This window comes from Paenibacillus tepidiphilus (assembly GCF_008635795.1).
GTDB classification, from domain to species: domain Bacteria; phylum Bacillota; class Bacilli; order Paenibacillales; family Paenibacillaceae; genus Paenibacillus_AQ; species Paenibacillus_AQ tepidiphilus.
This window is the reverse complement of the sequence record NZ_VWRQ01000007.1, coordinates 1-57,671: the sequence shown is the minus strand read 5'-3', so window position 1 is coordinate 57,671 and position 57,671 is coordinate 1. Positions and strand designations below refer to the sequence as shown.

The 57,671-nt window shown below is 55.4% G+C and carries 50 protein-coding genes, 1 rRNA gene and 1 riboswitch; of the genes, 46 read left to right on the top strand and 5 right to left on the bottom strand.

Annotated elements, in window-relative coordinates; all coding sequences use genetic code 11:
* Positions 1-279 precede the first annotated feature (279 nt).
* From F1379_RS11025 to F1379_RS11015, 3 genes are all read left to right on the top strand, one after another.
* A complete protein-coding gene (locus F1379_RS11025) occupies positions 280-507 on the top strand; it encodes a hypothetical protein (protein ID WP_150269413.1) in 228 nt (75 codons plus the stop codon).
* A 32-nt stretch (positions 508-539) separates the two neighbouring features.
* On the top strand, positions 540-731 hold the full coding sequence (locus tag F1379_RS11020) for a hypothetical protein (RefSeq protein WP_150269411.1): 192 nt from the start codon (positions 540-542) through the stop codon (positions 729-731).
* 117 nt (positions 732-848) lie between these two features.
* A complete protein-coding gene (locus tag F1379_RS11015) occupies positions 849-1,406 on the top strand; it encodes a hypothetical protein (protein ID WP_150269408.1) in 558 nt (185 codons plus the stop codon).
* Between the two features lie 149 nt (positions 1,407-1,555).
* On the opposite strand, the gene hpt is transcribed toward F1379_RS11015, so the two are convergent.
* From hpt to F1379_RS11000, 3 genes are all read right to left on the bottom strand, one after another.
* On the bottom strand, positions 1,556-2,086 hold the full coding sequence (gene hpt, locus F1379_RS11010; RefSeq protein WP_476739481.1) for a hypoxanthine phosphoribosyltransferase: 531 nt from the start codon (positions 2,084-2,086) through the stop codon (positions 1,556-1,558).
* A 148-nt stretch (positions 2,087-2,234) separates the two neighbouring features.
* Positions 2,235-3,746, bottom strand: a complete 1,512-nt coding sequence (locus tag F1379_RS11005; RefSeq protein ID WP_150269404.1) for an IMP dehydrogenase — start codon at positions 3,744-3,746, stop codon at positions 2,235-2,237.
* A gap of 301 nt (positions 3,747-4,047) precedes the next feature.
* Positions 4,048-4,608 carry a phosphoribosyltransferase gene (locus F1379_RS11000; RefSeq protein ID WP_150269402.1) on the bottom strand — a complete coding sequence of 187 codons (561 nt, stop codon included), beginning with the start codon at positions 4,606-4,608 and terminating at the stop codon, positions 4,048-4,050.
* Positions 4,609-4,730: 122 nt separating this feature from the next.
* Positions 4,731-4,833: riboswitch (purine riboswitch) on the bottom strand.
* An 874-nt stretch (positions 4,834-5,707) separates the two neighbouring features.
* Between F1379_RS11000 and F1379_RS30695 the strand changes: the two genes are divergently transcribed.
* The gene (locus tag F1379_RS30695; RefSeq protein ID WP_150269794.1) at positions 5,708-5,827 is read left to right on the top strand and encodes a hypothetical protein; all 120 of its coding nucleotides are present in this window, start codon (positions 5,708-5,710) and stop codon (positions 5,825-5,827) included.
* A gap of 60 nt (positions 5,828-5,887) precedes the next feature.
* Here the strand turns inward: F1379_RS30695 and F1379_RS10990 are convergent, their stop codons facing one another.
* Entirely contained in the window at positions 5,888-7,555 is a 1,668-nt protein-coding gene (locus F1379_RS10990) for a ribonuclease J (RefSeq protein ID WP_150269400.1), read from the bottom strand.
* A 322-nt stretch (positions 7,556-7,877) separates the two neighbouring features.
* Between F1379_RS10990 and hemA the strand changes: the two genes are divergently transcribed.
* The 9 genes from hemA (at position 7,878) to ypfJ (ending at position 19,751) form a co-directional block, all read left to right on the top strand.
* Positions 7,878-9,269 carry a glutamyl-tRNA reductase gene (hemA, locus tag F1379_RS10985; protein WP_150269397.1) on the top strand — a complete coding sequence of 464 codons (1,392 nt, stop codon included), beginning with the start codon at positions 7,878-7,880 and terminating at the stop codon, positions 9,267-9,269.
* A gap of 6 nt (positions 9,270-9,275) precedes the next feature.
* The gene (gene ccsA / locus F1379_RS10980) at positions 9,276-10,100 is read left to right on the top strand and encodes a cytochrome c biogenesis protein CcsA (protein ID WP_150269395.1); all 825 of its coding nucleotides are present in this window, start codon (positions 9,276-9,278) and stop codon (positions 10,098-10,100) included.
* A 1,200-nt stretch (positions 10,101-11,300) separates the two neighbouring features.
* Entirely contained in the window at positions 11,301-11,948 is a 648-nt protein-coding gene (locus F1379_RS10975; protein ID WP_150269393.1) for a precorrin-2 dehydrogenase/sirohydrochlorin ferrochelatase family protein, read from the top strand.
* 246 nt (positions 11,949-12,194) lie between these two features.
* Positions 12,195-13,145 carry a hydroxymethylbilane synthase gene (gene hemC, locus F1379_RS10970; protein ID WP_150269792.1) on the top strand — a complete coding sequence of 317 codons (951 nt, stop codon included), beginning with the start codon at positions 12,195-12,197 and terminating at the stop codon, positions 13,143-13,145.
* A gap of 23 nt (positions 13,146-13,168) precedes the next feature.
* Positions 13,169-14,716, top strand: a complete 1,548-nt coding sequence (gene cobA, locus F1379_RS10965) for a uroporphyrinogen-III C-methyltransferase (RefSeq protein WP_150269790.1) — start codon at positions 13,169-13,171, stop codon at positions 14,714-14,716.
* Positions 14,717-15,026: 310 nt separating this feature from the next.
* Positions 15,027-16,025 carry a porphobilinogen synthase gene (gene hemB / locus F1379_RS10960; RefSeq protein ID WP_150269391.1) on the top strand — a complete coding sequence of 333 codons (999 nt, stop codon included), beginning with the start codon at positions 15,027-15,029 and terminating at the stop codon, positions 16,023-16,025.
* 35 nt (positions 16,026-16,060) lie between these two features.
* Positions 16,061-17,362, top strand: coding sequence for a glutamate-1-semialdehyde 2,1-aminomutase (gene hemL, locus F1379_RS10955; protein WP_150269389.1), 1,302 nt, complete (start codon positions 16,061-16,063; stop codon positions 17,360-17,362).
* A 68-nt stretch (positions 17,363-17,430) separates the two neighbouring features.
* Entirely contained in the window at positions 17,431-18,357 is a 927-nt protein-coding gene (locus F1379_RS10950; RefSeq protein ID WP_150269788.1) for an RluA family pseudouridine synthase, read from the top strand.
* Between the two features lie 536 nt (positions 18,358-18,893).
* Complete coding sequence (gene ypfJ / locus F1379_RS10945; RefSeq protein WP_150269387.1) at positions 18,894-19,751, top strand: KPN_02809 family neutral zinc metallopeptidase; 858 nt, start codon at positions 18,894-18,896, stop codon at positions 19,749-19,751.
* A 268-nt stretch (positions 19,752-20,019) separates the two neighbouring features.
* Here ypfJ and F1379_RS10940 read toward each other — a convergent pair whose 3' ends face one another.
* On the bottom strand, positions 20,020-21,282 hold the full coding sequence (locus F1379_RS10940) for a GGDEF domain-containing protein (protein WP_150269385.1): 1,263 nt from the start codon (positions 21,280-21,282) through the stop codon (positions 20,020-20,022).
* A gap of 249 nt (positions 21,283-21,531) precedes the next feature.
* Here F1379_RS10940 and F1379_RS10935 point away from each other — a divergent pair, with 249 nt between their 5' ends.
* From F1379_RS10935 to F1379_RS10775, 33 genes are all read left to right on the top strand, one after another.
* Positions 21,532-22,956, top strand: a complete 1,425-nt coding sequence (locus tag F1379_RS10935) for a glycosyltransferase family 4 protein (RefSeq protein WP_150269383.1) — start codon at positions 21,532-21,534, stop codon at positions 22,954-22,956.
* A 149-nt stretch (positions 22,957-23,105) separates the two neighbouring features.
* Positions 23,106-24,434 (top strand): LysM peptidoglycan-binding domain-containing protein, encoded by a 1,329-nt coding sequence (locus F1379_RS10930; RefSeq protein ID WP_150269382.1) that lies wholly within the window; start codon positions 23,106-23,108, stop codon positions 24,432-24,434.
* A 696-nt stretch (positions 24,435-25,130) separates the two neighbouring features.
* Positions 25,131-27,767 (top strand): valine--tRNA ligase, encoded by a 2,637-nt coding sequence (locus F1379_RS10925; RefSeq protein WP_150269786.1) that lies wholly within the window; start codon positions 25,131-25,133, stop codon positions 27,765-27,767.
* A 5-nt stretch (positions 27,768-27,772) separates the two neighbouring features.
* Positions 27,773-29,149, top strand: coding sequence for a bifunctional folylpolyglutamate synthase/dihydrofolate synthase (locus F1379_RS10920; protein WP_150269380.1), 1,377 nt, complete (start codon positions 27,773-27,775; stop codon positions 29,147-29,149).
* Positions 29,150-29,156: 7 nt separating this feature from the next.
* Positions 29,157-30,530, top strand: a complete 1,374-nt coding sequence (gene murC / locus F1379_RS10915; protein WP_150269378.1) for a UDP-N-acetylmuramate--L-alanine ligase — start codon at positions 29,157-29,159, stop codon at positions 30,528-30,530.
* A gap of 175 nt (positions 30,531-30,705) precedes the next feature.
* Positions 30,706-31,863, top strand: a complete 1,158-nt coding sequence (locus F1379_RS10910; RefSeq protein ID WP_162551123.1) for a GGDEF domain-containing protein — start codon at positions 30,706-30,708, stop codon at positions 31,861-31,863.
* A 67-nt stretch (positions 31,864-31,930) separates the two neighbouring features.
* Positions 31,931-33,118 (top strand): GGDEF domain-containing protein, encoded by a 1,188-nt coding sequence (locus F1379_RS10905; RefSeq protein WP_150269374.1) that lies wholly within the window; start codon positions 31,931-31,933, stop codon positions 33,116-33,118.
* Between the two features lie 206 nt (positions 33,119-33,324).
* On the top strand, positions 33,325-34,500 hold the full coding sequence (locus tag F1379_RS10900) for a glycosyltransferase (RefSeq protein ID WP_162551122.1): 1,176 nt from the start codon (positions 33,325-33,327) through the stop codon (positions 34,498-34,500).
* 189 nt (positions 34,501-34,689) lie between these two features.
* Positions 34,690-35,865 carry a glycosyltransferase gene (locus tag F1379_RS10895; protein ID WP_150269370.1) on the top strand — a complete coding sequence of 392 codons (1,176 nt, stop codon included), beginning with the start codon at positions 34,690-34,692 and terminating at the stop codon, positions 35,863-35,865.
* Positions 35,866-35,963: 98 nt separating this feature from the next.
* Positions 35,964-37,280, top strand: coding sequence for an SPOR domain-containing protein (locus F1379_RS10890; protein WP_150269368.1), 1,317 nt, complete (start codon positions 35,964-35,966; stop codon positions 37,278-37,280).
* A gap of 148 nt (positions 37,281-37,428) precedes the next feature.
* The gene (locus F1379_RS10885; protein ID WP_150269366.1) at positions 37,429-37,674 is read left to right on the top strand and encodes a DUF4321 domain-containing protein; all 246 of its coding nucleotides are present in this window, start codon (positions 37,429-37,431) and stop codon (positions 37,672-37,674) included.
* Positions 37,675-37,699: 25 nt separating this feature from the next.
* Positions 37,700-38,323, top strand: a complete 624-nt coding sequence (locus F1379_RS10880; protein ID WP_150269364.1) for a Maf family protein — start codon at positions 37,700-37,702, stop codon at positions 38,321-38,323.
* Positions 38,324-38,341: 18 nt separating this feature from the next.
* On the top strand, positions 38,342-39,028 hold the full coding sequence (gene radC / locus F1379_RS10875; RefSeq protein ID WP_150269362.1) for a RadC family protein: 687 nt from the start codon (positions 38,342-38,344) through the stop codon (positions 39,026-39,028).
* A 39-nt stretch (positions 39,029-39,067) separates the two neighbouring features.
* Entirely contained in the window at positions 39,068-40,102 is a 1,035-nt protein-coding gene (locus F1379_RS10870; protein WP_150269360.1) for a rod shape-determining protein, read from the top strand.
* A 72-nt stretch (positions 40,103-40,174) separates the two neighbouring features.
* Complete coding sequence (gene mreC, locus F1379_RS10865) at positions 40,175-41,044, top strand: rod shape-determining protein MreC (protein ID WP_239004633.1); 870 nt, start codon at positions 40,175-40,177, stop codon at positions 41,042-41,044.
* Positions 41,044-41,574, top strand: coding sequence for a rod shape-determining protein MreD (mreD, locus tag F1379_RS10860; protein WP_150269358.1), 531 nt, complete (start codon positions 41,044-41,046; stop codon positions 41,572-41,574). The genes mreC and mreD overlap by 1 nt, the downstream gene beginning before the upstream one ends.
* Before the next feature lie 83 nt (positions 41,575-41,657).
* On the top strand, positions 41,658-42,317 hold the full coding sequence (minC, locus tag F1379_RS10855; RefSeq protein ID WP_150269356.1) for a septum site-determining protein MinC: 660 nt from the start codon (positions 41,658-41,660) through the stop codon (positions 42,315-42,317).
* 5 nt (positions 42,318-42,322) lie between these two features.
* On the top strand, positions 42,323-43,117 hold the full coding sequence (gene minD / locus F1379_RS10850) for a septum site-determining protein MinD (RefSeq protein WP_150269354.1): 795 nt from the start codon (positions 42,323-42,325) through the stop codon (positions 43,115-43,117).
* Between the two features lie 273 nt (positions 43,118-43,390).
* On the top strand, positions 43,391-44,239 hold the full coding sequence (locus F1379_RS10845) for a M23 family metallopeptidase (RefSeq protein WP_162551121.1): 849 nt from the start codon (positions 43,391-43,393) through the stop codon (positions 44,237-44,239).
* The gene (locus tag F1379_RS10840; protein WP_150269350.1) at positions 44,232-45,074 is read left to right on the top strand and encodes a site-2 protease family protein; all 843 of its coding nucleotides are present in this window, start codon (positions 44,232-44,234) and stop codon (positions 45,072-45,074) included. Before F1379_RS10845 ends, F1379_RS10840 begins: the two co-directional genes overlap by 8 nt.
* A gap of 73 nt (positions 45,075-45,147) precedes the next feature.
* A complete protein-coding gene (locus F1379_RS10835) occupies positions 45,148-46,389 on the top strand; it encodes an Rne/Rng family ribonuclease (protein WP_150269348.1) in 1,242 nt (413 codons plus the stop codon).
* A gap of 199 nt (positions 46,390-46,588) precedes the next feature.
* Positions 46,589-46,900 carry a 50S ribosomal protein L21 gene (rplU, locus tag F1379_RS10830; protein ID WP_150269346.1) on the top strand — a complete coding sequence of 104 codons (312 nt, stop codon included), beginning with the start codon at positions 46,589-46,591 and terminating at the stop codon, positions 46,898-46,900.
* Positions 46,901-46,912: 12 nt separating this feature from the next.
* Positions 46,913-47,248, top strand: coding sequence for a ribosomal-processing cysteine protease Prp (locus F1379_RS10825; protein ID WP_150269344.1), 336 nt, complete (start codon positions 46,913-46,915; stop codon positions 47,246-47,248).
* 18 nt (positions 47,249-47,266) lie between these two features.
* Positions 47,267-47,578, top strand: coding sequence for a 50S ribosomal protein L27 (rpmA, locus tag F1379_RS10820; RefSeq protein WP_091070599.1), 312 nt, complete (start codon positions 47,267-47,269; stop codon positions 47,576-47,578).
* A 247-nt stretch (positions 47,579-47,825) separates the two neighbouring features.
* Positions 47,826-48,566, top strand: coding sequence for a Spo0B domain-containing protein (locus F1379_RS10815; protein WP_150269342.1), 741 nt, complete (start codon positions 47,826-47,828; stop codon positions 48,564-48,566).
* 36 nt (positions 48,567-48,602) lie between these two features.
* The gene (gene obgE / locus F1379_RS10810; protein WP_150269340.1) at positions 48,603-49,913 is read left to right on the top strand and encodes a GTPase ObgE; all 1,311 of its coding nucleotides are present in this window, start codon (positions 48,603-48,605) and stop codon (positions 49,911-49,913) included.
* Positions 49,914-50,281: 368 nt separating this feature from the next.
* On the top strand, positions 50,282-50,719 hold the full coding sequence (locus F1379_RS10805; RefSeq protein WP_150269338.1) for an ACT domain-containing protein: 438 nt from the start codon (positions 50,282-50,284) through the stop codon (positions 50,717-50,719).
* Between the two features lie 80 nt (positions 50,720-50,799).
* A complete protein-coding gene (locus tag F1379_RS10800; RefSeq protein ID WP_150269336.1) occupies positions 50,800-52,086 on the top strand; it encodes a homoserine dehydrogenase in 1,287 nt (428 codons plus the stop codon).
* A gap of 26 nt (positions 52,087-52,112) precedes the next feature.
* The gene (gene thrB, locus F1379_RS10795) at positions 52,113-53,096 is read left to right on the top strand and encodes a homoserine kinase (protein ID WP_150269334.1); all 984 of its coding nucleotides are present in this window, start codon (positions 52,113-52,115) and stop codon (positions 53,094-53,096) included.
* The gene (gene pheA / locus F1379_RS10790) at positions 53,093-53,980 is read left to right on the top strand and encodes a prephenate dehydratase (protein WP_150269332.1); all 888 of its coding nucleotides are present in this window, start codon (positions 53,093-53,095) and stop codon (positions 53,978-53,980) included. Before thrB ends, pheA begins: the two co-directional genes overlap by 4 nt.
* Positions 53,981-53,984: 4 nt before the next feature.
* Positions 53,985-54,866 (top strand): branched-chain-amino-acid transaminase, encoded by an 882-nt coding sequence (gene ilvE, locus F1379_RS10785; RefSeq protein WP_150269330.1) that lies wholly within the window; start codon positions 53,985-53,987, stop codon positions 54,864-54,866.
* 211 nt (positions 54,867-55,077) lie between these two features.
* Complete coding sequence (locus F1379_RS10780) at positions 55,078-56,811, top strand: LysM peptidoglycan-binding domain-containing protein (protein WP_162551120.1); 1,734 nt, start codon at positions 55,078-55,080, stop codon at positions 56,809-56,811.
* Positions 56,812-57,298: 487 nt separating this feature from the next.
* A 16S ribosomal RNA gene (locus tag F1379_RS10775) occupies positions 57,299-57,671 on the top strand; the annotation flags it as partial.

Sequence of the window (57,671 nt, the reverse complement as noted above, 5' to 3'; positions counted from 1 at the left end):
GCCAGACTTTGCTTTACTGAACTGAGGGGAGATGGTTTTATCGGCGAAATCTGGTTATTAGATATTATCAGAAAAATACTGGAAGGATAGTATGTCGATCAAAGCTCAAGCGCAATTTGTTGGCCTGTTCACAGGACTCGGTATCCCGGCAGTTGTGTGGCTGCTGTTCGATGAGAAAACGTTGAAGTGGAAAATTCTATATACGCTGTACGGCCTACTGGTGGGGGTTCTTCCTATTATATGGCGATGAATACGAAGAAGAAGGGAAGGTGAGTTTAGATGATGGTTTTGCGAGTGCTGGCGGGAGTGTTCTTTGTGGCAATGGGGCTTTATTTTGTGCAAATGAAAAAGGTGACGATAAATACAACTAAGTTCGGTTCTGTGAAGAGGTCTGAGCATGATCGGGGGTTGCCGCTGGTGATGGCGAGAATAGCCGGTGGCCTTATGATCATCATCGGCCTGCTGATATGGGGCTTCGGATTTCCTCGTATGTTAACGGAGTGGTGAGGGGTTGAAATCAGCTGGGGGAGGTGCAGGATGTGAGTACTTTTGGCAGAATGTTTATTTATTACTCGGCTGTCCTCGTCGTTTGGTCGGTTGCGTCTATGATCACCGGTAAAGATCTTTCCCTCCCATTATATATTTTCATCCCGCTTGTGGCGGTCATCTGGGGACTGGCTTATTTCCAGACGAAGCGAAAGCGGAACAAGGTAAACAGCGGGGAGCGTTAACGTAGCAGCTACAATGAAGGCGTAAGTAAATGTGATGTGTATCGCTTCAGAATAAGACTCATGTCTATACAATCATAAGTATTCCTTATTCCAACGAATGGATGGAGACTCTTACCGATGACGCATATGCATGAGTCAAAAGATAGCCGAACCTATCTGATCATTAATGTGTTGGCCGTCTTCATGATTGTAATATTTGTAAGTCATATGCTCATGGCAGTAAACCACTCTGCTGCGAGGGCAACGAGTTATGATTATGAGTTCTCACATATTATGTATCAAAACAAAGATACCACTACACTCTTTGTAATCTATTCCGATGACGGACTGGGATCAAAGGTGGCTTTATATACGTTAGTGTTTATAATCACTGAAATATTATTGCTGGTGAGTTTTGCAATCCGGCGTTCGCTTAGCACTTTTTTACTTATTCTTATGTATATCCTGAATATATATCTGTTCGTCTATCCATACTTTCATCTTAAAGAAACTCAAGAGGCCATGTTCCTGACCAGTACACATTTTTTGCTGTTGACCGGGCATGTGAATGATTACAGCTTAGCTGTTTTGGTGCCTTACTATGCGCTGATGATTGGGTTGACGTTGTATTTTGTGAGGAGGCATCTTCCGCAGCGGAAGTTAAGACGCTTATCCCAGGCTAGATCTTGCAGATAAACAATAAACCGGAACCTTCGCGTTCTCTGGCCCATCAGGGTTGAGAGCTTGAAGGTTCCGGTTTTCTTGATTTCAGCGTGATCAGCATGGAGACTTATATTGAACAGAGGGCATGGATGCAAAGTCTCTACTTACAAAAGCTCAAGCTCTTACTTATCCGTCTCCACAACCCATACCTCCGGCAGATTGCGGTATTGCTCCGCGTAATCCAGGCCGTAGCCGACGACGAATTCGTCGGGAATCTCGATGCCGCAATAGTCGATGGGGATATCGGCGATGCGGCGGGACGGCTTGCTGAGGATGGTGCAAATACGGACGCTGGCGGCTTCGCGGAGGGCGAACAATGCCTTCAGATGCTGCAGGGTGAGTCCGGTATCGATCAGGTCCTCGACCAGCAGGACGTGCTTGCCGCGGATGTCCGTGTCAATGTCTTGCTTAATGGTAATTACGCCGGAAGTGGTGGAGCTGCTGCCGTAGCTCGATACAGACATAAAGTCGATAGTTACGGGAAAAGAGATCTCACGCATCAGATCGGCCATAAAGACGGCCGCGCCTTTGAGAATGCCGACAAGCACCAGCTCCTGGCCGGCATAATCGCGGGAAATGGCCGCGCCCAGCTTCTTAACAGCCTGCTGCAATTCTTCCTGAGTGACGAGGGTGTTGCGTAATGCGGTCATAATAAACGCTCCTTGGAGATGTCTTAGAGTAAAATCGTCACTGAACATGCGTGCAGTTGCAGCTGAAGTTACCGATGCAGGATTGTCGGGGAGAAGGGATGAATACCCTTTGTTCCTCTACCTGCAGCTTGCGCCTGTCAGCTTATACACATCAGGACGATCTATCCTTCTCCTTCAGTATAACATCATGCGCACCGCCTTCGTAAATCGTGGTCGAGGAGACGAGGGTGATCTTCGCGTTCTCCTGGAGCGAGGGGATGGACAAGGCTCCGCAGTTGCACATGGTCGATTTGATCTTGCTGATGCTGAGGTCGAGGTTGTCTTTCAGACGGCCGGCATACGGTATGAAGGAATCAACGCCTTCCTCGAATTCGAGCTTGCTCTCTTTGTCGGCATTGCCGAAGTCGTAGCGCTGCCAGTTGCGGGCCCGGCTGGAGCCCTCGCCCCAGTACTCTTTGACGAAGTTGCCGTTCACGAGCAGCTTGCGGCCGGGGCTCTCGTCGAAGCGGGCGAAGTAGCGGCCCAGCATGACGAAGTCAGCGCCCATCGCCAGCGCCAGCACGATGTGGTAGTCATGCACGATGCCGCCGTCGGAGCAGATCGGGACATAGATGCCGGTCTGCTCGTAATATTCCTGGCGTGCGGCAGCCACCTCGATGACGGCGGATGCCTGACCGCGGCCGATGCCCTTTTGCTCGCGGGTGATGCAGATGGAGCCGCCGCCGATGCCCACTTTAATGAAATCCGCTCCGGCTTCGACAAGGTACAGGAAGCCTTCTTTATCCACGACATTGCCTGCACCCACCTTCACGCTCTCGCCGAACGTTGCTTTAATGTAGCCGATGGTCTCCGCCTGCCACTCAGAGTAGCCGTCAGAGGAGTCGATGCACAGCACATCCGCTCCCGCTTCGATCAGCGCCGGAACACGCTCTTTATAATCACGGGAATTGATGCCGGCTCCGACGATAAGCTGTTTATTGCTGTCATGCAGCTCCAGCGGGTATTGCTGATGGTTATCGTAATCCTTGCGGAAGACGAGATAGACGAGATGGCCGCTGGCGTTCACAATCGGCAGACAATTGAGCTTGTGGTCCCAGATCAGGTCATTGGCTTCAGTGAGGGTGATGCCCTCCTGGGCATAGATCAGTGAGGAGAGGGGGGTCATGAACTCGGTAATCGGGCATTCCGGCGGGAGCCGGTTCTCGCGGTAATCGCGGCTGGTGACGATGCCCATCAGCTTGCCGGTCGGTTCGCCATTATCGGTAATGGCGATGGTGGAGTGGCCGCTGCATTTTTTCAGGGCCAGCACATCCTGCAGGGTGTCCTCCGGACGGAGGTTGGAATCACTGATGACGAAGCCGGCTTTGAATTTCTTGGCCCGCTTCACCATCTCGACCTGCTGCTCCACCGACTGGGAGCCATAGATAAAGGAGATGCCGCCGTTCTTGGCCAGGGCAATGGCCAGGTTATGATCGGATACAGCCTGCATTACTGCGGATGTAAAAGGGATATTCATGCTGAGCGCCGGGGTCTCACCGCGCCGGAATTTGGTTACAGGGGTGCGCAGATCGACATTGCCGGGCACGCATTCCTTGGTGGTAAGGTTCGGGACGAGCAGGAATTCGCTGAACGTCCGTGAGGGTTGGTCATAGTAATAAGCCATGATGGTGGTCACATCCTTAAGTGAAAGTCGAAAAGCAGACACGGCGGAATGATGAAGAGACAAGGCGCTGAAACAGCTGTGGTAATGATAGATTAAAGTGATGAAAGAATTAATGGGATGAAAGAGAAACAGATGTAAGATCTAAGATGAGGAAATACAATTGAATAGAAGGATAACAATTCTGAACTAAGAACAAGTCATATTTAAAACTAGTCTGATCGAGGGAACGAAGTTAGTTAAAGCTTCAAGCTAATGAGAATCAAAACGTATGAGATTCAATTTGCTGAAGGCTCAAAGCTTCTCACACGCCGGACAAAAAAACCACCGGAACCTGCAGGTCCGCTTCCAGCTTCCTGTAGTGCTCGCCTTTGGCTAATATGGCTTGCACGCCGACCAGCTCTACGCCCATATCCGCAAACTGCCGGGCAATACAGCGGATCGTCGCGCCGGAGCTAATGACATCGTCCAGCAGCAGTACGCGGTCTCCGGCCTTAAAGCCGTCGAAATAAATATAGTTCTCGTTATAAGCAGTCTCGCGCTTGATACATACTTCATAGTTGTCGTACAGCTCTGTGCTGAGCCGCAAAATATTCATCGGCTTCCCCAGCCTGTAGGCGGCAAGCATGCCCCAGGTGTGCCCACCCGGCTCCGGCGAGACGATGTAATCAAAGGCAGGAAAGCGGTCCTCGATATCCGCCGCCAGACGTTCAGTAATTTCGCTGATCAGCTCAGGCTCAATGTAGGTGCCCCGCTCTCCAAAAGGATACAGCTTAAAGTCGTATACGGTGTCCTTGTCTTTGTGGATGCGCACGCTTTTGGCGCTGCTGATGGATTGGCTTAACTTGCCGACTTGGGTGCTCATGCTCCTCACTCCTTATGCTTATTAAATATAAAAAACCCCGGGCGCAAGAGGCACGGACAAGCATTCAGGACCCGCCCAGTCCGAGCTATGCCAAGGCATGGCTCGATCAGAACAGATGCTGTAAAGACTTGTGTGCCTCTTGTAGCCTGGGGCAATTTACGGTTGCCTGTAGAAACGCTCAAACCAAATTAATGAGCTTATACAAGAGGTATGTAGTTGAATGAAATATTACGCGTATGTTACGTATGGCATTGTAGACCCGATTGAACACCTGAATTCATGTCAGATATAATGACTCTTGATCATTTTTTATATGCTAACATTGTCAATATTATGTGTCAATCCTTTATTTGGTGTCATGTTTATTTACTTTACCGAAACAATAGGCCAGTCTCATCGTTGACAGTATAGATGGATTGAACTAAAGATTGTTGTGTTGGGATTAGCCGTGACGCAAGAAAACATTTAGACTTCCGGTCGCTTCCCGTCCGTAGATTTCTTGATTTATACGCTTGTTGCGGTTTCGGCCTCCGACTGATGGCTTTCTGCAGTAAAAGCTGATAGGCGAAGCGCGGGCTGTCATCGTTTTAAGCTGCTGAAAGGTAGATCGTGATTATCCTCCACACAGGTCAAATCAATAAAATAGATGAGGAAGGCCAAGAGCACCCATGACTAAAGGCGACAGCAGCTATTGCTCTTAATGACCTCACTACCCGCTGCTAAGCTGCTAATTGCAGTTTGTACAACTATATCCACCTAAACAGGCCGTTTCCCGACTATAGTTGCATTTCGTACATCTATTTTCTTGCTTTAAGGCAGTTTGATCCCAATATGCTGATTTTAGTTGCACAAAATACATCTATCCTTCAAAGATGGATGGATACCTAACAAATAGTTGTACGAAATACATTTATCCTTGTTGATTAGGGGTTCTTTTCGTTCATCATACCTAAACAGAGCCGGACAGAGCCTGCTGCCAGCGAATTCAACAGCAACTAGCGGTATTCATCTGGGGATCGGGAATAACAGTGGACGGAAGTCCATAACTTAATTCACTTTCCGGCCTTATTCAGGCTAATCTTAAGTTCAACTTATATAGATAAAAAAATGTGGGGAGTGTGAATCCGAGGAGTGTTATCGGATACAAACAAAAAGAGCTGACGAGAATATCCCGTTAGCTCTCTTGCTGCGTCCCTACGTGTTTATCGTATACATTTAGCCCATTCCCCTTCGCGATGCACATTGTTTCTGATTATTCGCATACATTCGGCTTGGCCGCCTACACCTCAATAATAATCGGCAAAATCATCGGCCGCCGCTTGGTGCGGTCGTAGAGGAATTTACCCAGCACGTCCTTGATCGTCTGCTTGATGATGCTCCATTGGCCGAGGTCGGCTTCGCTCATCTGCTGCAGGGTCTGGGTGACGAGTTGATTGATCTCGCTGATCAGCGTATCGGAGTTGCGGACGAAGACGAACCCGCGGGAGATGGTGTCCGGCTCGTTCAGCAGCCGCCCGTCGGCCTGGCTTAGCGTGACGACGGTAATCAGGATGCCGTCGGCGGACAGCTGGCGGCGGTCACGGAGCACCACATTGCCGATATCCCCGATGCCAAGGCCGTCGACGAGGATCTGACCGGCGGGAATCCGGCCCGATTGCCGGACGTTCCCGCTACTTGATTCGACAATATCGCCATTCTTCAGAATGAAGATGTTGTCCGGGTTTACACCGACCGCTTCGGCCAGCAGGCTATGGTGATGCAGCATCCGGTACTCTCCATGAATCGGGATGAAGTATTCCGGCTTCATCAGAGTCAGCATCAGCTTCAGCTCCTCCTGGCTGCCGTGGCCGGAGACATGCAGCTCGCTGCGCGAGCCATAGATCACTCTTGCGCCCAGCAGGTAGAGGTTATCGACGACGCGCGAGACGTTGCGCTCGTTGCCCGGAATGGGGTTCGCGGCGATGAGTACGGTATCACCGGCGCCGATCTCCATCTGCCGGTTGCTGGAGGTGGAGAGCCGGGATAGCGCGGCCATCGGCTCGCCCTGGCTGCCGGTGCATAGCACAGCAACCTGCTCCGGCGGCAGCTTGCCCGCTTCCTGCGGCTCAACCAGCATCCCTTCAGGGATGCGCAGATAGCCGAGCTCCTGGGCGACGCCGACCACGTTCACCATACTGCGGCCGAGCAGCGCCAGCTTGCGGCCGGTGTGTCCGGCGGCATCGACGATCTGCTGCAGCCGGTGTACATTGGAGGCGAAGGTAGACACAAAGATCCGCCGCTCCGCTTTTTGAAAAGCCTCCTCCATATGCTCGCCGACCAGCCGCTCCGAGGGGGTAAAGCCAGGGCGTTCGGCGTTGGTGCTCTCCGAGAGCAGGAACCTTACGCCCTTTTTGCCGATCTCGGCCATTTTATGAATATCCGGATACTGGCGGTTGACCGGGGTCATATCGAATTTGAAATCGCCCGTATGCACAACCGCCCCTTCCGGTGTATCGAACACCACGCCCAGACAATCCGGGATGCTATGGTTCGTATTGAAGAAGGAAACCGTGATCTCGCCGAAGCTGAGCTCCGAGTCGCCGTTAATGGGATGCAGGCTGGTCTGCCGAAGCAGTCCGTGCTCCTTCAGCTTGGTCTCGATCAGGCCCAGCGTCAGGCGGGAAGCATAGACGGGCAGGTTGAGCTGCTTCAGCAGATAGGGGATGCCGCCGATATGATCTTCATGCCCGTGGGTCACGATCAATGCCCGTACCTTGTCCAGGTTGTTCAGCAGATAAGCCACGTCCGGAATGATCAGATCAATGCCGAGCAGGCTTTCATCAGGGAATTTGGAACCGCAGTCAATGACGATGATATCGTCGGCATACTGCACGAGATACATGTTCTTGCCGATTTCATATACGCCGCCCAAAGCGGCAATCCACAGCCGGCCATCCGGCTTGTTCATGTCAATTCCTCCCTTGTTCAATTCCCTATATTATGTATAGTGGAAGGGGAATTTATCCGGGGAATCCGAGAAGCGGTAGATTAGCGGACCGGTAAATTCATAAATATTTTAGAAATAACCCAAGATAAACCGTGGCACTTTTACAGTTTTTTAATTATAATAATTCTTATCTAGATGTCAAAAAGAGTTCAAAGGTTTTGCAAGAAGCTGCATTTTCATGTGATATACTTAACACAGTAATTGGGGAATTTATGTTTAGGATATATTTTTAATAGTAGAAATTGCTGCAGCAATGAATAGAGATTAGGATGGTGAACTAGCGATGCATATCATCGTCGTTGGCCTGAATTACCGGACGGCACCCGTGGAAGTGAGAGAGCAATTTGCTTTTGCGGAACAGGATCTGCCCGCAGCGCTCCACCAGCTCATGAACACCAAGAGCGTGCTTGAAGGGGTTCTGGTTGCCACCTGCAACCGTACGGAAATTTATGTGGTCGTGGACCGGCTGCATATGTGCGGATATTTCATCCGCAATTTCCTGGAGCAGTGGTTTCATGTCAAGAGCGAACATTTCGCACAGCATATGTATATATACGAAGATGAACAGGCGATAGCCCACCTCTTCCGCGTGACCTGCGGTCTGGATTCCATGGTAATTGGCGAGACGCAGATTTTGGGACAGGTCCGGAATGCATTCCTGACGGCCCAGGCGGAAGGCGCCACCGGAACGTGGTTCAACCGGCTGTTCAAGCAGGCGGTAACGCTCGGCAAGCGGGCGCACAGTGAGACTTCCATCGGCGAAAGCGCGGTGTCGGTCAGCTATGCGGCGGTGGAGCTGGGCAAGCGGATTTTCGGGGCGTTTACCGGCAAAAAGGTGCTGATTCTCGGCGCCGGCAAAATGAGCGAGCTGACCGTCAAGCATCTGTACACCAGCGGAGCGGCGGAAGTCATTGTCGCCAACCGAACGCTGTCGCGCGCGGCGGAGCTGGCCGAGAAGTTCTCGGGAACGCCGAGCACCCTTGAGGATGCGCTGAAGCATCTCGAAGAGGTGGATATTGTGATCAGCTCGACCGGGGCCACCGGCTACGTGCTGACGGCGGATCAGGTAGCAGTCAGCATGAAGCGCCGGCCTTCGCGTCCGCTCTTTATGATCGACATTGCGGTTCCGCGCAATATTGATCCGGGTGCGGCCCAGGTACAGGGCGTGTTCCTGTACGATATCGACGATCTGGAAGGCATTGTGGAGAGCAATCTGGAGATGCGCCGCAGCGAGGCGGCCAAGATTGACGTTATGATTGCCGAAGAAATGGACGATTTCCAGCTGTGGTTGAAGACGCTCGGCGTACGTCCCGTGATCCGCGCCCTGCAGGATAAATCGAACGGAATTTATGAGGATACGCTCGACAGCCTGTTCAAGAAGCTGCCCGAGCTGGATGAGCACCAGCGCAAAGTCATCGGCCGCCTGATGAAAAGTGTAGTCAACCAGATGCTCCATGACCCGATCAATGTTATCAAGGAGCTGTCCGGCGGGAAGCAGGGCAATGAGGCGCTTGATTATTTTACGCAAATTTTTGCGCTCCAGGAGCTGATGGACTCCGGTCAGGAAGGCGGAAGTTCTTCCCCTGTTCAGTCCGGAATCCAGGAGCGTCCGTCCGTCAGCGAGTTCACCGTGCCCAAGACGGTGTTTGCGCCTGCCGGCGTACTCGGCGGGTGACCCGGGATGGGGCTGCTGGACAGAATATATGATACCGCTCTGCTGCTATACGCCCTGAGCCTGCTGTTTGTTTTCTCGGATTGCCTGAAGCGCAATCCGGGCGGTAAGCGGCTGGGCACAGGGCTTCTTGCTGTTGTGGGGCTGCTGCAGATGGCCGGTCTGGCCATCCGTTTCGGGCAGGAGGGCGGACTGCCGATTTTTACGCCGTATGATTTCCTGTTCTGGTTCTCCTTTATCATTGTGCTGACTTCGCTGGCCGTGTCGTTCACCCGGGGCGGAGAATTTACGCTGCTGCTGCTGAGTGTGGCGGGCTTCAGCGTATTTCTGCTCAACCGGGTATGGCTGACGGCGGAGGACCATACGCTGCAGAGCTGGAGTGCCGTGCACGGCTGGCTGGCGCTGCATGTGATTTTGGCCAATTTGAGCTTTGGCGCACTGACACTGGCCACCGTATTTGCGATAATGTACCTATTCCTGCACCGCAGGCTGAAGATTAAGAAATGGGATGACCGAATTCGCCGTCTGCCCAGTCTGGAGACGATGGATAAGTACTCGGGCACAGCCGTATATACGGGTGTTCCGCTGCTGATTCTTTCCCTTGTCCTGGCCGGCGTTTCAATCCTCTCGGAAGGACGGACGCCGCTGTTTCAGGATACCAAAGTGCTCACCACCCTTATTGCGCTTGGAATCTACATAACCTATATGGTGCTCAGGCGCCTTGGACGCTACGGCGGCAGCGCAATGGCCCGCTGGGCGATTGCCGGCTATGCCTTCCTGATTCTGAATTTCCTGTTGAACTCGTTCTCGGATTTCCACGGCTGGGGCGGGTGAAGAGCGGGGGACGGATGTGGCTTGCGGTAGTGAGGGCCGGGAGATGGTTGTGTCTTGCAGTAAGGAAGGCTGGGAGACGAACGTGTCTTGCAGTAAAATGAAGGTCCGGAGGCGGCCGTGAGTCCCGGGAAATGAAAGCAAGAGACAGATGTGACTGCTGTCAAGGAAGGCTTGGAGACGGTCGTGAGCATGTGGTAAATAAAGCTCCGGAGCGGACATTACTTGCGAGAAATGAAGACCGGGAGTAAGGTGGAGCTGGAAGCGGTAGACCTGGGCGATGCAGGCGAGAGTTATGTGGCTAACCGGGTAGTGGATTAAGGTGATACAGTAACGTTGGGAAGCGTCATGTGGGTGATTACAATAACATGCTAACCGTCTGTGGGTGATGGTAGAGTAACGTGGTAAGTGGGCGATGCCTGCGAGGGTTACGTGGCAAACTTGTTAGTGAATTAAGGTGATATTACAGTAACTGGAAAGCGGCGTGTGGATCATTACAATAGCATGCTAACCGCCTGTGGGTGATGGTAGAGTAACTTGGGCGATACAGGCGAGAGTTAAGTGGCTAACCGGAAGTGAATCAAAGTGATACAGTAACGTGGTAAGCAGCTTATAATATAAGAACAGTAGAACGGTGAGTGAGCATACGTAACTATTAAGCTGAGCACAAAAAAGTAAAATAGGAGTAGATCGGGGCTTGCGGAGCTGGAGGATCGGCAGTATCTGGCAGGCCCAAATCTATAGCACTCCAAAACGGCTGAGATTGATGTAAACTTTAATAGCCAATACAGTTAGTTCGATTTTCGCACACTAATTTGGCTGTTTTTACGGATTTCAGACATCTAATTCGATTTTGGCCACTTAATTGGGCCGATATTTGGGTAAGGATCGACTTTCGTCCATATTAAGTGGCGGTTATCCAACTAAGTTGATGATTATCTCCATACAGGTAAAATTAAGTGGCGATTTTCCAACTAACCTATGCTGTGGGAACAGGGGTTGCCTATCATTCATCACGTCTGAGTGGAGTTGGATATAGCGGGCTGTTGCCTGTTTCTGTGCAATTTGCGTTAACCATCCAGAAATCAGGATGCGGCTAATCTGCTGTTAATGAGGCTTTCATGCGGATGTTGCGGCGATGGATAAGTGTTTATGGCTGTAATGCGGCGGCAGAACTACAGGCGGGAGCGGAGTGGAGCCGAAATGACAAGGTTAGTGCCGATTATGCTCGACCTGGAGCATTGCCGGGTTGTAGTGATTGGCGGCGGTACGGTGGCGGAGCGCAAGGTTGAGGGGCTGCTGGGAAGCGGAGCAGCCTTAGTGGTTGTCAGCCCCGGGCTGACGGGGCGGCTGGAGCAGCTGGCCGGGGACGGCGCTGTGACCTGGGTCAGCCGGGGGTACGCTCCCGGAGATGTCCGGGGAGCGGCCCTTGTGTACGCCGCGAGCAGCGATGCGGCGGTTAATGAGGCGGTAGCCCGCGAGGCACGCGAGCGGGGCGTCCCGGTGAATGTGGCCAGCCATGCCGAGGCTGGCAGCTTCATTACCCCGGCGGTACTGCGCCGGGGGAGGCTGACCGTCGCCGTGTCAACGGCGGGCGCGGGACCTGCAGCCGCGGTGCAAATCACCGAGCGGCTGGCGGAAATATTGGGCGAGGAATACGAGCCCTACCTCGATTTCCTGCACGAGCTGCGCGGCGAGATCAAACGGCGGGAGTCTTCGCCCGCACACCGCGCGCGGCTGCTGCGAAAGCTCGTGAAGCTGGATATACTGGCCGAGATGAAGCAGGGCACATTTACCGGCTGGAGCGATGCGGAGATTACGGCGTGGATCGCGGCCAACCGGGAAGAGTAAGAACTGAGGGAAGAAACGGGTAATGAACAGGAACGGACAGTGGAACTGAAATGTAAGGAACGGAAGCGGGTAGTGAACAGAGTCGAGTAACAATTAACGACCAGAACTGGCAGTGAACAGGACCTGTAACAGTCACGGGCATGTTCTTCGTGTTAAAGTTGTACATATTAAAGGGTGACCGCGCGATGGCGGCAAGGTGTGCTGGTAGAAGCAAAGCAGACGGAGTTACGGGAGGATAAGATAATGATGCGTAAAATTATAGTTGGCAGCAGGCAAAGCGCGCTGGCCCTTACACAGACCGGGCAGGTGATTGCCGACCTGGAGCGGCTAAGTGCGGAGCATGGCTTCGGCTTCACCTTTGAGGTGCAAAAAATCGTCACCAAAGGCGACCGTATCCTGGACGTGACCTTGTCCAAGGTCGGAGGCAAAGGACTGTTCGTCAAAGAAATCGAACAGGCGATGCTTGCCGGAGAGATTGACATGGCCGTGCACAGCATGAAGGATATGCCGTCCGAGCTGCCCGAGGGGCTCGTAAACGGTGCGGTGCCGAAGCGCATGGACCCGCGCGATTGTCTGATCTCCCGCGGCGGCGTGCCGCTGGAGGAGCTCCCGCAGGGCGCCGTCGTGGGCACCAGCAGTCTGCGCCGCTCCAGCCAGCTGGCCGCGCTGCGGCCGGATCTTACGATCCGCCCGGTGCGCGGCAATATCGACTCGCGCCTGCGCAAGCTGGAGGACGGCGAATACGACGCCATCCTGCTTGCGGCGGCGGGACTCTCCCGCATGGGCTGGCAGGATAAGATCACGGCCTACCTGCCGCAGGAGAGCTGCATTCCGGCGGTCGGCCAGGGGGCGCTGGGCATTGAATGCCGCGCGGATGACACCGCGCTGCTGCAGCTGCTGCAGCTCTACAACGATGAGCAGACCGCGCTGACCGTCGCGGCGGAGCGCTCGTTCCTGGGCACGCTGAACGGCGGCTGCCAGGTGCCGATCGGTGCGTTTGCAGTACTTGCGGCAGGCGCCGGCGGGACATCGGCAGCGCACAGCATCACGTTGACCGGTATGGTCGGCACGCCGGACGGATCGGTAATTCTCAAGGAGACCTGCACGGGCGGTGACCCGGTGAAGCTCGGCCAGGAGGTAGCGGGGAAGCTGATCGCCAGAGGTGCGGAGAAGATTTTGGCAGATGTAAGGGGATGATTGGGATGAGTGGGATGAGTGGGATGAAGGGGAAGGTATACCTGGTAGGGGCAGGTCCGGGAGACGCGAAGCTGATTACAATCAAGGGGATGGAGTGCATCCGCAAGGCCGATGTGCTGGTCTACGACCGGCTGGCCAGTCCGCGGCTGCTGAAGTGGATGAAGCCCGGCGGTCAAAAAATATATGTCGGCAAAACCACGGACCGCCATACGATGAAGCAGGAGGATATCAACCAGCTGCTGGCGGATCTGGCGCTGGAAGGCAAGACGGTAGTGCGGCTGAAGGGCGGTGACCCGACGATCTTCGGCCGGGTCGGCGAAGAGGCGGAGCTGCTGCGCCGCCACGGCATCCCGTATGAGATCGTTCCGGGCATCACCTCGGCGATCAGCGTACCGGCCTATGCCGGCATTCCGGTCACGCACCGGGAGCTGGCTTCCTCCCTGTCGATCATCACGGGCCATGAAAGCCCGGATAAGCTGGATCATTCGATCCACTGGGACAAGGTGACGAATGCCACGGGAACGCTGGTGTTCCTGATGGGCGTCGCCAAAGTCGGTTACATAAGCGAGCAGCTGATCAAACACGGGCGGCCCCCGGAAACTCCGGTGGCGCTGGTGCGCTGGGGCACGCGCGCAGACCAGGAGACGCTGACGGGTACGCTGTCCGACATCGAGGCCAAGGTCAAGGCGGCGGATTTCCAGCCGCCGGCCGTCATCGTTGTCGGCGAGGTGGTTCGCCAGCGCGAGCTGCTGATGTGGGCGGAGGCGCTGCCGCTGTTCGGCAAGCGCATCGTGGTGACAAGGGCCCGCAGCCAGGCCAGCGAGCTGGTGGAGCTGATCGAGGAGCTCGGCGGGGAGCCGTACGAGTTCCCGGTAATTGAGACGGTCATGCCGGAGGACGCCGGGAAGAAGGCCGCCATCACCGAAGCGCTCGGCAAGCTGCCGGGCTTCGATTGGGTATTCTTCACGAGTGTGAACGGCGTGGAGTTCTTCTGGCGCCACCTGGCGGAGCAGAAGGTGGACATCCGGGGCTTGCACCGCGCGCGCATCGGCGCGGTGGGCCCGGCCACAGCCGCGGCGCTGGCGGGGCGCGGGCTGGTGGCTGGTGAGCTGCCCGCCCGCTTCCAGGCGGAAGGGCTGATCGAGGCCTTCGGCAGCGAGCTGCTGCCGGGCCAGAAGGTGCTCCTGCCGCGCGGCGATCTGGCGCGGGAGTGGCTGCCGGACAAGCTCCGCGAGCTGGGGCTTGAGGTCACGGAGATAGATACGTATGAGACAGTGGTTACCGGCGAGGATGATATAGAGCTGCTGCGGCTGCTGGAGGAGAAACGGATTCATGCGATTACTTTTACCAGCTCCTCAACCGTACGCAACTTCATAGAAATTCTGAACCGCATGGGGCTGGAAGATCCGATGACGCTGCTTGCAGATATCAAGATCGCCTGCATTGGCCCGCTCACGGAACAGACGGCCGTTGAGGCTGGCTTTACGCCGGGGCTGCTTGCGGAGGAAGCCACCATTGATGGTCTGATCCATGAGCTCTGCCGCTGGAATGCAGAAACCCGGCTGAAATAAAGGAACGAACAGGATAAGTGTAAATTGTACAACTGTTAGGCGCTTTGGCGCTGCGGGGTAAGATAGATATAATCTGTGCAGCTAATTTGGCCTGATGGAAGAAAAACGGCCGTTTATGTTCATATTAGCTGTAGAAACTGCAATAAAGCAGAGGCTGGCCCGGCGGAATCAGCTGTGTATAGTTGCAGCAAATGCAGCTAATGTCTGTAGCCGCTCCCGGGCAGCGTGCCTGATATTGCAGGGTTAAGCAGGCAAGGACGCGGGTTCACCCGACAACTGCCTGCAAAATATAATCGGGAGGATATACAACATGGGTTTTCCTATCATACGGCACCGCCGTTTGCGCGGTACGGCCGGAATCCGCGGTATGGTGCGCGAGACGGTACTGAATAAGCTGGATTTCATCCAGCCGATATTTGTGACTTACGGAACAGGTGTGAAAAATGAGATCGGCTCCATGCCGGGAGTGTATCATTTCTCGCTGGACACGCTGAAAGCGGAGGTCGACGAGATTGCGGCGCTGGGGATTCCGGCTGTCCTGCTCTTCGGGATTCCGGAGACGAAGGACGCTGTCGGTTCCTCTGCTTTTGCCGAAGACGGCATTGTGCAGGAAGCGACACGGCTGATTAAAGAATGGTATCCGGAGCTGCTGGTGGTGGCCGACACTTGTCTGTGCGAGTTCACGGACCACGGCCATTGCGGCATGGTGCATACGCATGTTGTGGACGGCAAGGTGCATGGGGATGTCATTAACGACCCTTCGCTGGAGCTGCTGGTGAAGACGGCGGTTTCCCAGGCGCAGGCCGGCGCGGATATCATCGCCCCCTCCAACATGATGGACGGCTTTGTGCAGGCCATTCGTACGGGGCTGGATGAGAACGGCTTTGAGCATATTCCGATTATGTCCTATTCGGTAAAATATGCGTCGGCCTTCTACGGCCCCTTCCGCGAGGCTGCCGATTCGGCGCCGCAGTTCGGCGACCGCAAGACCTACCAGATGGACCCCGCCAACCTGCGGGAAGCCATCCGCGAAGCGGATTCCGATGTGCTGGAAGGCGCGGACATGCTGATGGTCAAGCCGGCGCTGGCTTATCTGGACGTCATCCGCACGATCCGCGACCAGTTTGATCTGCCTCTGGTGGCGTATAACGTCAGCGGTGAATATTCCATGGTCAAGGCTGCTGCGCAGCAGGGCTGGATCGACGAGAAAGCGGTCGTGCTGGAAATGCTGACCGGCATGAAGCGGGCCGGCGCGGATATTATTATTACTTATTTTGCCAAGGATGCAGCCCGCTGGCTGCAGGGCTAGGCTTATATAAACAGAAGACAGGAGTGAATATCGCTATGGGCAATGTGCCTTTGTCACGCCGGGAAGAGGCTTCCCGGAAGGCTTTTGACGAAGCCAAGCAGTATATTCCCGGCGGGGTGAACAGCCCGGTGCGGGCGTTCAAATCGGTAGGCCTGACCCCGGTGTATGTGGATCACGGGAGCGGCTCGCGGATTTATGATATTGACGGCAACAGCTTTATCGACTACGTCTGTTCCTGGGGACCGCTGATCATGGGCCATGCCCATCCGGAAGTGGTTAAGGCGCTGCAGGAAGCGGCAGTTAAAGGGACCAGCTTCGGAGCGCCGACGCTGCTGGAGACGGAGATGGCCAAGGCCGTTGTGGAACGCGTCCCTTCGGTGGACATTGTGCGTATGGTTAACTCGGGAACGGAAGCGACGATGAGCGCAATCCGGCTGGCGCGGGGGTACACCGGGCGCAGCAAAATCCTCAAATTCGAAGGCTCCTACCACGGCCATGCCGACAGCTTGCTGATCAAGGCGGGCTCCGGCGTGGCCACACTGGGCCTGCCCGACAGTCCGGGCGTACCGGAAGGCGTGGCGGCTAACACTATTACTGTACCTTACAATGACTTGGAGAGCGCAAAAGTCGCTTTTGAACGGTATGGTACTGATATTGCCGCAGTCATTGTCGAGCCGGTGGCCGGCAATATGGGCGTGGTGCCGCCGCTGCCGGGCTTCCTGGAGGGCTTGCGCAAGGTGACGACGGGATATGGGGCGCTGCTGATTTTTGACGAGGTGATGACGGGCTTCCGCGTGGGCTACAGCTGTGCGCAGGGCCTGTTCGATATTCAGCCGGATCTGACTTGCTTCGGGAAGGTTATCGGCGGGGGGCTTCCGGTCGGTGCCTATGGCGGCAAAAAAGAAATTATGGAGCAGATCGCTCCTTCCGGTCCGATCTATCAGGCAGGCACACTCAGCGGCAATCCGCTGGCGATGACGGCGGGCTACCACACACTGAAGCTGCTGACGCCCGAGGTCTACGACCGCCTGGAGACGCTTGGGGCACGGCTCGAAGCCGGTCTCAGGAAGAACAGTAAGGAGCTGGGCATTCCGCTGACCATTAACCGTGTCGGCTCGATGGTGTGTCCGTTCTTTACGGAAGGGCCGGTCATCAACTTCGAGACGGCCAAGACCAGCAATCTGGATATGTTCCGGCGCTACTTCGGCCACATGCTGGATCAGGGCATCAGTGTGCCGCCGTCGCAGTTCGAGGGGATGTTCGTCTCTGCCGTGCACAGTGAGCAGGATATCGACGCGACCATCGAGGGCCATTACAATGCCCTGAAGGCACTGTGACGGCGGAGAACGGGGCACACCCGGCCGGTGGCGGGGCCTGGACCCGGCGCGGGGAATGGCTCGAAGCCATGCCCGGGCGCAGCATTACCCGCGAACCGGACCGGGAGGCCGCGGTAGACCGCTGGCTGCTCGGGACGGCCGGCATGCCGGAGAAGCTGCATGCCCGGATGCGCCGCGAGGGCGAGATCCAGTGGAGGGGCGACCGCCTGCGCCTGCGGCTGTTCCCGCCGCGTGAGGCGGGGATCGGGCCGGTAAGTCAGCAGGCGGAGGTGCTGTTCGAGGACGACTTCTGCCTCGTCGTCCACAAGCCCGCCGGCATGGCGGTCCATCCCGACGGCAGCGGCCAGGGCGTGACACTCGACCATGTCGTGGCGGCACATTATGCAGTCTCCGGCGGCGGCATCGCTGTCCGGCATGTGCACAGGCTGGACAAGGACACGACCGGGCCGGTGCTGTACGCCAAGAACGAATACGCGCAGCTTGTGCTGGATGAGGCGCTGCGCAGCAAGGACGTCTCGCGGCAGTACGCCGCGATTGTGCAGGGCGCCGTGCCGCCTGCGCTGCAGCGGATCGACGCGCCGATCGGCCGCGACCGTCACCATGCCGCACGCCGCCGGGTCTCCCCCGGCGGACAAGCGGCGGTGACGCATGTGCTGGCGCGCGAGGCGCTGCCGGGCGGCAGCGTGGTCAAGCTGCGGCTGGAGACCGGCCGCACGCACCAGATCCGCGTGCACCTCAGCCATGCGGGACATCCGCTGTTCGGCGACGAGCTGTACGGCGGGCCGCCGTGGCCTGCTCCGGGAGGCGGCGCTGCTCCCGGCCAGGCCGGAGCCGCTGGCTTGCCCGGCGGCTCCAGCCGTCAGGCGCTGCACGGCGAGTCGCTGGCCTTCAGCCATCCCTGGACGCGGGACCTGATCGAGGTCGCTGATCCGTGGCCGGAGGATATGCTGGCGCTGCGGGCGCGGCTCAGCAATCCGTGGCAGCTGCCGGGCTGAGACAGGATGACTCGGCTTAGCGGGGCTGCCACAGGGTTACGGCCCAAGCAGATTAGAATTGAAAGATGATCGGCAGGAGGGAGGCCAGAACTTGGCCTCCCTCCTGTTTTTGTTGAAGCGGTAGCCGTTCTCAACCCAAGGGACCCTGCTTTTCCAAATAGCCTATTGCCTAATGGTGCAGAGATTGCGTTTTTATTGCACTCTCTGCAACTATTTCAAAGCGAATTGGCCGCCATTTCATTATAGTTGTACATTGTACAGCTATAAGGCCGGGAACACACTGAAGTGATTGAAATTTACTGTTTTAGGTGTATGAAGTGCAACTATCTCCTGAACACGGGGCTTTTTACAGGATTTAAATGTACAAAGTGCAACTAAGAACGCTTGCCTATTCCCTTGGAACTGTAAAGACCTGTAAAGCGCCTTTCGTGTACGCTCCTGTGATTTTTGGGTATATCTCTTATAGAACTGACGGGACCAGGAGCCGGAACCGGCACCGGGCGGTCCGATTGGCATACATGAAGGGAGCTGAAGCCATGCGTTGGCAGGGCAGAAGAGGCAGCAGCAATGTAGAAGACCGCAGAGGGCTCAGCGGCGGGAAAATGGTAGGCGGGGGCATCGGCGGTATTATTCTTGTAGTCATCGTTACACTGCTGAGCGGCGGGAATGTAGGCGACATTCTGGGTAATTTAGGCTCGGCCACAACCACCAGCACATCCAGTACAAACGGCTCTTATCAGCCTTCGGCCCAGGAAGAGGAGCTGGCTCAGTTCGTCTCGGTCGTGCTGGCCGATACTGAAGAGGTGTGGGGCGAGCTGTTTGCGGCACGGGGGATAACGTACACCGACCCGACGCTTGTGCTCTACAGCGGCAGCGTGAATTCGGCCTGCGGCACGGCGACCTCAGCGGTGGGGCCGTTCTATTGCCCCGGCGACGCCAAGCTGTACATTGATTTGAGCTTTTACGATGAGCTGCAGCAGCGGTTCCAGGCACCGGGCGATTTTGCGATGGCTTATGTCGTTGCCCATGAGGTCGGCCATCATGTACAGACGCTGCTGGGCACTACCGCCAAGCTGGATGAGCTGCGCCGGAGCGTGAGCGAGGCCGAATACAACGGCTACTCGGTGCGCTTTGAACTGCAGGCCGATTATCTGGCAGGCGTGTGGGCTCACCATGTGCAGGGCGAGAATCTGCTGGAGGAGGGCGATCTGGAGGAGGCGCTGGCTGCGGCGAGTGCCGTCGGCGACGATACCATCCAGAAGCAGGCGCAGGGCTACGCCGTGCCGGACAGCTTCACGCACGGTACCTCGGAGCAGCGGAAGCGCTGGTTCTACAAGGGCTTTAACTCCGGAACAATCGAAGGTGGAGATACATTCAGCGCCGCACAGCTGTAAGCTGGTTGCCTGAGGCTCCCGAGAGATCCGGCAACACCAGTAACACCGGTAACACTCTCGCTCTCTACCGCAGCCGCTGGGCAAAGGCATTAACACTAACGTCTTCTACAGCGGACGCTGCATCAAGGTGGCTTTAACGCTCTCTACCGCAGCAACTGCACCAATGGAGCAACACTGCCGTTCCCGAGAGACGCTGCACAGGAGCGGCACAACTGCAAACCAAGCGCCGCTCCACCGATAACGGCGGAGCGGCGCTTTTTTGACTAGGTCATAACTGTTCTGACAGGCCTGGCGGGGTCAACCCGTTGCGGTACGAGAGCCGGTTGCGCCCCAGCTTTTTCGATTCGAGGAGCAGCTGGTCGGCGTATACATAACCTTTTTCCATAGAAATCTTCCGGTCGGCGTCGGTCTTGTAATAGTATAGCCCGAAGGAGGCGGAGTACGTAACCGTAATATCCTCTTCCTCGTACTCTGCAGCGACGCTGTGATCCTTCACGCTGTCCAGGATGCCCTGGATTTGCGCCATGCATGACTCGAAGGATTTGTGCCGCAGGAACATGGTGAACTCCTCGCCGCCGCTGCGGAACAGAATATCCTCATCCTGCATGTGAGCGGCCAGCGTCTCTGCAAAATGGACAATGACCTTGTCGCCCACCGCGTGGTTATAGCTGTCGTTGATTTTTTTGAAGCGGTCGATATCTGCTACGGCAATGCCGATGATCTCTCCGCTTTGGTTAAGCTCCTGCATCATTTTATCCATATGGGCGCGGTTGTAGGTTCCCGTAAGAAAATCCCGGTAAGCCATCTGCTCGAACTTGTCCCGCTCGTATTTGTGCTGGGCGCTTTGTGATTTGGAGTAAAAGGAGAGGCTGACGACGTAATTCAGCAGAAACAGCGCGAGCAGCATATCCCAACGCTCCATTTGCAAGAACAGCAGGAGCAGGCCGTTGGTCAGCGCCACCTTGCAGAAATCAAGCAGATTGCGGCTGCGCAGCAGCAGATTCAGCGCCTCTTTGCGGGTCTTGATATCACCGGACAGTGTGAATGTGATGACCAGAAAGCCGGAGGACAGCACCATGCTGACGAAGGTAACCAGACAGAATAGCAGCCAGTAGCCCAGCGGCAGCTGCCCGGCATACGGATACAGTAAGGTGTACAGATAATAGCCGGCCGTCCCGCCCAGCGTGAAGGAGCCAATATTGTAAAAGGTGTCCAGCAGCTCACCGGGATCTGCGGTTTTGGTCTTCTTTTTGTACAGAAAAACGGTAAAGCTGTAAAGCGTCTCGAACAAAAAAGTCCCCAGGGGTCCGGCGAACACCCCGAAGGAGGACGTGTAGCTGATCGCGTAATCTATGTTTGAATTGCCGCTCCGGGTGACGATGCGCAATTGAAAATAGAAACTGGAGAATGCCCAGTAGAGCAGCAGGGCGGTCCAATAGGTATGATCCAGATCGATTACACGGGGACAAGCGAAGGCCACAGCTGCTGCGGCGGCGAACAGCGACAGGTCAAAGATTCGGGCTTTTGACATAGATGACATATCCTTTCACGAATTATACCGATTATACCCGAAAAGATCGAAAGGGATAAAAAGGATTTTTTGATTTATATAACTTGAACTGAAGATTTCTATCATCCTATGAGGCATAGCGTGTTTTCAGCTGGAGTTCTGTTCGACTCATACCCACGCCGCTACTACCCGGTATTCATATAATAATTTGTTACTACGCAGCTGAATTGCTTAAGTATGCAATAATTTCTAGCCGGGGGTGAGGAGTTTATGAGAATACTGCTGGTCACTTACTGGGGACTGACCAATATGGGCGGCATCTGGACGTACATGAACCAGCTGTCGGACCAGCTCGGGAGGCTGGGGCACTCGGTAACGCTGATGGGGAGCCATGTGGAGAATAACCGGCTTTATTTGTTGGGAAGCGCACAATCCTTTGATAAAAAAGCCTACTACTCCGCGCTGCTGCCTTATCTGGATTCAGCCAGGTTTCCCCACCTGCATCTGGAGCACGGCATCTTCAGCTTTGAGCTAGGCCGGTATGTGTTTGAGGGCGGTGCCGCAGTTCTGGGATTGCATAATTACGATATTATCCATGCCCAGGACCCGATCTCGTCGTATGCGCTGCGGCGGATTATGCAGACCCCGGTGCCGCTCGTTACGAGCATGCACGGGGCGCTGAGCCGGGAGGCCTATTACGAGTACAAGGGGCTGGAGCCCTGGCTGACGCAGGAGGTCTATGAACAGCGGCCCATCTGGAGGTATTTCCGGCGGATGGAGGAGCTGGGGGCGCTGGCCGCGGACAGCATACTGGTCTCCTCGAAGTGGATCGGCAAATGGGTCCGGGATGCCGGGGTCCCCGAGGATGTGATCCATACGGTCCCTTACGGCATTAATCTCGGGGAATACGCCGCCAAGGCAGCCCAGCCGTCGCCGTTCAGGGTGTCCGCCGGGCACAAGATCATAATGTATGCCGGACGCCTGGAATACATCAAGGGTGTCCACGTGCTGCTCGGCGCACTGGGCGAGGTCTGCCGCAGCCGCCAGGACTGGACCTGCGTGATAGCGGGAATCGGCAGCCTGGAGGAGGAGCTGAAGGCCCAGGCCCAGGGACTCAGAATCGCCGAGAAGGTGGTGTTCGCCGGCAAAGTGGACAATATCCCGTCTGCGCTTGCCGGAGCCGACATCTATGTGCAGCCCAGCCTGCAGGATACCCAGCCTTACTCCGTTACGGAGGCCCAGCTTGCCGGAATTGCCCCGATTGTGAGCGGGACAACGGGCATGCCCGAGATGGTACAGCATGGCACGACCGGCTGGATTGTGCCTGCGGAGGATAGCGGAGCCCTGGCTGGGATGCTGCTGCGGCTGCTCGGCGACGATGAGCTGCGGGCAAAGACGGGCAGTGCGGCGAAAATCTGGGCGCTGCATACCCGTTCACTGGCTACGATGACGGACAGTACACTGAAGGTGTACCGCAGAACGATCGGCGAGCAGGCTCTGCGTTACCGCGCCGGCAGCGCACTCCGTCAGCTGGAGAAGCCGGGATCCACACGTCTGGCGGATGCTTTTCATCCGGCCGATCTGCTGCAGGCCTTGAATCCTGCAGACCCGCTCGTACCGCTGCTGCGCCGCAGTCTGCCGGCGCAATATGTCGTTCCGGATGAGCGGATTGCTTCGATTAGCATGAATCAGTAGGAATTAGCGGGAAGAACGGGTCTGTCCCCTGCCGCACCAAAGTTGTCATGCCTCCTTGAAAAAAGCATATACATGTGTGGAGTAACATTTTGGGCTTATGCTCTGGGCTTGTCTCAGGGTTAGATTATGCCAAAAAGGAGGACATTTCCGTGTTTGACCCGTCCCACGGCTTGCGGTTTGATATTTATGAACGCATTCACCTCTCCGAAGAGCTGCCCGGAATCGCCGAACTCGAAGAGGTGGAGCTGATTCCGGATATTACGGTGATCCAGCGGGAGGACCGCGCCGAGCTGCACGGCCAGCTGCTGCTTACCGGGCTCTACAGGGGAGAGAACGACCGTACGGAGCGGCTGGAGCATGCCATCCCTGTGGAAATCACCGTTCCGCTGACCCGCGTCCGTTCGCTTGAAGACATAGGCGTGGAGATCGAGAACTTCGACATCGACCTGCTGACCATGCGCACGGTCAACATTACCGGCATTCTCTCGCTGCGCGGCATCGGCACCGGCGACAGCCAGCCGGCCTGGCAGCAGGAAGAGTACACGGTAGCCTATTCCCCGTCGGATGAAGCACCCCAGGAGATCCATGCCCGTGAATCGGACCATGACGCGCTTTATGAGAATTCGCTGTGGACCTTCGGCGAAGGAACAGCGGAAACAGCGCCGGACGAGAAGGAGTATTCCGGCTCCGGGCCGGAAGCCGCAGGAGGCACGGAAGGCGACCTGTATCCGGAGGACGCTACGGGCTACACCCAGCCGGCGGATATTGCCGCTCCGCTGCAGAAGGAACAGGAGAAGAAGCTGCGCACCCACAGCCTGGACGGTTCTCCATGGCAGATAGGTGCAATCCTTGAGCCGGGCAGAGCATCCGATAACGCTGGCGCCGGCGCTGCGGCCGGGCAACTTGCCGAAGCTTCTGGCGCAGGCAAGCAGGAGCAGACCGTTCAAGATGCAGAAATCCATGCCGTGTATGAGAGCGGGACAGTGCTTGCTGCGGCGGAAGATGCCGGAACTGCGGTACCGGTGCCGGAAGAAGGCCTTCTTGTGGCAGCGGAGAATACCGACAACGCACTGTATCAGGAAGCAGCGCTTCCGGCAGAGGAAAAGCCTGACCTCAAGGTTGCTCTGGGCTCCAAGAAGGATGCAGAGCCGCAGGCCAAGGAGACGCTGTCGTTCTCTTCGCTTCTGGGTACAAACCGTTTCCGCAAGGAGCATGACGTACCTGCTCCGGAGGAAGCGCCGCAGGCAGTTCAGCCGGCTGCTGCGGAGCCCGGCAACGACAATGACTGGAAGAGCCGTTTCATCGGGAGCACAAGCGCTTCGGAGCTGTTCCGTAAAGTCCGGCTCTGCATTGTGCAGCGTGAGGATACGCTGGATACGATTGCGGAGAAATACCATCTCAGCGTCCGCGAGCTTTCCAGCTACAACCGGCTGTCCGGACAGAATGTGGAGGAAGGGCAAGTGCTTTATATCCCCTGAGCGCCGGGAAATGCTGAAGAGGGTTGCAGACATTAAACCTGGCGCCGGGGTTAACCGAGCGGAGGAAACCGGAGACGGTCTTAGGCCATTCATGGCTTAGGGGCCGTCTTTTGCAGATTCACCGGGTTCCCGGGTATAAGACAGGCCCATTATGCGTATGCTGGTTGACTAGGAATAGCTCTGAATGTATTATGGGTTTATGCAATCATTAGCGAAAGACTGGGAACGGGAAGAGTAGGCGGTCAGCCCTTCAGAGAGCGGAATTGTTGTTGCTGTGATTTTCCGCAGGATGCAGCCCCCGAAGTCGCCCCGGAGTCGCCATTCCGAGCCGGTTACCGCAATTGGAACCGGGAGTAGGATTGTGCCGGAAGCAGCCGTTATCTGCATGAGTGTCGCGACTGTACTTTGGACGGAACATGTTCCGGGGGCAGGCAGGATCTTGCTATATCGCGAAACAAAGGTGGTACCGCGAAAGAATGGTCTTTCGTCCTTTGAGGACGAGGGGCCTTTTTGTTTGTTTCAGGAAGTGATTCCGTTCTTAATATGACGGCACATCCGGTTCATCTTGACTGTTATATCTAATCTGTCACTTGATAATGGAGGTTTATGAACATGGCTGAACACCAGAACAACCTGGCGCCTGAAGCGCCGCAGGAAGCTGCTGCGCCGACCGGAGCCGAGAACAAACAAACCGGAATGCCGACGACCTATGATCCGAAGGCGGCGGAACACAAATGGTACACCTACTGGCTGGAGAATGAATTCTTTAAGGCGGGCCTGCGGCCGGAGGCCGAGCCTTACTCTATCGTCATTCCGCCGCCGAACGTAACGGGAATGCTGCATATCGGGCATGCGCTCGATTTCACCCTGCAGGATATTCTGATCCGCGTGAAGCGGATGCAGGGCTATGACACCCTGTGGCTGCCGGGCACGGACCATGCAGGGATTGCTACACAGACGAAGGTGGAGCAGAAGCTGCGCCAGCAGGGGATCTCCCGGCATGACCTGGGACGCGAGAAGTTCCTGGAGCAGGTATGGGCGTGGAAGGATCAATATGCGGAAACGATTCACGACCAGTGGGCCAAAATGGGCCTGTCGCTCGACTACTCCCGCGAACGCTTCACGCTGGATGAGGGCATGTCGGACGCAGTCCGCCAAGTCTTTGTCAGCCTCTACAACAAAGGCCTGATCTACCGCGGCAAACGGATCATCAACTGGGACCCCGCCGCCAGAACGGCGCTGTCGGATATCGAGGTTGAATATAAGGAAGTGAACGGGCATCTGTACCATCTGCGCTATCCGCTTAAGGACGGCAGCGGTTATATTACGGTCGCCACCACGCGTCCGGAAACGATGCTCGGCGATACAGCGGTTGCTGTTCATCCTGAAGATGAACGCTACAGCGATATGATCGGAAAGACGCTGATTCTGCCGATTATCGGCCGCGAGATTCCGGTAATTGCCGACGAATATGTCGAGAAGGAATTCGGCAGCGGCGCCGTGAAGATCACGCCGGCGCATGATCCGAATGACTTCGAGGTAGGCCTGCGGCATAACCTTCCGCAGATCAGCGTAATGGATGAGAGCGGCACGATGAATGAAGAAGCGGGTCCTTATCAGGGGCAGGACCGCAGCGAGTGCCGCAAGAGAATCGTCGCCGACCTGAAGGAGCAGGGAGTGCTCGTGTCCATCGAGGATCACGTACACCAGGTAGGACACAGTGAACGTTCGGGTGCTGTAATTGAGCCGTATCTGTCCACGCAGTGGTTCGTGAAGATGCAGCCGCTGGCTGAAGCGGCGATTGCCGCCCAGAAGGAAGGCAATGGAATCAGCTTCGTACCGGAGCGCTTTGAGCGTACCTATCTGAACTGGATCGAGAATGTCCGCGACTGGTGTATTTCCCGCCAGCTGTGGTGGGGCCACCGGATTCCGGCCTGGTACTCTGAGTCTACGGGCGAAGTATTTGTGGCCCGCGACGAAGAGGAGGCGCGCCGGATCAGCGGCCTTGACGATCTCAAGCAAGACGAGGACGTACTCGATACCTGGTTCAGCTCGAACCTCTGGCCGTTCGCCACACTCGGCTGGCCGGATGAATCGAGCAGCGATTATCAGCGTTACTTTCCGAACAATGTGCTTGTGACGGGTTACGATATTATCTACTTCTGGGTGGCGCGGATGATCTTCTCTTCCGTTGAATTCACGGGACAGAAGCCGTTCTCCGATGTATTGATGCACGGTCTTGTACGCGACGCGGAAGGCCGCAAAATGTCCAAATCGCTCGGCAACGGCATTGATCCGCTGGAGGTCATCGACAACTATGGCGCCGATGCCATGCGCTTCATGATTTCCACCGGCAGCACGGCCGGCCAGGACCTGCGCTTCCGCCTGGAGAAGGTAGAGCAGGCGCGCAATTTCGCCAACAAGATCTGGAACGCTTCCCGCTTCGCATTGATGAATCTGGAGGGCGTAACCTTTGCAGATATTGACATTTCAGGTGAGCTAAGCACGGCTGACCGCTGGATTCTGCACCGCCTGAACGAAACTTCCCGCGATATTACGCGTCTAATTGACGCGTACGAGTACGGCGAAACCGGACGCCTGCTGTATAACTTCATTTGGGATGATCTGTGTGACTGGTACATTGAGTTTGCCAAGCTGTCTCTATACGGCGAAGACGCATCCGCCAAGGCCAAGACACAATCCGTACTGGCTTACGTGCTGGACCGCACCCTGCGTCTGATTCATCCGTTCATGCCGTTCATCACCGAGGAGATCTGGCAGCATCTGCCGCATGAAGGCCGTACGATTATGCTGGCCGAATGGCCGAAGTATGAGACTGCGCTGGAGAATCCGGAAGCCGTGAAGGAAATGAATCTCCTGATGGATATCATCCGGGCGGTGCGCAATATCCGCGCCGAAGTGAATGTGCCGATGAGCAAGAAGGTTGAGCTGATCGTCAAGGCGGGTGACGAGGAAACTCAGCGCATCGTCGAACGCAACGGCCATTACATTGCACGATTCTGCAATACATCATCCTTTGAAGCGGGACTTGACCCGCAGACGCCGGATAAGGTTATGTCGGCCGTGGTTACGGGAGCAGAGCTGCTCCTGCCGCTGTCGGGGCTGATCGATATCGAGCAGGAAATCCTCCGTCTGGAGAAAGAAGTACAGACGCTGAACAGCGAAGTGGACCGTGTGGCGAAGAAGCTCGGCAATGAAGGCTTCGTCGCCAAGGCACCGGCTAAAGTCATCGAAGAGGAGCGGGCGAAGCAGGCGGATTATTCCGCCAAGCGCGAGAAAGTGATTGCCCGTATCGCAGAGCTGAGAGGATAAGGACTATGGAAGAGATTCTCGGGGGCGGCGCGGCCGCTCCCCTACGTTCATACACAGAAGCGGTGGACTGGATCAACGGGCTGATTCCTTTCGGCATCCGTCCGGGTCTGGAGCGGATCGAGGCCATGATGGAAGCCTTAGGCCACCCGCACCGCAGGCTGAAATTTATTCATGTCGCAGGTACGAACGGCAAGGGTTCGACCTGCGCTTTTCTGACCAGTGCACTGCTGCAGAGCGGGTACAGTGTCGGTACCTACACTTCTCCTTATATCACGAAATTCACCAACCGGTTCCAATATAACGGTGAAGATATTTCCGAAGAGACGCTTGTGGCTCTGGCGAACCGGCTCCATCCGCTCGTGGCCGAGCTTGCCGCGGGAGAGCTGGGGTCACCGACGATGTTCGAGGTGTCGACTGCGCTGGCAATCCTGTATTATGCGGAGGTCTGCTTCCCTGACGTGGTCGTATGGGAGACAGGTCTGGGGGGAAGGCTGGATGTGACGAATATTGTCACTCCGGTCGTCTCGGTCATTACCAATGTCGGTCATGACCATACGGATGTGCTTGGCGATACGATTGAAGCAATAGCCTATGAGAAGGCGGGCATCATCAAGCCGGGTGTTCCGGCGGTAAGCTGCGTCAGCCAGCCGGAGGCCATCGCAGTCCTGAAGGACAAGGCTGCGGCAACCCGCTCGACGCTGTATCTGGCCGGCGAGGACTTCAGTTACGAAGCCGGAGAGATTAAGGACGGACTGCAGAGCTTCACCTTCAAGGGCCCCTTCCGCTCGATCGGCATCGACATTGCCATGAAAGGCGAGCATCAGCTCAGCAATGCGGCAGGTGCGATGATGGCGCTGGAGGTGCTGCGCCAGTATATGGCTTTCATGCTCGAGGACGAGGATGTGCTGGAGGGCTTCCGCAGCACGTTCTGGGCCGGCCGGCTGGAGGAGGTCGGTACTTCTCCGCGCATAGTACTGGACGGAGCGCACAACCCGGAGGGTGCGGAGAGCCTGGCGAAGAGCCTGCCGCACTTTTACCGGTACAATAAATTAAATTTGCTGATGGGAATGCTCTCGAACAAGCATCATGAGTCCTACTTCAAGCATATACTGCCTATAGTGGATACGCTCATTCTGACCGAACCGGATTTCCGGAAGAAAATGGACGCGGACGAACTGCGGGCGATTGCGGAAGGCTTGCGGGAGACCTACGGCAAACCAGATTTACAAATTATCGTGGAACACAATTGGGGCAAGGCGCTGCAGCTGTTAATGTCGCTTACGTCGGAAGACGACCTGGCGGTCGTGTCAGGGACATTGTATTTGATTTCCGACGTGCGCAGCACGCTTTTGCGGCAACCCGATTCTGAAAAAGGCTGGTGACTAACTGTTGGATACTACTGAACGTGTGCATTTTATCGGGATCGGCGGCTACGGAATGAGCGCGATTGCCCGGGTCATGCTGGAAATGGGATATACGGTTACGGGCTCCGACGTGGCAGCCCAGGAACTGACAGAGAAACTGATTGCCAAAGGCGCCAAGGTCTACATCGGCCATACGGCTGAGCAGGTCAAGGGGGCGGACCTCGTGGTCTACTCCACGGCGCTTACGAGCGACAACGTGGAATGGAAGGAAGCGGAGCGCCTGAACATTCCGGTGCTGCACCGCTCGCAGATGCTGGCGCGGCTGCTGAACGAACGCAAGGGCGTTGCCGTCGCCGGCGCGCACGGCAAGACGACAACCTCCTCGATGATCGCGCTGGTGATGGAGGATTGCGGTGTGGACCCTACCTATATTATCGGCGGGGAAATCATGAATGTCGGCACGAACGCGAAAGCGGGACAAGGGGAGTTTGTGGTGGCCGAGGCGGACGAAAGCGACGGCTCGTTCCTGCAATATCATCCCTGGCTGGGCATCGTAACGAATATTGAAGCGGATCATCTGGAGAATTACGGCGGCGACTTCGGCAAGCTGAAGGCAGCCTACGTCCAGTTCATGAACCAGATGCGCGAAGACGGTACGGCTATCGTATGCGCCGACGACGAGACGGCCCGCTCGCTCCTGCCGGAGGTCAAAGGCCAGATCATCACTTACGGCATTCATTCGGCAGACGCGGATTATACCGCAACAGACATTGTGCTTGGGGACCGACTGGTCTCCTACACGATGAACAAGGGCAATGAGACGCTGGGGACCATCGAGCTCTCCATTCCCGGCAAATATAATCTGTACAATTCGATGGCGGCGGTTATCGCCTGTCTGAAGGCGGGCATTGCGTTTGCGGACATTGCGGCTGCGATCGTGAAATTCCACGGGGCGAAGCGGCGCTTCCAGGTGCTGGGCGAAGTGGATGATATCCTGGTCATTGACGATTACGCTCATCATCCGACGGAGATCCAGGCGACCATCAGCGCGGCCAAAGCGACCGGCAAACGGATTATTGCCGTATTCCAGCCGCAGCGCTATACGCGCACCTTCTTCCTGCTGGATGCGTTCAGCCGGGCATTCAGCGAAGCGGATGAGGTCATTATCACCGACATTTACTCTCCGGCGGGAGAGAAGCAGATTGAAGGCGTGACCTCCGCGAAGCTGGTAGAGCTGATCAAGAGCAACAGCAACGCGAGTGCAAGACATCTGCCGACCAAAGAAGCCGTGCTCGCCGATCTGCAGGACCGCATCGCTCCAGGCGATTTGGTGCTGACGATGGGCGCCGGGGATATTTATAAAGTGGGCTACGCGCTGGCCGAACGCTTGAAAGGCTAGAGCAGAGACACCTCATCGCGATACAACCTGCTAAATCATTCTTTGATTTAGCAGGTTGTATTTGTTTTTTGTGGAATAATTGCGCGACTTACATAAATTATCTTTCGGAGAAACGGGTATAACGAGTATAGTATCAGGTAGAATGGTTGATTCCCGTAATTATGGTGGTGTACACATGGATTTTCAGCTAGATATTCGAACGCTGTTATACCTGTTTATCTTTGGGAATTTGTTTATTGCTCTGCTGATAACCTTCTACCGCTATCATTTCACACGGGATATCGCTTCGGGAACCTTTATTGCGGCCAAGTGGCTGCAGGTTGCCTGCTGGTGCTCGATGCTGTTGTGGGATGCCATGCCGCGCTGGATTGCCATACCCTTCAGCAATGGACTCATCCTGATCGGCTACGGCCTGGAAATTGCTGCCCTGCTGCTGATGATGGGCATGCTGGGACGCAAGGAAATGCTGTACTATCTGTGTATTGCGGCGGGGAGCATCGTCAGCTTTCTTGTGGTTGTCCTGTTCTTTAATCGGCCGAATATGCGGGTGGCTGTGGCCTCGCTTTGGGCGATGCTGTTCGTCATTTATCCGGCTCTCCGGTTGACCCGGCGCAAGGATGGTTCGCCGCTGCAGAGACTGCTGGGCAGTGTATTCTATCTCATTGCCGCTGCCATGCTCGTACGGGCTGTAGCCGCTGCTTTCCTGGAGCCGGATATGTCGGCGCTGTCGCCGGATGCCGCACAGTACCCGTATCTGCTGGGCATGTTCTTTATGATGATTATGGGAACCGCTGCCTTTGTGCTGCTCTCCAATGAACATTCCTACGAGGAATTGAAGCGGATGGCGACCTACGACACGCTTACTGCCATTCTGGGCCGCAGGGCCTTCTTTCTGGAAGCGGAGGTGAAGCTGGCCCTGGCCGTTCAAAAAGGCGAGCCCTACACTCTGCTGCTGATGGATATCGACCACTTCAAGACGGTGAATGACACGTACGGTCATGATCAGGGGGACAAGGTGCTGCAGGAATTTGCGCTTACAGTCGAAGCGAGGCTGGGCAACGGGGATCTGTTCGGCAGGGTGGGCGGCGAGGAATTTGCCGTTGTGCTTTACGGCCTGAACGAAGCGGAGAGCAGCCTGAAGGCGGAGCAGCTCCGTGAAGCGGTCTTGGCTGCCTCGCAGCTCAAGCTGCCTTGTGATTGTACCGTAAGCATCGGTATCATTACCGTGAAGCCCGATCAATGGACCTCATTAAGCATGCTGTACAAGCTGTCAGACCGGGCGCTATACCAGGCCAAACAAAATGGCAGAAACCGCGTAGTCCGCTCGTCTTGACGAAGGGCTGACCACTGCGCGATACGCTTTTGATCATATATATTCGTTAGCCGGAGCAGGTCAGGAGGTGTGTTTCATTAATCTGGATGTGCATACGCTGCAGATATGCCTCTTTTTCGGCAATCTCTTTACACTGGTGCTGCTTCTGGCCTACCGATCGCGGGCTGCGAGCAATGGAAGCTCCGAGCTGTTTGCTGCGGGCAAAGTGCTGCAGCTGGCAATTACTCTGCTGCTGCTGCTTCAGGATGTAATAGCTATCCGCTATACCCTGCCGCTGATCTCACTTATGGGTATTGCTGGATTGACGGCAGAAATCTTTGCCATACTGAAGTTGCTTGGTATCTTTGAGGAACGGGTGAAAAGGTTGTATTACGGTCTAGCGGGCTTGGCTGCGGCTGTCTTGCTGACCCTGTCTGTGCTTGATTCCAGGAGTCCGTACTATATCGCTTATGCTGCACTCGCCGGAGCGCTGCTGCAGGTGGTTCCCGGCTATGCGCTCGGGGTGAAGATCAAAGGGACTCCGCTGCAAAAAGTAATGGGCATCCTCTACGGCGCTGTAATTATACTGCTGCTGGCAAGGGTACCGGAGGCGCTCGGCCGGCCGATGCCGGCCGATACTGCCGGACTGCTACGGGATTTCAGCTATCTGGGCGTCTACCTGTTGATGTTTCTTGGCACAGCCGGCTTTATGCTGCTCTCCAGAGAGCATACTTATGCTGAGCTGGAACGTGTGGCTACGTACGACGAGCTGACGGGAATTCTGAACCGCCGCGCCTTCGTGCTGCGGGCCCGGCCGTTGATAGCGGCCGCTGCCAAGGAAGCACAGCCTTACTCGTTCATGCTGCTGGATGTGGACCACTTCAAAGGGGTAAACGACACCTACGGGCATGACACCGGTGATAAAGTGCTGCGCGATTTCGCCAGCAGAGTTGCCGAGCAGCTCGGCAACGGCGATCTGTTCGGCCGGTTCGGCGGCGAAGAATTTGCGGTTCTGCTGCACCGGGCCGATGAAGCCGCCAGTAACGAAATCGCCGAGCGGCTGCGCCGCTGCGTGCTGGAAGCGCAGATCGAGGGCGTTCCACTCACTTATACTGTTAGCATAGGCGTGGTTACGATTGCTTCCGGCATGAGGTTTCCTCTGAATGAGCTTTACAAGCTGAGCGATTCCGCCTTGTATGAGGCCAAGCACCGTGGGCGTAACTGCGTCGTCCGGGGCGAAGCACGGGGGAGGACTCCCGATAAGTCCATTGATTAGAAGTAGCAGCGCTCCTCCTGTATCGGAGGGGTGCTGTTTGCTTTTTATGGTAAGCCGCGGATTCAATTTAATAACAAAATTTTGAAATACGTGGCAAAAACGCAACACTGTTGATTCTTTTTGGGTAATATATCAGGAAACCATGCTCATATGTCTGAAAGAAGACTTATAAAGAGATAAACAAGGGAAATGGAGTGACGATGACAATGAAAGAAAGAATGCTGTTCATCTCTGCGGAGAATCCTTTTCCGCAAGACAGCGGAGGCAAGCTGCGCACGGGTAATATCCTGGGGATTCTGCTGGACAAATATGATGTAGATCTGCTGACTTACCGCGGCAAGACACCGGCAGACAACAATCTTGCGGGGCTGACCGTACATGAAGTGGAGCGCTCGGTTACTTACAGAAAGGCGATGCTTCGTTCGTTATATACCTGGCGCAACTGTTCCTATATGAGCCATATTGATCTGGACATGCGGGCCAGCATTGAGCGGCTATGCGCGGAGCGGCAGTACAATCAGGTACTTATCTCCCACAGTCTGCTGGGCAGCTGTGTAGATATTGTGCGCAACCAACTGCCTGGAGCCGTAATCGTTACGGATGCGCATAATTTTGAGAGCGGACTGTCAGCCCAGCTTGCCCACAAGAAGAACGGCCTCTCAAAGCTGTTCTATTCCCTGAATGTGCTATGGACACGCAGGGATGAGATAGGACTGCTGAAGAAGACCAGCCTCCTGCTGACCACCTCGGAACAAGACCTCCAATCGTTCAAGGCATTATCTGAGACGCATGCCCATAAAGTTCATGTGATCCCCAACTTTATCCGCATCAGCGACTATTTCTTCAGAACGCTTCCTTCCAAAGAGAAGTGGATCATTCTGCCGGGCAATATGAATTATTTTCCCAATGTGAACGCCTCACTTTATTTCTTCCGCGAGATTTATCCGCTGATCAAGGCCCGGGTACCGGATGTCAAATGGTATATTGTCGGCAGGGATGTGCATCCGGATGTAGCCGCATTGGCGGAGCAGGACTCCTCTATCGTAATAACCGGCTATGTCGATAGTGTGGCAGAGTATATCCGCAAAGCCCGGGTAGTCATTGCACCGCTGCTGGAAGGCAGCGGAACGAGACTGAAGATTCTGGAGGCCTGGGCGCTGAAGACGCCGGTCGTCTCCACCTCCAAAGGAGCGGAAGGCCTCAAGTATGAGCATGCCTCCAACCTGATGATAGCCGATGAGCCGGAGGCTTTTGCGCGGTATGTCGTGGAGCTGCTTGAGGATTCCCGGACGGGGGAACGGCTGGCGGAGCAGGCTTATCAGACGCTGCTGGCCAATTACGAGGCGGGAAGCGTCAGCGGCAAGCTGCTGAGTCTAGTGTGAAATTCACCAAAATTCCAAAATAAAAAATCTTTTCTCCCATAAATCGACAGTTAAATTTTCTTAAATGCGCTACTATGGTTCTATATCTGTAGTTTCATGTCTTTGCAGAAAGGATGTCTTCCGGCCTGCCTGGAAAGCCAAGACCTACTATATCTATAATTATTTGTGAAAATCAAGGAGTCAGTAGCCATGAGAGAGAGATTGCTGTTTTTGTCCGCATATCAACCAGAAGACCCTGAGGGAGACAAGAGGACAGAGCGTTTTCTCGATATATTGCTGGAGAAATACGATATCGATTTGCTGGAATATTCGCAGGCGCATAGAGAGCTGCCGTTTAAGCCGCGGCCTTCGCTGATGCTGCATCCGCTGGGGCAGACCCGGGGCCGCAGCCTTCCGCTGCTTGGCCCTCTGAACAAGCTGCGGGGAAATTCAGCAGCTGCGGACACAGATAAACGTTTGCGCGCTGAAATCGCCAGTCTTGGACGGGCACACAAGTATAGACGCGTTTTTATTTCGAATACCCTGTTACTGAAATGCCTTGATATGGTTTCATCGCTGCTGCCGGATGCGGCCGTGATTACCGATGCGTACAGGCTGAACAGTGAAGCCCCTGCCGGCAGAAGCGTCGGCCCCCGGGGAATCACGAAACACTACCGGGCGCTCCAGGGGGCGCTGAACCGGCGGGAAGCCCGCAAGCTGGTGAACAAGGCGAGCCTGCTGCTTACGGCATCGGAATGGGATGCGCTGTATTTCAAATCGCTCTCGTTTGCGGATGCGGGCAAGGTACATACGGTGCCGGCATTTGTGGATCTGCAGGACTACACCTACGGCGATGCCGTGGCCAAAGAGGAGTCCATCTTCCTGCACTGGAATATGCGCTCCACGGAAGGCAAGAATGCCGCCCTGGTGTTTTTCCGCAAGATTTATCCTGTCATTAAGGAACAAGTCCCGGCATGCCGCTGCTATCTTCCGGGCGATGCATTGCATCCTGAAATCGCGGCTTTGGTCAGAGACGACTCTTCAGTGATTGTCGCCGGATCAGAAGGCGGCACGGACCATTACATACGCCGGGCGAGGGCGGTTCTTACCTTATTGCGGGAAGGGGTAGGCGGCCAGTCGGAGATTCTGGAGGCCTGGGCGCTGAAGACACCGGTTATCACGAGCCGGAAGGGCTCCGAGGCGCTGCAATGTGAGCCCGGACGCAACATCCTGCTGGCCGGCACAACCGGTGAGTTCGCGGAGCATGTGGTGCAGCTCCTGGAAATGCCGGAGCTGGGCTCGATTATCGCCGATCAGGCTTACCGGACGTTGCTGAACCATTATGAAGCCGGCCAGATCAGAAGCAAATTGCTGAGTTTAATATAGGCATTTCGCGGATTCAGGCTGCGTGAGCATGGTATATTGTCCCCTTGTCTATCATATACTCTCTTAACAAGAGAAGCTGATAGCGAGGTGGACGTTCCTTGAATAAGAGCGGCAGAATGACGTTCCGGTTCGAACCGGACAAAGCGGCAGCGAAGCATGAACCGGCGGTTCCCCTTAGCGGCGGCGTGGTGGCCAATGCCGGAGCCGGTGTCCGGATGGTGCGGCGTGACCAGGAAGAGGACAGGCTCCTGGATGGGGATGCGTACTATGGGTATGAGAATGAGGACTATGGCAGAATACCGGAGCGGAAGGTACAGGAAGAACCGGTTGAGGCTGAGTTTACGGCCTATTCGGGCTATAGCGAAGGAGAATTAAGCCGCAGGCATCAGCCGGCCCGCCAGTCCTTTTATACGGAGCCCGCCGCTGATCTTTGGGACAGCGCCTCTTACGATAGCGGGGCCGAAGAACCGGAAGACAGGCTCTATCCGCTGGAGGATTGGGGCCAAGACCGCACCGGGGGCGGAGGGTATGAGCGGCACTCGGGCGGATACGGCGGCGCCTATCATTCCCGGCGGCCTTCCCGCTGGTGGAAGGTTACACTGTCAGTGGCCGGTGCTCTCGGGACAGGCCTGCTGCTGGGCTATACGGCGTTGTCCTTCTTCGGCGGAATATCCGGCGGAGCGGATAGTGCTGAACGGGCGGCTGGAACATCAAGTGTCCAGAGCGGAGCTGCCGGAGCCGGACAGACCGCGGCGGGGGGAGCCGTTCTCCCTGGCGGAGCAGGAATGGCCGGAGCCGGCCGGATTCAGGTAGCGGTGCCGGCACAAAGCTATTATCTGCTGCAATACGGCGTATTCAGCACAGCTCAGGGCGCTGAACAGGCACAGCAGGAGCTGATGTCCGCCGGCCTTGCTGCCGGAGCCGATCCGGAGGGCGGCAACCGCGTATATGCCGGCCTGTCCCCGGACCGTGAAGAAGCAAAGCTGCTGAGCAGCGGGCTGAAGAATCAGGGGATCGAATTATACGTCAGGGAAGTATCGCTGCCTGCCGTGCAGCAGGCTGCCTTCGCCGGAGAAGCGGAGACGGTGAAGGAATATTTCGCCGCGAGCGGTGAACTGCTGGGGGAACTGAGCAGCCTGTCCGCCGGGCTGCTGGGCGGAGCGGGTTCTCCGGCTGATGCGGCTTCCGTCAGCGATTTGCATATGCGCTGGAGCGAAGCTGCCAAGGCACTGGCGGCAGGGCTCGGCCCGGAGGAGCAAGTCCTCTGCGCCGCATTGGAGAAGGCGGCGAACCGGGCTGTCGCAGCCCTGAACGAATATGACAAGAATGCCGCCCAGGCCCTGCTCTGGGAAGTGCAGGATTCGATGCTGACTTTCCTGAACGGACAGCGGCAGCTCCTCGCCGCCTTATCCTGATGCTTTGCAGTCCCCGTCCGGGTTTTCGGGCGGGGTATTTTTGCGTACTGGCGTGGTAATCATTTCCGAACGGGATTTAGCGTTTGTATTGGGCAACGTTTCACCGTATAATAATTAGGGTGTCAAAAAATGGCGAGGGAAGACCTTGATGAAGAAGAAAAATGTAGGAACACTGCTGTTATTTCTAATTCTGGGCTGGCTGGCCGGAGCGTGGATTGCCAGGCTCCTTGAGCCTGTCAAACAATTGTCTTTTCTTACAACCTCGACCATGATTCAGTGGTCACCGCAGGCCGATTTGGACATCATTACCTATGACATTACCATTCAATTGAAACTGTGCTTGCTTAGCCTCGCCGGCATCATTACCGCTGTATGGCTGTACCGCCGGCTGTAATTCTCGCGCGTTTGTTCAAGAAGGGATGTTGCTGCATTTGAAGACTGAGCACTCACGGCCTGTTATTCTGGCCTCGGGCTCCCCGCGCAGACGGGAACTGCTGGGCATTCTCGGCGTACCGTTCCGGGTGCTGTCCAGCGATGCTGATGAGAGCACGCCCGAGGATTTCACACCGGAGATGATTGTGCGTACATTGGCCCTGCGTAAGGCGGAAGCGGTAAGGTCCGCGGCAGCGGATGAAGATGCCGTCATTGTCGGCAGCGACACGATTGTCGTTCTGGACGGAAGGGTGCTGGGCAAACCGGCGGATGAAGCGGACAGCAAAGCTACGCTGGCCCTTCTGCAGGGCCGGACCCATGAGGTGTACACAGGGGTGGCCTGCATCGGACTGCCGGACGGCAAGATCACAGTGGATCACCGGGTAACCTCGGTAACGATGCGGAACTTGAGCGATGACGAAATCTCTGCCTACATAGCAACCGGAGAACCTGCGGACAAAGCCGGTTCTTATGGGATTCAGGGGCTGGGTGCTACATTGGTGGACCGGATTGACGGCTGTTATTATAACGTGGTCGGATTGCCGCTGGCACTGCTTTGCGGTATGCTGTCCGAATTTGGCATTCATGTGTTGAAGCGCCAAGGCATGTAGAAGAGAGAGGGATCAGGGATGGAATCGCAATTGATGCTGCGGGACCTCCCCCATGAAGAACGACCACGAGAGCGCATGATGCATTATGGGGCGGAATCTTTAAGCCAAGCGGAACTTTTGGCCATTTTGCTGCGTACCGGCACCCGCCGGGAATCCGCAATCCATGTGGCCCAGCGCGTATTAGGCGAGGCGGGCGGCATCCGTGGCCTTGCCGATCTGAGTATTGAAGAATTGACGAATATCAAAGGCATCGGTCCCGCCAAGGCCGTGCAACTGAAAGCAGGCATTGAGCTTGGAAGACGAATGGCGAATTCCCGGCTTGCGTTGCCGGTCATTATCCGCAGTCCGCAGGACGCCGCGGAGATTATAACCGAGCAGCTGCGTTATTTGCAGAAGGAGCATTTCATCTGCTTGTTCCTTAATACGAAAAATCATGTAATTGCGCAGGAAACATTGTCCATCGGCAGTCTCAACGCCTCGATTGTGCATCCGCGAGAGGTGTTCCGGGCAGCGATGAAATGCAGCAGCGCAGCTATCATATGCGCACATAATCATCCGAGCGGGGATCCTACGCCCAGTCCGGAGGATATCGCAATCACAACACGGTTGCTTCAGGCGGGTGAAATTGTCGGAATCGACGTGCTCGATCATCTGATTATCGGTGACAGCAAATTTGTCAGCCTGAAAGAAAAAGGGTACATGTAACCTCATAGCGAGATTCACTAGGAAAAGGAGAATAGAAACATGTTGGGTGGTTTTACGAAAGATTTAGGCATAGACCTTGGAACGGCCAATACGCTTGTATACGTCCGGGGCAAAGGGATTGTAGTCAGAGAGCCATCCGTCGTGGCCATTAATACCGATACGAAAGCCATTGAAGCCGTAGGCGAATCTGCCAAAAAAATGATCGGCCGCACGCCGGGAAACATCCGTGCGATCCGTCCAATGAAAGACGGCGTTATCGCCGATTTCGATACAACGGCGACGATGATTAAATATTTCATCCGTCAGGCCCAGAAGCAGCGCGGCCTCTTCCAGCGCCATCCGAATGTCATTGTGTGCGTGCCTTCCGGCATTACTGCCGTAGAGCAGCGCGCCGTAGAGGATGCGACCAGACAGGCAGGAGCACGCGAGCCGTATATCATTGAAGAGCCTTTCGCTGCTGCGATCGGCGCCGATCTCCCGGTATGGGAACCGACGGGCAGCATGGTCGTCGACATCGGTGGCGGGACTACCGAAGTCGCGGTGATTTCCCTTGGCGGGATTGTAACCAGCCGCTCGGTCCGGGTAGCCGGCGATGAAGCGGATGAAGCGATCATCCAATACATCAAGCGCCAGTATAACCTGATGATCGGGGAACGCACCGCGGAACAGCTCAAGATGGACATCGGCTCCGCACTGCCTTTGGAAAAGGCCGAAACGATGGAAATCCGCGGCCGTGACCTGGTCACAGGCCTGCCGAAGACACTGACTATTACCTCGGATGAAATCTGTGATGCCCTTGCCGATACGGTGAGCGCAATTATTGATGCCGTTAAGGTAACGCTGGAGAAATGCCCGCCGGAGCTTGCCGCCGATATTATGGACCGTGGCATCGTGCTTACCGGTGGCGGCGCTCTGATGCGCAATCTGGATAAGCTGCTGGCCCGCGAGACGGGAATGCCGGTCATTGTGGCCGAGAATCCGCTGGATTGCGTAGTCATCGGCACCGGCAAAGCGCTGGAAACGCTCGATCTGTTCAAGAGCCGCAGCGGCTCCGGCAGCCGTTCCAGAAAGTAAAGGTTGTAGGAGAGCCTGGCGAACGTCAACCCCGATATGGGAGAAATACGTCTTGGTAAAGGGTGTTGAAACTTGTTTAAGCTGTTTAACAATAAACGTCTGTTTATATTGCTGATTACGCTGGTGAGTTTTATCGTGCTGATGGGGTTCAGTCTGGGTTCGAGAAAGTCTCTGACCTGGCCGGAGAACTTCGTCCGCGACACCACCGGTTTTGTGCAAAATCTGTTCTACAAGCCCGCTGGATATGTAGCGGGCTTGTTCCAAGATATCGCCAACCTGCATGATCTGGCCGAGGAGAACGAACGGCTGCATCTGATGGTAGCCCAATATACCCGCGAGAAGGCGCAGTACAATTTCATCAAGGCCGCCAATGAACGTTACATGGAGGAACTGAAGTTTAAAAAGGCTCAAAAGGAGCTCTATGACTTCGAGCTGTACATTGCCCAGGTCATCAGTCTGACGACCGAGCCCAGCAATAATTCCATCGTCTTAGATCTGGGTTCAAAGGACGGCATTAAGCCGAATATGTCGGTCGTTTCAACTGAAGGTCTGGTCGGTGTAATCAGCCAGGTCAGCAATTTCACGTCTACAGTTAAATTGATGACGATGATGGATGTGAACGATCCCAACTCGCAGCCGGCTATTTCAGCCACGGTCCTGAACAAGGAAGGGCAGAGCTTCGGGATGATCGAGGGCTTTGATACCCAAAGCGGAATGCTGCAGATGAACAAGATTCCGGTTGGCGATCCCATCGCTGTCGGTGACATCGTGATTTCCTCCGGGGTCGGTGGCTTATACCCGCGCGGGCTGACCATCGGAGAGGTCAAAGAGGTCAAGATTGGACAGTTTGGTTATACTTCTACGGCAATCATAGATCCGGCAGCTGATTTTCAGGATTGGAAAGAACTGTTTGTCGTCTTTACGGAGGAGCGTGTGGAGTAGTGAGGATGCGCAGGTCGGTTCTGGTATTATTATTGTTTCTCTTATTTATTCTCCAGGGCACCATCCTCCCCTGGCTTATGCCCGACAGCTGGCAAATGCGGATTATTCCGAACCTCGTCTTTATCGTACTTCTGTTCGTTACCGTTTATCATCACCGGCATACGGCGCTGGTGCTGGGACTTGCCTTCGGCATGCTGCATGACGTCGTTTTTTACGGCCGGATTCTCGGCGCCCACTCGTTCGCGATGGGACTGTCGGCTTACCTGATCGGACTGGTGTTCCAGATCCCGCGGGCGCCGCTGCCGCTTATGATGACGGTAGTGCTGCTCGGCAGCCTGCTGGAGGACAGCATCCTGTTCGCAATATACAGTGTGTTCAATCTGACGCAGGTTCCCTATAACTGGGCGCTGCTCGACCATATGCTTCCGACGATGCTGTTTCATTTCGCCATGGGACTGGTCCTTTACATTCCGGTCCGGCGTCAGTTGGAATTGCTGAAGAAAGAGACGCGCAAGGAAGAGAATGCATAATCTCCCCTAAGGGATTTCTTTCGCGCGGAAAGAAGGATTTTACCGCGGCGGGCACGAAAGAAAGAGAATGGGGGGACAGGCATATGACAGTGAAATCCAATCTTATAAGGATTAAGGGCATCAAGGACGGCCTGGTATTCCTGCTGGACGATAAGTGCGCTTTTGAGGAACTGCTAAGTGAGCTGCGGTATAAGCTGGAGCACAGCCACCAGAATATTTTGACCGGCCCCATTGTGCATGTCGATGTCAAACTGGGCAGCCGTCTGGTAACCGAAGAACAGAAGAACGCTGTGCTGGATATACTCAAGGGCCAGGGCAATCTGCTGATCCGCACGGTGGAAGCGCTGGAGGAGCCGGAAACGGTGGACAAGTCTCCTTTCAGCTTGATGGGCGGGATGGTCCGCTCGGGCCAGGTGCTGCATCATGAAGGAGATCTGCTGTTTATGGGCGACATCAATCCTGGTGGAACGATTACCTGTTCGGGGGATATTTATATTCTTGGTGCGCTTAGAGGCATGGCCCATGCCGGGGTAGGCGGCAATCAGGAGGCGATTATCGCCGCTTCCCTGCTCGCTCCGACCCAACTGCGGATTGCCGATGTCATCAGCCGCCCGCCGGATGAATGGGAGAAGCGGGAGAGCAGTATGGAATTCGCTTATTTAACGGAAGGCGCCATGCAAATCGATAAGATCCATAATATAGTAAAAATGCGTCAAGGTTTAAATGTGTTCAAAGGGGTGTAGCCTCCATGGGAGAAGCGATTGTCGTAACCTCGGGCAAAGGCGGAGTCGGCAAGACGACTACTACGGCCAATATTGGCACCGCGCTTGCTCTGCAAGGCAAAAAAGTATGCCTGGTCGATACCGATATCGGACTGCGTAATCTGGATGTTGTAATGGGGCTGGAGAACCGTATCATTTATGATCTGGTGGATGTATGCGAGGGGCGCTGCCGCCTGAACCAGGCGCTGGTCAAGGACAAGCGCTTCGATGAACTGTATATGCTGCCTGCGGCCCAGACGAAGGACAAGACCTCTGTGACCCCGGAACAGGTCAAGGATATTGTGCTTGAGCTGAAGAAGGAATATGAATATATTCTGATCGACTGTCCGGCCGGCATCGAGCACGGCTTCCGCAATGCCATTGCGGGTGCGGACAAGGCAATCGTCGTCACTACGCCGGAGCATGCGGCCGTGCGCGATGCGGACCGGATTATCGGTCTCCTAGAGCAGTCGCATGTCGATTCGCCGAAGCTCGTCGTCAATCGTATCCGGCCGGGGCTGGTGAAGGCCGGCGATATGCTCGATATTGAAGATATTCTGCAGGTGCTTAACATTGATCTCATCGGGATCGTTCCGGACGATGAGCTCGTCATCAAGGCTGCGAACAACGGTGAGCCGACGGTGATGAACCCCGACTCCTCGGCAGCCATTGCTTACCGCAATATCGCCCGCCGGATTCTGGGCGATGCCGTACCGCTGATGCAGCTCGACCGCAAAACCGGTGCATTTCAGAAATTCAAGAAATTTTTCGGTATGGGCTAAAGATGGACGCCGAGGCCCATAGCAGGGTCTGAAGTTCCGCCGGCGGAGAGTCCGCGGCGGGACTTTTTTTGTTTGCCGGAACCCGGCAGAGCTTCTGAATCCGCATCCTGCAAAGACCCCACAGTGTGGGGTTGTTTTATTTCGTCCCCTCTATTCCTTCCGGCACAGTCCGGATACGCGTCCACCCTTCGGCGCAAGGTGTCAGGGCTTGTTCTAAAGCCGATGCCCCGGTTCATAAAATGGGAGTAAAACAAGCCCGCCGGAGGGATGGACATGGAACAAAGATCAGGCATTAAAGGCCGCCGCGATGAACGGATCCGCAGCCTGCTGACTCAAAACGAGGAAGGGCTGGAGACGCCCCCGCTGCATACACTGCCGGAGCAGCCGGCAAGCTTCCGCGAGTGGGGAGCAGGCGGAGGGACCCGTCCTCCCGAGCCGGACCCTGAAGCCATATGGAAGCAGCGCCGCCGCGAATGGGAGCATGAAGGCGGAGGTGACCACCCGCGGTTTACGGCAGGACTTCTGCGGCGGATCATCGCCAGCGCACTGGTCTTTGCGGCTGTATGGGGGATATTTGCGCTGCAGCAGCCTTGGGCACTGCGGGCGCAGGGTTTTGTCACGGACATGCTGAGCCGGGATATGGATTTCGCGGCGGTGCAGGTGTGGTATGAGGAGCATTTTAACGGAGCGCCATCCTTCATTCCGATGTTCGGCGAGGAAGACACGCCTGCGGAGAAGGTCAGCGCCAGGCATGAGCTGGAGACGCCGGTCTCCGGAACTGTCGTCCGGCCCTTTGATAATGCCCGCCAGGGGGTGGAAGTTATGCCCCTGGAAGATTCAAATGAAAGCGTTACGGTGAAGAGTGTTGATGTGGGCCGGGTATTATCCGTTACCAAGGAACCGCAGGGCGGAATCCGTGTTACAATCCGCCATGGCGGAGACCTGACGGCGGAGTATGGCCATTTGAGCGGCACCCGGCTGGCGGCGGATGACTGGGTGGAGAGCGGGGACGCTGTCGGCTGGCTGCAGCAGACGGAAGGACTCGATGTTCCGCTGCTGTTTTTTGCCGTACTGAAAGACAATACTTACATCGACCCTGCCGAAGTGGTCTCGTTTGATTAGGCTCTTCGGCATTCCGCTGTCACTGCATCCGCTCTTTGTCCTGATTATGCTGCTGTCTGTGCTGACCGGACAATTTCTTGAGCTGTTGACTTTATTCGCCATAGTCTTCGTCCATGAAATGGGACATGTCTGTGCGGCGCTGTGGGCCGGCGCTTCCGTCAAATCAGTCCAGCTTCTGCCATTCGGCGGGGTGGCTGTTATCGAGGACCATGGCAGGCTTACCGCCGGCCGGGAGATCGGGATAGCGCTGGCCGGGCCGCTCCAGAACGGGATTATGATTACGCTGGTGGCCGGACTGCAGCAGGCCGGCATTGTCGGCGGCGGTTATCCGGACTACTTCATTCAGGCCAATGTCATCATTGCCCTGTTCAATCTGCTGCCGATCCTTCCCCTCGATGGCGGCAAAATCGTACAGGCTGCTTTAAGCATAGCGGCGCCCTATTATTTCACACTGCTGTGGAGCGGCAGAGTGAGCATTGCAGCCAGCGCGCTCGTCATTCTCTATGCGCTGCTGCCGCTGGGAACAGGCGGGGGCTTGCGCCTCAACCTGCTGATGATCGGTGCGTTTCTGCTGTATTCCAATATAACGGACCAGCGCAATCTGCTTTACCGTTTTATGGCTTTCCTGATGAACCGGGAAGGGGCCTATGAGCGTTATCTGCAGTCAGGGAGCGCTGCCAGACCGATTGTCGCTTTTTCTGCGAAACCTTTGGATGATATATTGCGTCTATTTAAACGGAATCAATATCACTTTATTTATGTCATGAACGATAACAAAGACGTAGTCGCCGTTGTACCGGAGCAGCGCCTGATTTCCTCGTATTTCGGAAGGTGAGACGGCTGCCATAACTTGCGCACAGCGCGGCACGGCGATGGAAGGATGGAAGAATCAAACCAGAGGTGAAGCCATGAAACAAATGATCGTTCACTGTACGCCGCATGTTACCCGGATGGCTCTTCTGGAGCATGGAAGACTGGTGGAGTATGCGGCCGAGCGCGACCAGGAGCAGGGGCTCGTCGGCAGCTATTACAAGGGCCGGGTAATGAATGTGTTACCGGGGATGCAGGCTGCTTTTGTCGATATCGGGCAGAAGAAAAACGCCTTTTTATATGTAGACGATGTGCTTCACCCTCATTTGGAGAAGCAGCCGGCGGTGAAGCCGTCGATCGAAACGCTGCTCTCGCCGGGGCAGGAATTGATTGTCCAGGTGCGCAAAGAGCCGCGCGGCGGCAAAGGAGCCCGGGTCACGACCCACTTTACGCTGCCGGGCCGCTGGATGGTGTACATGCCTTATGCCGAATACGTCGGCGTCTCCAAGAAGATTGCCCGCGAGTCTGAACGTACCCGGCTTAAGGGTATCGGCGAACGCTTGCGCCGGAGCGAAGAAGGGATTATTATGCGGACGGTGTCCGAGGATGAACCTCTGGATGCCGTAGAAGGAGATCTGTCCTTTCTGCGGACGCAGTGGGAGGTAATTCTCCGCCGGGCAGAAAGGGCGGAAGCCCCTGCTCTTCTGCACAGCGATCTTAGCATTGTCCAGCGGTTTATACGCGATGCCTTTAATCCCCAGCGCGACGAGCTGCTGATTGACTCCCCGGCTGCGGCTACGGAAGCGGAAGCCTTTTTGCGCGAAATGGCTCCTGAAGGCTACAAGCCGGTGGTCATGTATAACGGTCCGGAGCCGATCTTCAGCGCTTACGGTGTTCAGGAGCAGCTGCACCGGAGCTTTAACCGGAAGATTACGCTGGAAGGCGGAGCCACGCTGATTTGGGACGAGACGGAAGCGCTGACGGTCATTGATGTCAATACGGCGCAATATACCGGGGGAGCTACTCTGGAAGAGACGGTAACCCGTACCAATCTGCTGGCCGCGGAGGAAATCGGACGGCTGATCCGTCTGCGCGACACCGGCGGCATCATTATCGTCGACTTTATTGATATGGAGCAGGAGGCACACCGCAAGCTCGTCACGGAGCGCCTCAGCGGAGTAATCAGCCGTGACCGGACGAAGACGCACATTCTCGGCTGGACGCAGCTGGGTCTTCTGGAGATGACGCGCAAGAAGGCAAGGCATGATTCGGCGGGAGCGGTTCCGGTGATCTGCCAGTGCTGCGGAGGAACCGGCAAAGTGGGGACCTGGCTGGAATAGCGGGATTTTGCACAGACCTGTTAATTTTGAATCAAGCATTGACGGTATGCCATAAATGTGTTATTCTCTTTAAGTATGTGTCTGGTTCTATTGTTCCTGCACATGCTGTAACCGCTCCGATCGGGTACGATAAGCGCGGGACCCCCGGGTTACGCCACCTGAATTAGGCGAGTCTGAGACATGAGGAGGTGCAAGTACAATGTATGCAATTATCGAAACTGGCGGTAAGCAATACAAGGTCCAAGAGGGCGACGTATTGTTCATTGAGAAGCTGAATGCCGAAGACGGTGCAAGCGTAACGTTTGACCGTGTCCTGGCTGTTTCCACTGAAGGCGGTTTGACTGCAGGAACTCCGCTCGTTAGCGGCGCTACTGTAACGGCCAAGGTTGAGAAACACGGTAAAGGCCAAAAGGTTGTAGTCTACAAATACAAACCTAAGAAGAACTACCACAAGAAGCAGGGCCATCGTCAACCGTACACCAAAGTAACCATCGAGAAGATTCAGGCGTAAGAAGGTGCGTTAATGATTAACGTACGGATCACGCGGACATCCGCTCAGGGTACGATTGTTGGCTTTACTGTGAAAGGGCATGCGGAATACGCAAAGAAAGGCTGGGATATCGTGTGCGCCGGCGTTTCGACGGTAACGTTCGGAACGGTGAACTCGATTGAAAGGCTGACCGGCGTTGTTCTGGAGACTTCACTCGATGACGGTTTTCTCAGCGGAACCCTGGTTCCGGTGACTGACCCTGAAGTTTCCGCCAAGATCCAGCTGCTGCTGGAATCGATGGTCGTGATGCTCACTGATATCGCAGAGTCATACGGGAAGTATATTAAGATACAGCAAGTCATTAATTGAAGAAGGAGGTTGACCAACATGTTGAAATTGGATCTTCAGTTTTTCGCTTCGAAGAAAGGTGTAGGTTCCACAAAGAACGGCCGTGATTCCCATGCAAAGCGTCTTGGCGTGAAGCGTGCGGACGGACAGGCGGTTCTGGGCGGTAACATTCTGGTTCGCCAACGCGGAACCAAAATCCACCCGGGCACGAACGTAGGCATCGGTAAAGATGATACGCTCTTCGCACTCGTGGACGGCGTAGTGAAGTTTGAACGTTGGGGACGCGATCGCAAGAAAGTGAGCGTATACCCGGTTGATGTCGCTCCGGTAGCAGCGGCAGTAGAAGCGTAAGCTTTTATAAACCTAACCACAGATTAAGCCTCCGGCATGAGTGCCGGGGGCTTTTTTGAAGTATGGATGCGGCAGAGTCTTCCATCCCTTGGGCAATGCGGAGACGGATGAGAGTCCGGCGGCGGCCCGGAGATGCTGATGATTGCAGGGAATGGCTGTGTTATACTGGAAAATGGCATACGCTTTACCTGAGGTGATTAATTGAACGCGCAACCCTTTGTGCGAACTTGAGGGACGGGGAGAAAGAATGAAATCCTGGAAAAGTATTCTCTGGGCAGTCATGTTATCCGTTTTGATTCCTTTAGGCCTCGTGTACCTGCATACCTCTCTGGCCACTTGCCTGCTGCTGGCTGTATGGATAGCGGCAGTGCTGGCTTGTAGCTTCCATTTAAGCCGGCGTCGTTTTGAAGAGGAACTGCGTGTACAGGAGAGAACACTGCAGCAGGCGGCCAACCGAACACTGAATCATCACCGGCATGACTGGATGAACGATCTGCAGGTGCTTTACGGCTATATCCGGCTGGGCAAGCCTGATAAATCGCTGCAATGTGTGGAAAGAATAAAAGAGCGGATCGCGCTGGACAGCCGCATAGCGAAGCTAGGCGTTCCGTCCCTGGTATTCTATCTGCAATCCTTCCGCACCCTGCGTACCAATCTGGAGCTGGACGTGCAGGTGGAGGAAGGCCTGCAGCTGGAGGACAAGCTGAGTCCGGCCAGCGGCGAGGAATTGACTGCGGTCATTATGCAGACGGTGAGAGCCTACCAGTACAGCGGAAACGCCCAGCAGGGCGACACCCGCATACTCCGGCTCGGCTTTGCGCAGGATGGGGACGAGGTGCTGGTCTCCTTCGAAGCGGAAGGCGATCACGGAAATCCGGAACTGCTGCAGGGGCAAATTTATAATATCGTCCAAGGAAAAATCGTGAGAGCGGAGCAGCCGGGGCCGAGCAGGTCCCACTTTAAGCTGCGTCTGCCGCTCGAAATGTAGTTAGGACGGCAAGCAAGAGAAGGAAGGTGAACAACCATGTTTGTAGATAAAGCCAAGATTTATGTAAAAGCCGGTGACGGAGGCGACGGTCTGGTCGCATTCCGCCGGGAGAAATATGTGCCTGAAGGCGGTCCGGCAGGCGGCGACGGCGGACGCGGAGGCGATGTGATCTTCCGTGTGGACGAAGGTCTGCGTACCCTGATGGATTTCCGCTATCAGCGGCACTTCAAGGCCGAGCGCGGAGTCAAGGGACGCAACAAGAGCCAGCACGGTGCCAATGCAGAGCATATGGTCGTGCGGATTCCACCCGGAACGGTGCTGATCGACGATGATACGAAGGAAGTTATCGCCGACATGACCCGCCACGGGCAGCAGGTGGTCGTCGCCCGCGGCGGACGCGGCGGACGCGGCAACACCCGCTTTGCCACTCCGGCCAATCCCGCCCCTGAACTGGCGGAGCACGGGGAAGAGGGCCAGGAACGCTACATCACGATGGAGCTTAAGGTCATGGCGGATGTAGGGCTGGTCGGTTTTCCGAGTGTCGGCAAATCGACGCTGCTCTCCGTGGTATCCGCGGCACAGCCGAAGATCGGCGCGTATCATTTCACAACCATTACGCCGAATCTGGGCGTAGTCGATGTGGGGGACGGACGCAGCTTCGTGCTGGCAGACCTGCCGGGTCTTATTGAAGGCGCAAGCGAGGGAGTCGGTCTCGGTCATGAATTTCTGCGGCATGTCGAGCGCACCAGGGTCATTGTCCATGTGGTGGATATGTCCGGCTCCGAGGGCCGCGATCCGTTCGAGGACTGGAAGCTGATCAACGGCGAGCTGGGCCAATACAACGCCAGCCTGCTGGATCGGCCGCAGATCGTGGCGGCGAACAAGATGGATATGCCGGACTCGGAAGAGAACCTGGCCAATTTCCGTCAGCAGGTCACAGAACTGCAGCCCGATATTGAGATCCTGCCGATTTCCTCGCTGACCCGCAAGGGGGTCCAGGAATTGATGTACCGGGCAGCGGATGTGCTGGACAGCATTCCGGTAGCGCCGCTGGTCGAAGAGGTAGCAGAAACTACCGAGCGCAAGGTGTACAAGCTGGAGGCGGAGGACGACAACAGCTTCACCATCTCCCGCGAGAACGAAATGTATATCGTGCACAGCCCGCGCATTGAGCGGATGCTGAAGCGGATGCAGATGCATACGCATGATGCGATTCTGAAGCTGGCCCGCACTCTGCGCCATATGGGCGTAGATGCCGAACTGCGCAAGCGTGGCGCGGTGGAAGGGACCATCGTACGCATCGGCGATTTCGAATTCGAGTTTGTCGAGAACAGCAGCTACTATTAAATAAAGAATGTGTAAATAAAGAATGTGCGCTACTGCATTGCGGCGCATATACCGGCCGTGTTTTCCTGAGAGGAAGACACGGCTTTTTGTGTAGAGCGCAGAAAGATTCACATGTATTACCAAGAGCTGCGATTATTGCGGAACGGCCATACCTTACCAATAATCATCTGCATAATTCCGTTAATGCCCCCGGTTCAGCCGGGGGCATTGCTGCATTAACTGGAGAAGTGCGAAGACTTCAAAGCGGGTATAAGGCTGATGCTCCGGCCCACTCCGGCCGGCGGTGTGAAAATGTATTGCTTTTTTCAAGCGGCATGACTTATAATGTCCACTATGTAAACACAAAAGTCTTTGGGGTGAGGACGTTCGTGAAAGAACGCTATTATTTAGTCCGGGAGGACATTCTGCCTGATGCCGTGCTGAAGACGATGCAGGTCAAGCAGCTGCTTGAAGCCGGGGATGCCAAGACGGTGCATGAGGGTGTGGAGCAGGTCGGGCTGAGCCGCAGCGCTTTTTATAAATACAAGGACGGCATTCATCTGATTCATCAGCTGGAACGGGAGCGGATCATCACGATCTCCATCGATCTGGAGCATGAATCGGGTATGCTCTCCAAGGTGCTGGGCTGTGTGGCCGAACATGGGGCGAATGTACTGACCATTAATCAGAGTATTCCGCTGCAGGGGCGGGCCAATGTGGTTATCTCCGTAGAGATCTCCCATTTGAACATGGAGCCGGGTGATATGATGGAAGGGCTGAAGTCCATCTCCGGTGTCAAACGGGCGCTAATTATCGGGCAGGGGTAGCCTATGCTTCCGAGGTCAGTTTTATTTCGCAGTCAATTCTAAAGTAGGTCATGCTCCATAAAACTTTTAGGAGGATTCAAATGAAGCCGGTTAAAGTAGGGTTGCTGGGTCTGGGAACGGTAGGAGCGGGCGTAGTCCGTATCCTTGAAGGAAATCAGGAGGATCTGAGCAGCCAGGTGGGATCGCCCATCGTGATTGAGCGCATTGCGGTAAGAACGCCGGGCAAGCTGCGCGATATCGAAGTGGACGCCGCCAAAATCACGACCGACCCCTGGGAGGTCATCCGTAATCCGGAAATCGACGTCATCGTCGAGGTCATGGGCGGCATCGCTGGGACGAAGGAATATATTCTGGAAGCTCTTGAGCGCGGCAAGCATATTGTAACGGCGAACAAGGACCTGATGGCCCTGCACGGGTCGGAGATTCTGGCCAAGGCGCAGGAGAAGGGCTGCGATGTCTTTTATGAGGCGAGTGTTGCCGGAGGCATCCCGATTATCCGTACCTTGATTGAAGGATTCTCCTCGGACAAGATCATGAAGATTATGGGGATTGTCAACGGGACAACCAATTACATACTGAGCAAAATGAGCCGGGAAGGCGCCTCTTATGCCGATGTGCTGAAAGAAGCGCAGGAGCTGGGCTATGCCGAAGCCGACCCTACTTCCGATGTGGAGGGGCTGGATGCCGCGCGTAAAATGGCGATTCTCGGAACCCTTGGCTTCCGCACGAACGTTGAACTGGGCGATGTGAGTGTCCGGGGGATATCTGCAGTGAGCAAGGAGGATATCGCTTTTGCCAAGAGACTCGGCTACGAGATGAAGCTGCTCGGCATCGCCGAACGCCAGGACGAGGAATTCAGCATCAGTGTGCAGCCGACGATGATCCGTGCCAGCCACCCGCTTGCATCGGTGAACGGCGTGTTCAATGCTGTGTTTGTCTTCGGTCAGGCGGTGGGTGAAACGATGTTCTACGGTGCCGGTGCGGGCGCCATGCCGACAGCCACCTCCATCGTGGCCGATCTGGTCGCGGTGATCAAGAATCTGAAGCTGGGCGTGAACGGCCTGAAGCAGATAGTCCCATACAAGCAGAAGACGCTGAAGAGCGACGAGGATATCTTTTTCAAAAATTTCCTGCATCTGCATGTGGACGACAAAGCCGGGGTACTCGCCAAGATTACTCAGGTGTTCGCCGAATATGAAGTGAGCCTCGATTCGGTGGTACAGCAGCCTAATCCGAACAATCCCGATGCCGAGATTATTATCGTCACCCATAATGCCAGCAAGGCCAGCTTCGAGAAGGTGCTGCGGCATCTGGAGGCGTTGCCGGTTATCCACCGGATCAAGAGCCATTACCGCGTAGAAGGCTAACGTAGAAGAAGGAGATATTACCCGACATGACAAGCAACTATGGAAAGGCTAGAGTCAAGGTGCCCGCCAGCACGGCCAATCTGGGCCCGGGCTTTGATACGCTGGGCATGGCCTTGCCGCTATATGCCTGGATCGAGATGGAGGAAGCCAGTGAAACGCTCTTCCACCTGCACGGGGATGAGATGGCCGGCTTGCCGCAGGATAAGAGTAATTTGCTTTACCAGGTGGCACAGATGGTTTTTGCCGAAGCAGGTGTAGAGGTTCCTGAGCTGTCCATCTCCATGTATTCGGAAATTCCGCTGACGCGCGGGCTGGGCAGCAGTGCTTCGGCTATCGTTGGCGCAATGGCGGCTGCCAATGTTATGATAGGATCACCGCTTAGTGATGCCAAGCTGTTCGATCTGGCGACGGCTTTGGAGAAGCATCCCGACAATGTCGGTGCTTCACTGTTCGGGGGGATCATTACCGCCGTTTGGGACGGCAGGCATGCCGACTACATCCGGATCGAGCCTCCGGAGAATCTGGAAGTGCTCGTCGTTATTCCGGAGTTCGAGCTGTCGACCACCAAAGCCCGCGGCGTGCTGCCGACTGAGATCAGTGTGAGCGATGCGGTGCACAACATCAGCCGCACCTCGCTGCTAACTGCAGCCTTAGCCTCCGGGCGGCTGGAGCTGATCGGCCGGGCCATGCAGGACCGCCTGCACCAGCCCTACCGGGCGGCGCTCGTACCCGGCATGGAGAAGCTGCTGGCCGAAGCGACCGGCCACGGAGCGCTGGGCATCGCGCTGAGCGGAGCCGGGCCGACTCTGCTGTGCATGGTCGACGGACGGGAGAGCCGCAAGGCGGAGCTGGAGAAGTTTCTGCTGGCGACAATGGAGGAGCACGGCATTTCCGCCCGCACCCGCTGGCTGCGGCCATGCGTCTCCGGCGTAAGTACGGAGCTGGTCCCAAGAAACGGGATGCAAAACCAATCATTTTTGGATATGATAAAAGGAGAAACAAGCCTATGAAATCGATAGCGGCATTGCCGCAAGGCACCGTATCGCATGAAGCGCTGCTGTATCTGTTCGGCGATGAAGCTGTCAGCATCAAGCATCATAAACTGATTTCCGATGTATTTCTCTCAACGGCGAACGGCGAGACCGAATACAGCGTCATCCCGATTGAGAATACCATTGAGGGTTCGGTGAGTCTGCACATCGACTGGCTGATTAATGAAGTCAACCTGCCGATGCAGGCGGAATGGATTTTTCCGTCGATTCAGAACCTGATCGGTCATCCGCAGGAATTCAGAGACAGAGAGGGAAATAAGGATTATAGCCGGATGGTGAAGATCCTCTCCCACCCCGTGGCGATGGCCCAGTGTCTGCAATTCGTCCGCGAGCATGCCCCATGGGCGGAGCTGGAGTCGGTTGGCAGCACCTCGGAAGCGGTGGAGATCGTCAAGAACAATCCCGGCAAAGGCTGGGCTGCGATCGGTACAGCGCTGGGTGCAGCGACACATGGCTTAGAGATTGTGGACCGGCAGATCACAGACCACAATAATAATTACACCCGGTTTGTGCTGGTGGGGCCCAGGAAGCTGGAGCTTTCCCGCAAGAGCAGCGGGGACAAGACCAGCATTCTGGTGACTCTTCCGGAGGATTTTCCGGGGGCGCTGCATCAGGTGCTGTCGGCGTTTGCCTGGCGGCGGCTGAATTTGTCACGGATTGAATCACGCCCGACGAAGAAGAAGCTGGGCACTTATTATTTCTATATTGATGTGCTGGAGCCGATTGAATCGGTCCTGCTTCCGGCGGCGCTTGAGGAAATCAAGGCTCTGGGCTGCCAGGTGCGGATTCTCGGATCATATCCCACATACACCTACAAGGAAGAGAAAGCGGAGGTGCAGTAAGTTCATGGCTGAGCAATGGATCTATCTGGATGGACAACATGTAACAAAAGAAAATGCAAAGGTATCAGTGTTTGACCATGGTTTCTTATACGGTGACGGCATTTTCGAGGGCATCCGTATTTATAACGGCAATATTTTTAAATGCAAAGAGCATCTGGACAGGCTGTATGATTCGGCCAAATCGATTATGCTGGATATTCCGCTGACCTATGACGAAATGCTCGAAGCGATGGCCGAGACGATCCGCCTGAACCATATGCGTGACGGGTATATTCGATTGGTGGTCTCCCGCGGCCCCGGCAACCTGGGTCTGGACCCGCGCAGATGCCCGAAGGCCAGTGTAATCATCATCGTGGAGCAGCTCGCCATCTACCCGGAGCAGGCGTATCTTAACGGCCTTCGTGCGGTCTCTGTATCCCAGCGCCGCAATCTTCCCGATGCGCTGAATCCGAAGATCAAATCGCTGAACTATCTGAACAATATCCTCGTTAAACTCCAGTCCAACCTGGCGGAAGCCGACGAGGCGATTATGATGAACGCCCAGGGATATGTGACCGAGGGCTCCGGAGACAACATTTTTATCGTCAAAAATGGAGTGGTCTACACGCCGCCTTGCTATCTCGGAGCGCTGGAAGGCATCACCCGGATGGCGATTATCGAGCTCTGCGAGAAGCTGGGGCTTCCGCTGAAGGAAGAGCCGTTTACGATGCATGATGTCTACATTGCCGATGAAGTGTTCTTCACCGGTACCGCTGCCGAGGTTATCGCTGCCCGCGAAATTGACGGCCGGGTTATTGGATCGGGACATGCCGGTCCGGTTACACTCAAATTGCTGGAAGAATTCCGTAACGTGGTCGACAAAGACGGCTACAAAGTGTGGGAATAAGGGTCCGGACTGTTTGTTCAATAAGCAAGCAAATCCTTTCATGCCTGGCATGAAAGGATTTTTTTTGTTTCCGGGATGTCATTCGCCCATAGGCTGCATAAGATGTAGTAGCGAAGGAGGCGGCTGTACCGCATATCGAATGCTGCAGGCAGCTAACAACACTTTGGCGTAGGCTCTGCGTTACTCTCAGGTAATGGCCTCGCGGGAGCATATGCGCAAAACATCTATAGGAGGTTATACGGGCGTGAAAATACACATGGTCAAAGAAGGCGATACCCTGTACGCATTGTCGCAAAAGTACGGAGTGCCGCTGCAAAAAGTCATCGACGCCAACCCGCAGATCAGTAACCCGGACGTTCTGACGCCGGGTGACAAGGTGAAGATCCCCACAGGTGCGGTTACGGTACCGGACAACAGCGAGCTGTTTTACAAACACACAGTTAAGCAGGGAGATACCCTCTGGAAGCTGTCCAAGGCTTGGGGACTTACACTTAAGGAAATTATCGATGCCAATCCGCAGCTGAAGAATCCGAATGCACTTTTGACCGGCGAAATCGTCAACATTCCCAAAAAGAATAATCCCTCCACAGTTCAGCCCACGGCCACTGCTAATGCGGGCGCCAATCCGCAGGCAACGCTGCCTACAGTAGTAGACAAAACCCAGGTAGGCGGAAAAACCTACACAGGACCGATTGAGAAGCCGGCTAACGAGCCTAAAACACCGACCGCTCCAATCGAAAAAGCTGCCACTGCGCCGATTGAGAAAAAGACTGAGCAGGTAGCACCTATTGTTGCTCCTGAGCCGGTTCCCGCACCAATCAATGTCAATATGCCAAATAAGGCGCCTGAGGTTGCCCCGGTCCAGGAGATTGTACATGAAACGCAGAGTTTGTTTGTGCAAATTTCCATTCCGGCTGAGGAAGCAATTGTTTATGAGAAGCCGAAGGAAGCGGAGAAGTCCAAGATTGAACCGGTGGCCTGGAAGGATGAGAATATCGCTCCTTGTGAAAAAACGCCCGGCTACCCTGGTCTAAACGTAAATCCGTATGCCTATGATTGCCCACCCGCCTATGATCCAATGTCGGTAATGGGTGCGAACAATACCGGATATATGCAGCCTGCCGCCTATGTACCGGAATATGTCTCTCCGTATGCCTATCCAGACAACCTCTATCCATGCCCGCCGGATTATCCCGGAGCTTGGTATCCCTATAACGTACCCGTATATGGTGAGCCTGCCGGTACTGCAGCTATGCCTGCCGTTGACTACAATCCTTATGCTGTTCCGCAATACGGCGTTCAGCCGGTATCTTTGCCTTGGCCTCCTTGCGGGTGCGAAGGACCGGTTATCCAGCCGTATTCCTATGAACAACCGGTTTATGGCTATCCTTCCAACATACCGGCACAGCCGGAGCTGATATCGCCTTATGCAGGTACGCCCAATGCAATGCCGTATGGGGGTATGACTAATGCAATGCCATATGCTGGTACGCCCAATGCAATGCCGTATGGGGGGATGACTAATGCAATCCCATATGCAGGTACGCCCAATGCAATGCCTTATACAGGTACGCCTAATGTAATGCCACTTGCAGGCACGCCTAATGCGATGCCGTATTCGGGGGATGATGTAGTAAACCCACTTTCCGCAATTCCGGCAACCCCCACATATCCGGGTATGGAGAATTTCGCCGCGCATAACCGCGTACCGGAGATTCTTGCACCAGAGATTCTGGCGCCGGAGATTCCAGTGGCAGTGGAGGCTATAGTGCCGGAATCAACCGGGAATGCAAAAGCCAGCACCGCAAAAGGTGAGGGTAAGACTTCTAAAACGAAAGCTGCCCAGAGTGCAGAAAAGCTCGTTAAGACCTCATCCACTAAAGGCCGCAGCCAGAAAGCAAAGGGAAGCTCAAGAAAAAGTAAAAATCCATGGATTTCGAACTGAAAAACTCTGGCGATCGAGGTAACGCATAAAACCGCTATGCGGGCCTGCTGTAATTCGGCAGGCTCGCATTATATTGTTGAAATAGTGTGAATGCATTATAAAGTGAACTAAAAGTCCCCCATAAATGGTAAATTTTTAGGGTTGTTATCATCAAGTGGTACATGATATATTATATATCCAGTCGGCTGGAGCAAAGGCTTGCAAATGATTGGAGAAGGTAAACTGAATAACTTGCTAACATTCTTTTAAAAAAGATGTTGCAATTATTCAGGAGACATGATATATTATAAAAGTTGCTGATGACGAGTTAATAACTGAAGCAACAATGTTGATCTTTGAAAACTGAACAACGAGTGAGTATCGGAAATCACCTTATTGGTTTCAATAAAAGTGATTCCAAAATGAGAATTTATTCTCGTCAATTTCAAAATGAGCTATCAGCTTATTCGATAAAGTTCTGAACGGTTAACGCCGATTCGGGACAACCTTATTGGAGAGTTTGATCCTGGCTCAGGACGAACGCTGGCGGCGTGCCTAATACATGCAAGTCGAGCGGAGTTATGAAGGAGCTTGCTCCTGATTAGCTTAGCGGCGGACGGGTGAGTAACACGTAGGCAACCTGCCCCTTGGACTGGGATAACTACCGGAAACGGTAGCTAATACCGGATAATTTCTTCTGCTGCATGGCGGAAGAGTGAAAGGCGGAGCAATCTGTCATCAAGGGATGGGCCTGCGGCGCATTAGCTAGTTGGTGGGGTAACGGCCCACCAAGGCGACGATGCGTAGCCGACCTGAGAGGGTGAACGGCCACACTGGGACTGAGACACGGCCCAGACTCCTACGGGAGGCAGCAGTAGGGA

Bases quoted from the DNA above. Each gene is read 5' to 3' on its own strand.
- F1379_RS11025 (WP_150269413.1), top strand. From the start codon at position 280: ATGATGGTTTTGCGAGTGCTGGCGGGAGTGTTCTTTGTGGCAATGGGG.
- F1379_RS11015 (WP_150269408.1), top strand. From the start codon at position 849: ATGACGCATATGCATGAGTCAAAAGATAGCCGAACCTATCTGATCATT.
- F1379_RS11005 (WP_150269404.1), bottom strand. From the start codon at position 3,746: ATGGCTTATTACTATGACCAACCCTCACGGACGTTCAGCGAATTCCTG.
- F1379_RS11000 (WP_150269402.1), bottom strand. From the start codon at position 4,608: ATGAGCACCCAAGTCGGCAAGTTAAGCCAATCCATCAGCAGCGCCAAA.
- F1379_RS10990 (WP_150269400.1), bottom strand. From the start codon at position 7,555: ATGAACAAGCCGGATGGCCGGCTGTGGATTGCCGCTTTGGGCGGCGTA.
- hemA (WP_150269397.1), top strand. From the start codon at position 7,878: ATGCATATCATCGTCGTTGGCCTGAATTACCGGACGGCACCCGTGGAA.
- ccsA (WP_150269395.1), top strand. From the start codon at position 9,276: ATGGGGCTGCTGGACAGAATATATGATACCGCTCTGCTGCTATACGCC.
- F1379_RS10975 (WP_150269393.1), top strand. From the start codon at position 11,301: ATGACAAGGTTAGTGCCGATTATGCTCGACCTGGAGCATTGCCGGGTT.
- hemC (WP_150269792.1), top strand. From the start codon at position 12,195: ATGCGTAAAATTATAGTTGGCAGCAGGCAAAGCGCGCTGGCCCTTACA.
- cobA (WP_150269790.1), top strand. From the start codon at position 13,169: ATGAAGGGGAAGGTATACCTGGTAGGGGCAGGTCCGGGAGACGCGAAG.
- hemB (WP_150269391.1), top strand. From the start codon at position 15,027: ATGGGTTTTCCTATCATACGGCACCGCCGTTTGCGCGGTACGGCCGGA.
- hemL (WP_150269389.1), top strand. From the start codon at position 16,061: ATGGGCAATGTGCCTTTGTCACGCCGGGAAGAGGCTTCCCGGAAGGCT.
- F1379_RS10950 (WP_150269788.1), top strand. From the start codon at position 17,431: ATGCCCGGGCGCAGCATTACCCGCGAACCGGACCGGGAGGCCGCGGTA.
- ypfJ (WP_150269387.1), top strand. From the start codon at position 18,894: ATGCGTTGGCAGGGCAGAAGAGGCAGCAGCAATGTAGAAGACCGCAGA.
- F1379_RS10940 (WP_150269385.1), bottom strand. From the start codon at position 21,282: ATGTCAAAAGCCCGAATCTTTGACCTGTCGCTGTTCGCCGCCGCAGCA.
- F1379_RS10935 (WP_150269383.1), top strand. From the start codon at position 21,532: ATGAGAATACTGCTGGTCACTTACTGGGGACTGACCAATATGGGCGGC.
- F1379_RS10925 (WP_150269786.1), top strand. From the start codon at position 25,131: ATGCCGACGACCTATGATCCGAAGGCGGCGGAACACAAATGGTACACC.
- F1379_RS10920 (WP_150269380.1), top strand. From the start codon at position 27,773: ATGGAAGAGATTCTCGGGGGCGGCGCGGCCGCTCCCCTACGTTCATAC.
- F1379_RS10910 (WP_162551123.1), top strand. From the start codon at position 30,706: ATGGATTTTCAGCTAGATATTCGAACGCTGTTATACCTGTTTATCTTT.
- F1379_RS10900 (WP_162551122.1), top strand. From the start codon at position 33,325: ATGAAAGAAAGAATGCTGTTCATCTCTGCGGAGAATCCTTTTCCGCAA.
- F1379_RS10895 (WP_150269370.1), top strand. From the start codon at position 34,690: ATGAGAGAGAGATTGCTGTTTTTGTCCGCATATCAACCAGAAGACCCT.
- F1379_RS10885 (WP_150269366.1), top strand. From the start codon at position 37,429: ATGAAGAAGAAAAATGTAGGAACACTGCTGTTATTTCTAATTCTGGGC.
- F1379_RS10880 (WP_150269364.1), top strand. From the start codon at position 37,700: ATGTTGCTGCATTTGAAGACTGAGCACTCACGGCCTGTTATTCTGGCC.
- radC (WP_150269362.1), top strand. From the start codon at position 38,342: ATGGAATCGCAATTGATGCTGCGGGACCTCCCCCATGAAGAACGACCA.
- F1379_RS10870 (WP_150269360.1), top strand. From the start codon at position 39,068: ATGTTGGGTGGTTTTACGAAAGATTTAGGCATAGACCTTGGAACGGCC.
- minC (WP_150269356.1), top strand. From the start codon at position 41,658: ATGACAGTGAAATCCAATCTTATAAGGATTAAGGGCATCAAGGACGGC.
- minD (WP_150269354.1), top strand. From the start codon at position 42,323: ATGGGAGAAGCGATTGTCGTAACCTCGGGCAAAGGCGGAGTCGGCAAG.
- F1379_RS10845 (WP_162551121.1), top strand. From the start codon at position 43,391: ATGGAACAAAGATCAGGCATTAAAGGCCGCCGCGATGAACGGATCCGC.
- F1379_RS10835 (WP_150269348.1), top strand. From the start codon at position 45,148: ATGAAACAAATGATCGTTCACTGTACGCCGCATGTTACCCGGATGGCT.
- rplU (WP_150269346.1), top strand. From the start codon at position 46,589: ATGTATGCAATTATCGAAACTGGCGGTAAGCAATACAAGGTCCAAGAG.
- F1379_RS10825 (WP_150269344.1), top strand. From the start codon at position 46,913: ATGATTAACGTACGGATCACGCGGACATCCGCTCAGGGTACGATTGTT.
- rpmA (WP_091070599.1), top strand. From the start codon at position 47,267: ATGTTGAAATTGGATCTTCAGTTTTTCGCTTCGAAGAAAGGTGTAGGT.
- F1379_RS10815 (WP_150269342.1), top strand. From the start codon at position 47,826: ATGAAATCCTGGAAAAGTATTCTCTGGGCAGTCATGTTATCCGTTTTG.
- obgE (WP_150269340.1), top strand. From the start codon at position 48,603: ATGTTTGTAGATAAAGCCAAGATTTATGTAAAAGCCGGTGACGGAGGC.
- F1379_RS10800 (WP_150269336.1), top strand. From the start codon at position 50,800: ATGAAGCCGGTTAAAGTAGGGTTGCTGGGTCTGGGAACGGTAGGAGCG.
- thrB (WP_150269334.1), top strand. From the start codon at position 52,113: ATGACAAGCAACTATGGAAAGGCTAGAGTCAAGGTGCCCGCCAGCACG.
- pheA (WP_150269332.1), top strand. From the start codon at position 53,093: ATGAAATCGATAGCGGCATTGCCGCAAGGCACCGTATCGCATGAAGCG.
- ilvE (WP_150269330.1), top strand. From the start codon at position 53,985: ATGGCTGAGCAATGGATCTATCTGGATGGACAACATGTAACAAAAGAA.
- F1379_RS10780 (WP_162551120.1), top strand. From the start codon at position 55,078: ATGCGCAAAACATCTATAGGAGGTTATACGGGCGTGAAAATACACATG.